The organism is Streptomyces sp. NPDC048420 (assembly GCF_040651535.1).
Lineage (GTDB): Bacteria > Actinomycetota > Actinomycetes > Streptomycetales > Streptomycetaceae > Streptomyces.
Genome location: NZ_JBEZKG010000005.1, coordinates 112,578 through 170,248 on the forward strand (window position 1 = coordinate 112,578; position 57,671 = coordinate 170,248).

48 protein-coding genes and 1 tRNA gene (2 of these 49 cut by a window edge) are annotated in these 57,671 nt (G+C 71.3%); 27 read left to right on the forward strand and 22 right to left on the reverse strand.

Going from position 1 to position 57,671, the window contains the following annotated elements:
* From AB0D34_RS10180 to AB0D34_RS10240, 13 genes are all read left to right on the forward strand, one after another.
* Window positions 1-43, forward strand: partial view of a hypothetical protein gene (locus tag AB0D34_RS10180; protein WP_362659340.1) — the 3' portion only. The gene continues 998 nt to the left of window position 1, outside the view; the window shows 43 of its 1,041 coding nt (coding positions 999-1,041); the start codon falls outside the window, past its left edge; the stop codon is at window positions 41-43.
* 64 nt (window positions 44-107) lie between these two features.
* A complete protein-coding gene (locus tag AB0D34_RS10185) occupies window positions 108-728 on the forward strand; it encodes a TetR/AcrR family transcriptional regulator (protein ID WP_362659343.1) in 621 nt (206 codons plus the stop codon).
* Between the two features lie 68 nt (window positions 729-796).
* The gene (locus tag AB0D34_RS10190) at window positions 797-1,657 is read left to right on the forward strand and encodes a hypothetical protein (RefSeq protein WP_362659346.1); all 861 of its coding nucleotides are present in this window, start codon (window positions 797-799) and stop codon (window positions 1,655-1,657) included.
* Window positions 1,644-7,022, forward strand: coding sequence for a caspase family protein (locus tag AB0D34_RS10195; protein ID WP_362659348.1), 5,379 nt, complete (start codon window positions 1,644-1,646; stop codon window positions 7,020-7,022). Before AB0D34_RS10190 ends, AB0D34_RS10195 begins: the two co-directional genes overlap by 14 nt.
* A gap of 77 nt (window positions 7,023-7,099) precedes the next feature.
* Window positions 7,100-9,337, forward strand: a complete 2,238-nt coding sequence (locus AB0D34_RS10200; protein ID WP_362659351.1) for a molybdopterin oxidoreductase family protein — start codon at window positions 7,100-7,102, stop codon at window positions 9,335-9,337.
* Between the two features lie 138 nt (window positions 9,338-9,475).
* Complete coding sequence (locus AB0D34_RS10205; protein WP_362659354.1) at window positions 9,476-10,897, forward strand: citrate:proton symporter; 1,422 nt, start codon at window positions 9,476-9,478, stop codon at window positions 10,895-10,897.
* Window positions 10,898-10,929: 32 nt separating this feature from the next.
* Window positions 10,930-12,162 (forward strand): MFS transporter, encoded by a 1,233-nt coding sequence (locus AB0D34_RS10210; RefSeq protein ID WP_362659357.1) that lies wholly within the window; start codon window positions 10,930-10,932, stop codon window positions 12,160-12,162.
* Window positions 12,163-12,258: 96 nt separating this feature from the next.
* The gene (locus tag AB0D34_RS10215; protein ID WP_362659360.1) at window positions 12,259-12,846 is read left to right on the forward strand and encodes a hypothetical protein; all 588 of its coding nucleotides are present in this window, start codon (window positions 12,259-12,261) and stop codon (window positions 12,844-12,846) included.
* Window positions 12,833-14,467: a class F sortase gene (locus AB0D34_RS10220; protein WP_362659363.1), complete on the forward strand. Its 1,635-nt coding sequence runs from the start codon at window positions 12,833-12,835 to the stop codon at window positions 14,465-14,467. The genes AB0D34_RS10215 and AB0D34_RS10220 overlap by 14 nt, the downstream gene beginning before the upstream one ends.
* Before the next feature lie 176 nt (window positions 14,468-14,643).
* Window positions 14,644-15,975 (forward strand): ABC transporter ATP-binding protein, encoded by a 1,332-nt coding sequence (locus AB0D34_RS10225; protein WP_362659366.1) that lies wholly within the window; start codon window positions 14,644-14,646, stop codon window positions 15,973-15,975.
* Between the two features lie 52 nt (window positions 15,976-16,027).
* The gene (locus AB0D34_RS10230; protein WP_362659369.1) at window positions 16,028-16,480 is read left to right on the forward strand and encodes a DUF3574 domain-containing protein; all 453 of its coding nucleotides are present in this window, start codon (window positions 16,028-16,030) and stop codon (window positions 16,478-16,480) included.
* A gap of 150 nt (window positions 16,481-16,630) precedes the next feature.
* Window positions 16,631-18,019: an aldehyde dehydrogenase family protein gene (locus AB0D34_RS10235; RefSeq protein ID WP_362659372.1), complete on the forward strand. Its 1,389-nt coding sequence runs from the start codon at window positions 16,631-16,633 to the stop codon at window positions 18,017-18,019.
* An 11-nt stretch (window positions 18,020-18,030) separates the two neighbouring features.
* Complete coding sequence (locus tag AB0D34_RS10240; RefSeq protein ID WP_362659375.1) at window positions 18,031-19,110, forward strand: Zn-dependent alcohol dehydrogenase; 1,080 nt, start codon at window positions 18,031-18,033, stop codon at window positions 19,108-19,110.
* A 282-nt stretch (window positions 19,111-19,392) separates the two neighbouring features.
* Here the strand turns inward: AB0D34_RS10240 and AB0D34_RS10245 are convergent, their stop codons facing one another.
* The 3 genes from AB0D34_RS10245 to AB0D34_RS10255 form a co-directional block, all read right to left on the reverse strand.
* Window positions 19,393-20,334, reverse strand: coding sequence for a DMT family transporter (locus AB0D34_RS10245; protein WP_362660115.1), 942 nt, complete (start codon window positions 20,332-20,334; stop codon window positions 19,393-19,395).
* Window positions 20,335-20,465: 131 nt separating this feature from the next.
* On the reverse strand, window positions 20,466-21,185 hold the full coding sequence (locus tag AB0D34_RS10250; protein ID WP_362659378.1) for a winged helix-turn-helix domain-containing protein: 720 nt from the start codon (window positions 21,183-21,185) through the stop codon (window positions 20,466-20,468).
* A 35-nt stretch (window positions 21,186-21,220) separates the two neighbouring features.
* Window positions 21,221-21,862 carry a TetR/AcrR family transcriptional regulator gene (locus AB0D34_RS10255; protein ID WP_362659381.1) on the reverse strand — a complete coding sequence of 214 codons (642 nt, stop codon included), beginning with the start codon at window positions 21,860-21,862 and terminating at the stop codon, window positions 21,221-21,223.
* A gap of 76 nt (window positions 21,863-21,938) precedes the next feature.
* Here AB0D34_RS10255 and AB0D34_RS10260 point away from each other — a divergent pair, with 76 nt between their 5' ends.
* From AB0D34_RS10260 to AB0D34_RS10270, 3 genes are all read left to right on the forward strand, one after another.
* On the forward strand, window positions 21,939-23,093 hold the full coding sequence (locus AB0D34_RS10260) for an acyl-CoA dehydrogenase family protein (protein ID WP_362659383.1): 1,155 nt from the start codon (window positions 21,939-21,941) through the stop codon (window positions 23,091-23,093).
* A 59-nt stretch (window positions 23,094-23,152) separates the two neighbouring features.
* A complete protein-coding gene (locus tag AB0D34_RS10265) occupies window positions 23,153-23,440 on the forward strand; it encodes a YiaA/YiaB family inner membrane protein (protein ID WP_020117785.1) in 288 nt (95 codons plus the stop codon).
* An 899-nt stretch (window positions 23,441-24,339) separates the two neighbouring features.
* Complete coding sequence (locus AB0D34_RS10270) at window positions 24,340-24,963, forward strand: TetR/AcrR family transcriptional regulator (RefSeq protein WP_362659385.1); 624 nt, start codon at window positions 24,340-24,342, stop codon at window positions 24,961-24,963.
* A 16-nt stretch (window positions 24,964-24,979) separates the two neighbouring features.
* On the opposite strand, the gene AB0D34_RS10275 is transcribed toward AB0D34_RS10270, so the two are convergent.
* The gene (locus tag AB0D34_RS10275; protein WP_362659388.1) at window positions 24,980-25,441 is read right to left on the reverse strand and encodes a MaoC family dehydratase; all 462 of its coding nucleotides are present in this window, start codon (window positions 25,439-25,441) and stop codon (window positions 24,980-24,982) included.
* A gap of 129 nt (window positions 25,442-25,570) precedes the next feature.
* Here AB0D34_RS10275 and soxR point away from each other — a divergent pair, with 129 nt between their 5' ends.
* A complete protein-coding gene (soxR, locus tag AB0D34_RS10280) occupies window positions 25,571-26,062 on the forward strand; it encodes a redox-sensitive transcriptional activator SoxR (protein ID WP_362659391.1) in 492 nt (163 codons plus the stop codon).
* A gap of 252 nt (window positions 26,063-26,314) precedes the next feature.
* Here the strand turns inward: soxR and AB0D34_RS10285 are convergent, their stop codons facing one another.
* Both AB0D34_RS10285 and AB0D34_RS10290 read right to left on the reverse strand, forming a co-directional pair.
* Window positions 26,315-27,043: a 3-keto-5-aminohexanoate cleavage protein gene (locus AB0D34_RS10285; RefSeq protein ID WP_362659393.1), complete on the reverse strand. Its 729-nt coding sequence runs from the start codon at window positions 27,041-27,043 to the stop codon at window positions 26,315-26,317.
* A gap of 176 nt (window positions 27,044-27,219) precedes the next feature.
* Window positions 27,220-27,822, reverse strand: coding sequence for a hypothetical protein (locus AB0D34_RS10290; RefSeq protein ID WP_362659396.1), 603 nt, complete (start codon window positions 27,820-27,822; stop codon window positions 27,220-27,222).
* A 232-nt stretch (window positions 27,823-28,054) separates the two neighbouring features.
* Here AB0D34_RS10290 and AB0D34_RS10295 point away from each other — a divergent pair, with 232 nt between their 5' ends.
* Complete coding sequence (locus AB0D34_RS10295; protein WP_362659399.1) at window positions 28,055-30,835, forward strand: penicillin acylase family protein; 2,781 nt, start codon at window positions 28,055-28,057, stop codon at window positions 30,833-30,835.
* An 18-nt stretch (window positions 30,836-30,853) separates the two neighbouring features.
* Here the strand turns inward: AB0D34_RS10295 and AB0D34_RS10300 are convergent, their stop codons facing one another.
* Window positions 30,854-32,167, reverse strand: a complete 1,314-nt coding sequence (locus AB0D34_RS10300) for a serine-threonine protein kinase (RefSeq protein ID WP_362659402.1) — start codon at window positions 32,165-32,167, stop codon at window positions 30,854-30,856.
* A 72-nt stretch (window positions 32,168-32,239) separates the two neighbouring features.
* A complete protein-coding gene (locus tag AB0D34_RS10305) occupies window positions 32,240-33,475 on the reverse strand; it encodes a DUF1343 domain-containing protein (RefSeq protein ID WP_362659405.1) in 1,236 nt (411 codons plus the stop codon).
* Between the two features lie 163 nt (window positions 33,476-33,638).
* Here AB0D34_RS10305 and AB0D34_RS10310 point away from each other — a divergent pair, with 163 nt between their 5' ends.
* The 3 genes from AB0D34_RS10310 to AB0D34_RS10320 are packed head-to-tail and all read left to right on the forward strand — an operon-like array spanning window position 33,639 to window position 36,684.
* Window positions 33,639-34,400, forward strand: a complete 762-nt coding sequence (locus AB0D34_RS10310) for an SDR family oxidoreductase (RefSeq protein WP_362659408.1) — start codon at window positions 33,639-33,641, stop codon at window positions 34,398-34,400.
* Window positions 34,397-36,064 carry an AMP-binding protein gene (locus AB0D34_RS10315; protein ID WP_362659411.1) on the forward strand — a complete coding sequence of 556 codons (1,668 nt, stop codon included), beginning with the start codon at window positions 34,397-34,399 and terminating at the stop codon, window positions 36,062-36,064. The genes AB0D34_RS10310 and AB0D34_RS10315 overlap by 4 nt, the downstream gene beginning before the upstream one ends.
* 26 nt (window positions 36,065-36,090) lie before the next feature.
* Window positions 36,091-36,684 carry a TetR/AcrR family transcriptional regulator gene (locus AB0D34_RS10320; protein WP_362659414.1) on the forward strand — a complete coding sequence of 198 codons (594 nt, stop codon included), beginning with the start codon at window positions 36,091-36,093 and terminating at the stop codon, window positions 36,682-36,684.
* Between the two features lie 8 nt (window positions 36,685-36,692).
* Here the strand turns inward: AB0D34_RS10320 and AB0D34_RS10325 are convergent, their stop codons facing one another.
* The 7 genes from AB0D34_RS10325 to AB0D34_RS10355 form a co-directional block, all read right to left on the reverse strand.
* The gene (locus tag AB0D34_RS10325; protein ID WP_362659417.1) at window positions 36,693-37,907 is read right to left on the reverse strand and encodes an acyl-CoA dehydrogenase; all 1,215 of its coding nucleotides are present in this window, start codon (window positions 37,905-37,907) and stop codon (window positions 36,693-36,695) included.
* Window positions 37,908-37,912: 5 nt separating this feature from the next.
* On the reverse strand, window positions 37,913-38,956 hold the full coding sequence (locus tag AB0D34_RS10330) for a phosphotransferase family protein (protein ID WP_362659420.1): 1,044 nt from the start codon (window positions 38,954-38,956) through the stop codon (window positions 37,913-37,915).
* A 194-nt stretch (window positions 38,957-39,150) separates the two neighbouring features.
* On the reverse strand, window positions 39,151-39,447 hold the full coding sequence (locus tag AB0D34_RS10335) for a hypothetical protein (RefSeq protein ID WP_362659423.1): 297 nt from the start codon (window positions 39,445-39,447) through the stop codon (window positions 39,151-39,153).
* Between the two features lie 129 nt (window positions 39,448-39,576).
* On the reverse strand, window positions 39,577-39,900 hold the full coding sequence (locus tag AB0D34_RS10340) for a DUF202 domain-containing protein (RefSeq protein ID WP_362659426.1): 324 nt from the start codon (window positions 39,898-39,900) through the stop codon (window positions 39,577-39,579).
* Window positions 39,897-40,289 (reverse strand): DUF202 domain-containing protein, encoded by a 393-nt coding sequence (locus AB0D34_RS10345; RefSeq protein ID WP_362659429.1) that lies wholly within the window; start codon window positions 40,287-40,289, stop codon window positions 39,897-39,899. The genes AB0D34_RS10340 and AB0D34_RS10345 overlap by 4 nt, the downstream gene beginning before the upstream one ends.
* A 128-nt stretch (window positions 40,290-40,417) precedes the next feature.
* Window positions 40,418-40,933 carry an NUDIX domain-containing protein gene (locus tag AB0D34_RS10350; RefSeq protein WP_362659432.1) on the reverse strand — a complete coding sequence of 172 codons (516 nt, stop codon included), beginning with the start codon at window positions 40,931-40,933 and terminating at the stop codon, window positions 40,418-40,420.
* Window positions 40,934-41,587: 654 nt separating this feature from the next.
* The gene (locus tag AB0D34_RS10355) at window positions 41,588-42,481 is read right to left on the reverse strand and encodes a DMT family transporter (protein ID WP_362659435.1); all 894 of its coding nucleotides are present in this window, start codon (window positions 42,479-42,481) and stop codon (window positions 41,588-41,590) included.
* A gap of 442 nt (window positions 42,482-42,923) precedes the next feature.
* Between AB0D34_RS10355 and AB0D34_RS10360 the strand changes: the two genes are divergently transcribed.
* From AB0D34_RS10360 to AB0D34_RS10375, 4 genes are all read left to right on the forward strand, one after another.
* Window positions 42,924-43,874, forward strand: a complete 951-nt coding sequence (locus AB0D34_RS10360) for a hypothetical protein (protein ID WP_362659438.1) — start codon at window positions 42,924-42,926, stop codon at window positions 43,872-43,874.
* A 29-nt stretch (window positions 43,875-43,903) separates the two neighbouring features.
* Window positions 43,904-45,436 carry an APC family permease gene (locus tag AB0D34_RS10365; RefSeq protein ID WP_362659441.1) on the forward strand — a complete coding sequence of 511 codons (1,533 nt, stop codon included), beginning with the start codon at window positions 43,904-43,906 and terminating at the stop codon, window positions 45,434-45,436.
* A gap of 464 nt (window positions 45,437-45,900) precedes the next feature.
* A complete protein-coding gene (locus AB0D34_RS10370) occupies window positions 45,901-46,629 on the forward strand; it encodes a molybdopterin-dependent oxidoreductase (protein WP_362659444.1) in 729 nt (242 codons plus the stop codon).
* Window positions 46,613-47,233: a cytochrome b/b6 domain-containing protein gene (locus tag AB0D34_RS10375; RefSeq protein WP_362659446.1), complete on the forward strand. Its 621-nt coding sequence runs from the start codon at window positions 46,613-46,615 to the stop codon at window positions 47,231-47,233. Before AB0D34_RS10370 ends, AB0D34_RS10375 begins: the two co-directional genes overlap by 17 nt.
* 25 nt (window positions 47,234-47,258) lie before the next feature.
* Here AB0D34_RS10375 and AB0D34_RS10380 read toward each other — a convergent pair whose 3' ends face one another.
* From AB0D34_RS10380 to AB0D34_RS10390, 3 genes are all read right to left on the reverse strand, one after another.
* Window positions 47,259-47,858: a YdcF family protein gene (locus AB0D34_RS10380; RefSeq protein ID WP_362659449.1), complete on the reverse strand. Its 600-nt coding sequence runs from the start codon at window positions 47,856-47,858 to the stop codon at window positions 47,259-47,261.
* A gap of 130 nt (window positions 47,859-47,988) precedes the next feature.
* On the reverse strand, window positions 47,989-49,386 hold the full coding sequence (locus AB0D34_RS10385; protein ID WP_362659452.1) for a gluconate:H+ symporter: 1,398 nt from the start codon (window positions 49,384-49,386) through the stop codon (window positions 47,989-47,991).
* A 43-nt stretch (window positions 49,387-49,429) separates the two neighbouring features.
* On the reverse strand, window positions 49,430-49,936 hold the full coding sequence (locus AB0D34_RS10390; protein ID WP_362659455.1) for a gluconokinase: 507 nt from the start codon (window positions 49,934-49,936) through the stop codon (window positions 49,430-49,432).
* 137 nt (window positions 49,937-50,073) lie between these two features.
* Between AB0D34_RS10390 and AB0D34_RS10395 the strand changes: the two genes are divergently transcribed.
* Window positions 50,074-50,775, forward strand: coding sequence for a FadR/GntR family transcriptional regulator (locus AB0D34_RS10395; RefSeq protein ID WP_362659457.1), 702 nt, complete (start codon window positions 50,074-50,076; stop codon window positions 50,773-50,775).
* A gap of 5 nt (window positions 50,776-50,780) precedes the next feature.
* On the opposite strand, the gene AB0D34_RS10400 is transcribed toward AB0D34_RS10395, so the two are convergent.
* From AB0D34_RS10400 to AB0D34_RS10415, 4 genes are all read right to left on the reverse strand, one after another.
* On the reverse strand, window positions 50,781-51,173 hold the full coding sequence (locus tag AB0D34_RS10400) for a YchJ family metal-binding protein (protein WP_362659460.1): 393 nt from the start codon (window positions 51,171-51,173) through the stop codon (window positions 50,781-50,783).
* Window positions 51,170-52,546, reverse strand: a complete 1,377-nt coding sequence (locus tag AB0D34_RS10405; protein WP_362659463.1) for a M1 family metallopeptidase — start codon at window positions 52,544-52,546, stop codon at window positions 51,170-51,172. Before AB0D34_RS10405 ends, AB0D34_RS10400 begins: the two co-directional genes overlap by 4 nt.
* Window positions 52,547-52,623: 77 nt before the next feature.
* On the reverse strand, window positions 52,624-56,487 hold the full coding sequence (locus AB0D34_RS10410) for a Pls/PosA family non-ribosomal peptide synthetase (protein WP_362659466.1): 3,864 nt from the start codon (window positions 56,485-56,487) through the stop codon (window positions 52,624-52,626).
* A 299-nt stretch (window positions 56,488-56,786) separates the two neighbouring features.
* Window positions 56,787-56,874 (reverse strand) — tRNA-Leu (locus tag AB0D34_RS10415).
* Window positions 56,875-57,072: 198 nt separating this feature from the next.
* Here AB0D34_RS10415 and AB0D34_RS10420 point away from each other — a divergent pair.
* Window positions 57,073-57,671 carry the 5' portion of a M20/M25/M40 family metallo-hydrolase gene (locus tag AB0D34_RS10420; RefSeq protein ID WP_362659469.1) on the forward strand. The gene runs 727 nt beyond the window's last position, so the window shows 599 of its 1,326 coding nt (coding positions 1-599); it begins with the start codon at window positions 57,073-57,075; the stop codon falls past the right edge of the window.

Sequence of the window (57,671 nt, forward strand, 5' to 3'; positions counted from 1 at the left end):
CCTGGACGCGAGCCCCGCGACGAGCACCGGCGGTGGCCGGTGAGTGCCCTGGGCCCCCGGCCCCGTACCAGGTGGCAGGGTTCACCTGACCTCGGCGGAAAGGCATCATGAAGCCCGTGCCCCAAGCGACCCCGCTTCGTCGCGCCCCCGTGCAGCGGCGCAGTGCCGAACGGCTGACCAGAATCCTCGACGCCTGCGCCGACCTCCTCGACGAGGTCGGTTACGACGACCTGAGCACCCGCGCCGTCGCCCTGCGCGCCGGCGTGCCCATCGGCTCGGTCTACCGTTTCTTCGGCAACAAGCGGCAGATGGCCGACGCCCTGGCCCAGCGCAACCTCGAACGCTTCACGGACCGGGTCACCGACCGCCTCAAGGAGTCCGGCGAGGAGGGCGGCTGGCGCACGGTGATGGACGTCGTCCTCGACGAGTACCTCGCCATGAAACGCACCGCCCCCGGCTTCTCCCTCGTCGACTTCGGCAACCAGATCCCCGTCGGTGCCCGCCACGCCGAACCCAACCACCGCGTCGCCGACCGCCTCACCGAGCTCCTCTCCGGCTACCTCTCCCGCGAACCGGACGACGACCTCCGCCGCTCCTTCCTCATCGCCGTGGAAACCGCCGACACCCTGGTCCACCTGGCCTTCCGGATGGCGCCGGAGGGCGACGAGCGGATCATCCAGGAGGCTCGGGAGATGTTGCGGGCGTATCTGGCGCGGGTATTGGACTGAGCAGCGACCGACGAGTACTCCCGTAGCCAGGGTGACCGCACCCTGGGGCCGGGCATGGGGGAGACGCGATGGCCCGGGTGGTCTGCATCCACGGGATCGGCCAGCAATACGCGGGAGAAAGGGAGTTGCACGCCTCCTGGTCTCCCGCGCTCGGCGACGGTCTGACCCGCGCCGGCGCTCCGGACCTGCTGGGCCCTGACGACCTACGGTGTGTGTTCTACGGCGACCTGTTCCGGCCGCCGGGCCGTACCCTCGCCTTCCAGGACCCGCCGTTGACCGCCTCCGATGTCGGAGCGGGCTTCGAGAGGGACCTGCTGCTCGCATGGTGGGCGGAGGCGGCACGCACGGACGAGGCCGTACTGCCGCCCGACGCTCGCACGCTGTCCAGGACTCCCCGCTCGGTCCAGCGCGCGCTCAACGCCCTCAGCCGCTCCCGCTTCTTCGCGGGCATCGCACTGCGCGGTCTGGTTCTCGACCTGAAGCAAGTCAGCGCGTACCTCCGCGACTCGACGGTGCGGGACGCCGTTCAGGAGCGTGTCGCGGCAGCCTTCACCCCGGACACACAGGTCGTGGTGGGCCATTCCCTCGGCAGCGTCGTGGCCTACGAGGCGCTGTGCGCGCACCCCGACCGACCGGTGCGCGCCCTCCTGACGCTGGGCTCGCCGCTGGGCATCCGCAACCTGGTCTTCGACCGGTTGCGGGCGGGCGAGGGTGGCAAGCCGGGCGACTGGCCGGGCAACGTGCAGGAGTGGACGAACATCGCCGACGAGGGCGATGTCGTGGCCCTCGTGAAGGACCTGCGGCCCCTGTTCGGGGAGCGAGTGGACTGCCGCCTCATCCACAACGGCGCGCGGGCCCACGACGTGACGCGCTACCTCAATACGCCGGAGGCCGGCAGGGCGGTGATCGGTGGCCGTGGCCCCGGTTGAGCCGCAGCAGCTGCCCTGGACACCGGCCGCACCGGGGGCGCGCCGCTTCCTGATCTCCACCGCGGTCACCGACGTCCGCGCGCATCCTGAGGCCGAGCGCCCCGAACTCGCCGACGATCTCCGCCGGATCGACGACCTCCTCATGGGCGACCTCGGACTCGGCTATGTCCGGGGCGCGGACCTGGGCCTCAATCCGACACGGGAGGCGCTGGTCACCGCCCTGCGTGCCTTCGCCACCGCGCCGGAGCGCCGCCCAGACGACCACGTGGTGCTCTACCTCGCCGCCCACGGGGTCACCGCCGAGAACAACGGTCGCCATTACCTCCTGCTGCACGACAGCGACGCCCGCGACCTGCGCGGCACCGCACTGCCCACCGAGGACCTGGTCTCCTATCTGTGGGAGGACACCGCCGTCGAGCGGCTCCTCGTACTCCTCGACGCGTGTTACGCGGAGGAGGGCACCGACAAGGCGCTGCGCCGGGCCCTGGAGGATCGGCGCTTCCGGGAGCCGGTCACTGAGCACGGCAGCACCGGGCTCGTTCTGGTGGCCTCCTCCCGGCGCAAGGAGGAGACATACACCGGCGCGCTCTCCTCGGCCTTCGATCGGGCCGTACGCCGCTGGGCCACCGCCGGGCACGCGCCCGCCCACATCAGCCTCGACCAGGTCATGGCCGCGATCGCCGCCGATGCCGAGGTCCCGCCCGCACAGCGCCCCGTCTGGTCTCTCACCCACGCCACCGGCGACATCCCCGCGTTCCTGCCCAACCCCCGGTACGTCCCCGACGCCGCCGGGCTGAAGCTGGACGAGATCGACCGGATCGTCGGCGTCGGCGCCCGCGAACGCGACGCCCGCGAACAGGACATGCGCGGTTTCTTCCTGCCCCGGGCCCGAGGCACCGACGTGTCCCACGAGGAGGTCTGGGACTTCACCGGCCGACATGTCGCCCTCGGCGACGTCACCACCTGGCTCGACCCGCGCCGCACCGACGAACGGCTGTGCGTCGTCACCGGCGACCCGGGCTCCGGCAAGTCCTCGCTGCTCGGCATGGTCGCGGTCCTCACCGACCCGGACCGCGGGCCTGCCGTGCCGCGCGAGGGGCTGCCGGCTCTGCTGCCCCGCTCCGGGGACATCGACGTCCGGGTCAACGCGAGCCACCTCTCCAACCGGCAGCTGCTGGACGCCCTGTCCGCGGCGGCCGGCTGCGCCGCCGACTCTCTCGGCGCACTCACCACGCATCTCCAGACCAGGGCACGTCCGCTCGTCGTCCTCGTCGACTCCCTGGACGAGGCCCTCGCACCCCACGAGGCCGTCGACGAAATCCTTGCCCCGCTCACCGACCCCGCTCGCCGCCTCCCGCTGCGTCTCCTGGTCGGTGCCCGCCCGCACATCGCCGCCCGGCTGCGCGCCGACGCACCCCGTATCGACCTCGACTCCGAACGCCACAGCGACCCGGACGCCGTCCGCGCCTATGTCCGCAAGTTGCTGTGCGCCCCGGCTTCGGTCCTGCGTACCGCCGAGCCCGACCTGGTGGACGACATCGCGGAGGCCGTTGCCGAGGCCGCCGACCGCTCCTTCCTCGTCGCCCGTATCACCGCCCGCACCCTCGCGCGGGAGCCGCACCCGCCGGACCCGCACGACCTGCGGTGGCGCGAGAAACTGCCGCGGCTGCCCGGCCAGGCGATGGAACGCGACCTCGTCCAGCGTCTCGGACCCCTAGCGGCCAGGGCCCGCGAACTCCTGCTCCCTCTCGCCTACGCCCAGGGTGCGGGCCTGCCCTGGGCGGGCGTCTGGTCCCGCCTGGCCGCCGCGCTCACCGGCCGGGACTACGGCGACGAGGACGTCGTATGGCTGCGGCAGGCGGCCGGATCGTACGTCGTGGAGAGTGTCGAAGCCGGTGGTTCGGTGTACCGGGTGTACCACCGGGCGCTCATCGAGTACCTGCGCGAGGGGCGGGACTCCGGGGCCGTCCAACGGACGATCACCGAGGTGCTCCGGGGGATCGAACATCCCTATGTCCGGCGGTACTTGGCACTGCACGCGAGCGAGGGCGCGGTGTTGGATCCGCTCGTCCAGGACGCCGGGTTCGTGCTGGGCGCCGAGCCCGGACGACTGCTGGCGGCGCTGCCGGGGCTGCGGAGCGGGCCGGGGCGGCGGGCAGGGCAGGCGATCCGGGATCTGGAGGAAGAACTGCGCCGAAGGCAGGGGAAGGGGCCGGATCCCGAGGGCAGGGCCCGGTTGCGACTGGCCGCGGTGTGTCGCAAGGCGCAGGTGCTGGCCGAGTCCTGTGACGTGGGGGAGGAGGGACTGCCGTGGCGGGCGCGGTGGGCCGCCTGGAATTCGCAAGCGGGGGAGCGGCGGTACGACGGGATGAGTATTGGGGTGAACAGCGGGGTGGTCGTGCCGGGTGAGCGCGGTGCCCGGTTCCTGGATCTCGCGAGGGAGAACGGCCCGCGGTGGGTCGATCTGGACGACGGCGGTGTTTCGCGCGCACATGCGGCTGAGGTCAGCTGGAGATGGGGGTCCCTGGCCGCTGTGCCTCAACTTCCCGACAGCGCGGCGGGGATGTACTTCGATCGCCAATTCGTTCTGGAGAAGGGGGATGTGGTCGCGGGGGACGCGGCACGTCTGCTCCATCTCTGGCAGGGCGCTCGCCTGCGGACCTGGCTACTGCCGCCCCACCCGGCCGTCGACGCCGCCATCGGATGGGGCCTGCCACAGGCTGCCGACCAACTGGCTGTGCTCGCGGGGGAGGACGGCAGCCCGGCGGCGGCCGCCATGCTGTTTTCCACCGGCCATCTCCTGGTCTACCGGCTCGGCTCCACCCCTGCCTACCGGCCCCTGACCCGCAGGGAGCGGAGACGGATGTGGGCATGGCGGGCCGAGTACTGGGACGGCCGGAGCGATCAGCTGGCGGCTGACTGCGATCTTGTGTTGTCCCCGGGGACGCACGGCCACATCACGGCCTGTGTCGCGCCCCGCGACCTGCGCACGGGGTCACTGCTGCTGGGCCACGCGGACGGCAGGATCGTGCAGTTCTCCACCCTCAGCCAGGAGACCGAGGCCGAGACGGTCACCGGACATGAGGGCCGCGTCACCGAAGTGGCACTGGTGCGCGGCCACCCGCTGGGCCGGCTCGTCGCAACCGCCGGCTCGGACGGCACCGTGCGGCTGTCCTCCCTCACCACGGGCGGACCTGTCCGGACACTGCTGACGAGTGCCTTCGTCATCGCCTCGCTGGCCGTGCACCGAGTCGGCCATCAGTGGATCGTCGCCGCCGTCACGGCCGACGGACAGCTGCACCGCGTCGACCTCGACAGCGGTCGTCCGATCGGCCTGCCCCTGCCCGTCGACCGGGTGTCCGTCAAGGTCGAGACCTTCGATCTGGGTTCGTCGGCCTGTGTATCCGTCCGTGGTCACAGTCGTGGCGTCCAGTTGTACGACCTTGTGACCGGCGAGCGTCTGGGCGGCCAGATCCTGGACCACGCGGCGAACGCCCTGTGCCGCGTCGGGGGAACGGTCTGTGTGGGCGGCTCGGACGGGATCGTACGGCTGTGGCCCACCCCTGACGCTGCGGACTCCACTCATGTGACCGCTCATGAGGCAGGACTCCTCGCCCTGGGGGAGATCCACGGCCCGTCCGGTGCGAGCGCCCTGGTCAGTGTCGGCCAGGACCACGTGATCCGCTGTTGGGACCTGGGGCGGCCGCACGAGCTGTGGCGGCGGCGTGTTCCGATCGACCGGGGCCGCTGGGCCACGCCTCTGATGAGCTGCGCGGCCGTCGGCCATACCTCCGACGGCCGGGATTTCGTGGCCACCGGCGAGTATCGGGGCCATGTCAGGATTCTTGTCCTGCGCGCCGGACTGCCGGTAGCGGAACAGGAGTTCACTGTCCCGGACACCCTCACGGCGCTGACCACCGGCCGCGTGCGGGGCAGGGACGTCCTGGTCGTCGGCACCGGATCGGGCCGGATCGTCTGCTGGGACGTCGGTGGCGGCCGCATGTACGTGTACGGTCCCTGCCCCGACACGGAGACCTGGACCACTGCCCTGGCCCTCGCCCCTGACGGCTCCGGGAATCTGGCCGTCGGCGGGCTCGACGGATCGGTACGCGAGTGGTCCCTGCCAACCTGCCGTCCGCTCGGCCCGGCCCGTGCCGCTCACCGCGGGCTCGTGCGCGCGCTTGCGTACACCCCGAGCGGGTTGGTCGGCTGCGGAGTCGACACGCGGCTGGTCGCGTACGCCGACGGCTGGGAACGCCGGATGCCGCAGCCCGTCGCCGCGCTGCACCTGACGGATGACGGCCTGCTGTGCGGGGACGACCGCGGCCACATCTGGTCGCTGCGGGAGGGGCCGGAGGGCCGTCGGGTGGTGGAGGCGCTGGACGCCGTGCGCTCCGTGACGGCCACCGCGGCTGTGCCCGTCGAGGACGGCCTCGTCGTCGTGACCGGCAGCGGAGACGGTTCACTCCAGATCCGGGAGGCGCAACACGGCACGCTGGTGCGGCGGCTGCGGCAGGTCGGCGAGTCAGGGGTGGCGCAGCTGGCCACCGTGTCGCGGACCCGGTTGCTCGCCCGCTGTGAGGACGGGCTGCTGCAGTACTGGGACTTCGACGAGGATGGACCGCTCGCCTCGGAGGGAAGCCCGATCGTTCTTCCCCTGATCCACGAGCGCGCTGAGACACGGCTGACGGTGCTGGCCGACGGAGACGGGACAGAGTCGCTCCTGTCGCTCACGTTTCCGGACGGGAAGGATGGCTTCGGCGTCTACGACGTGACCCGGGGGCGGCCGCTCGTCGACCGCCTGACGACCGCACGGCCCAGTGGCGACACACCTTGGGCCGTGCGTTGTGCGGGCACGGTGCTGTTGCTCGTCACTGTCGGAGACGGTCTTGTCCATGTGTTCGACACGGCGACGGAGCGCTGGGCGGCCCTGTCCCTGCCCGGCGACTGGCTGCTCGACGTGTTCTCGCTGCCCGGACCGGGCCGTGAGGAGCTGCTTCTGATCAGCGACGAAGGCGCCATGATCGTCCCAGGGGATGCGTTGTCGGCCTGTTTCACGCTGAAGGGCGGCCTACGTACGCGGCAGCGGAGACCTGTCATCCTTCGTGGCCTTCTCCGACGTTCGGACCGCGAACCGATCGCCACGCATGAGCACGAGATCCCCTTCTATCCGAGCCACTGTGCTCTTTTTCCCGACAGTGAGCGATACGTCCTGTCCGACGGCCCCCACGTGGCTGTCCTCGGCAGCCGCACCGGCGAGATCCTCCGTCGCTTCGACCTCCCCTCGCCCTGCACGGCGCTCGCCATCGGGCCCCACGGTGAGCTGATCGTCGGCACCGGCAACGGCGTCATTCTCTTTGACTGAGCCGGGGCATCCCCTCCCCTCCATCCGTACCGGTCGGTATGCTCGCAAGGACAGGCACCGCTGCCCCGGGAGGACCCGTGTCCCGCACCGCTCTACGCATCTGCCCGCTGTGCGAGGCCACCTGCGGTCTCACGCTCACCATCGAGGGGACCCGGGTCACCGGCGCCCGCGGGGACCGTGACGACGTGTTCAGCAAGGGGTTCATCTGCCCGAAGGGGGCCGCCTTCGGGGCCATCGACGGGGACCCCGACCGGCTGCGCACGCCCCTCGTGCGGCGGGACGGGGAGCTGCGCGAGGCCACCTGGGAGGAGGCCTTCGACGCGGTCGCCGCCGGGATCCGGGGCGTGGTCGAGCGGTACGGGGCGAACTCCGTCGGAGTCGTCCTCGGCAACCCCAACGTGCACACCATGGCCGGCGCCCTCTACCCACCGGTGCTGCTCGCCGGACTCGGTACCCGGAGCGTCTTCACCGCGTCCACGGTCGACCAGATGCCCAAGCATGTGTCGAGTGGTCTGCTGTACGGGGACGCCAACGCCATTCCGGTTCCCGACCTCGACCACACCGACCACCTCCTCCTCATCGGCGCCAACCCCCTGGAATCCAACGGGAGTCTGTGCACCGCCCCCGACTTCCCCGGCAAGCTCAGGGCGCTCAAGGCCCGCGGCGGCACCCTCACCGTCATCGACCCCCGCCGCACCCGCACCGCGGCGCTCGCCGACCGCCACATCGCCGTCCGGCCCGGTGCGGACGCGTTGCTGCTCGCCGCGATGGCGTACGTGCTCTTCGAGGAAGGCCTGGTGGAGACAGGGGAGTTGACACCGCACCTCCACGGGTTGGATGAACTCCGGGAAGCCCTGAAGGACTTCACGCCCGAGGCCGTCGCCGCCGCCTGTGACGTCGACTCCGACGTGACGCGCACCCTCGCCCGCGAACTCGCCGCCGCCCCAACTGCCGCCGTATACGGCCGTATCGGCAGCTGCACCGTCCCGCACGGCACCCTGGCGAGCTGGCTCGTCGACGTGCTCAACATCCTCACCGGCAACCTCGATCGGCCCGGCGGTGCCCTCTTCCCGCAGGCCGCCACCGACCGCACGCCCCGGCCCGCCGGCCCCAGCCATGGCTTCGGCCTCGGGCGCTGGCACTCCCGGGTGAGTCAACACCCGGAGGCCAAGGGTGAGTTGCCGCTCTCCGCGCTCGCCGAGGAGATCGACACCGCGACCGCGGAGGGCGAGCCGATCCGGGCGATCGTCGCCGTCGCCACCAACCCCGTGCTCTCCGCCCCCGACGGCGACCGGCTCGACAAGGCCCTCGGCTCGCTCGGCTTCATGGTCAGCGTGGACCCGTATCTCAACGAGACCTCACGCCACGCCCACGTCGTGCTGCCGCCGCCCCCGCCCTCCCAGAGCCCGCACCACGACTTCGCCTTCAACACCCTCGCCGTCCGCAACCAGGTCCGCTACACCCGCCCGGCCGTCCCGCTGGAGCCCGGCCGGATGGCGGAGACGGAGATCCTCGCCCGGCTGATCCTCGCCGCGACCGGCATGCACGGCGCCGACCCGTCCGCCGTGGACGACCTGGTCATCGGCCAGACTCTCGGCAAGGCGGTCAAGGAGACCCACTCTCCCGTACACGGCCGCGACCCCCGCGAACTCGCCACCGAACTGAGCGGCGACACGGGCCCCGAGCGGCGCCTCGACATGATGCTGCGCCTCGGCCCCTACGGCGACGGATTCGGCGTACGACCGGACGGGCTGAGCCTCACCAAGCTGCTCGCGCATCCCCACGGCATCGACCTCGGACCGCTGAACTCCCGGCTGCCGCAGCCGCTGAAGACCAGGAGCGGCAAGGTCGAACTGCTGCCACAGCCCATCGCGGACGACCTGCCCTGGCTGCGGGAAGCCCTCCTTCGCCAAGCCGACGGACTCGTCCTGATCGGCCGAAGGCACCTGCGCTCCAACAACAGCTGGATGCACAACGTCCCCGCCCTCACCGGCGGCACCAACCGCTGCACCCTGCACATCCACCCCGAGGACGCCGAACGTCTCGGCCTGAAGGACGGCGCCGCGGTGCGGATCAAGGGTGCCGGGGGAGAGGTGGTCACCGAGGCCGAGGTCACCGACGTCGTACGCCCCGGAGTGGTCAGCCTGCCGCACGGCTGGGGCCACGACCGGCCCGGCACCCGCCTCGGCCACGCCCTCAAGGACCCCGGCGTCAACGTCAACCAGCTCCTCGACGGCAGCCTGCTCGACCCGCTCTCGGGCAACGCGGTCCTCAACGGCGTACCCGTGGAACTGGCCGCCGTAGTGGCCCTGTGAGCAGCGCAAAGCCGTGACCAGCAGTTTTGCGCTTATTGCTCGCATGTCAATGTCTTGTTAACGTCACTTGACGAGACCTAACGTCATCGCACTGCCGACTCCGGTGGGAGTTCAAGGGCGAACGTTAGGTATCCACTCATGTTGACCATCCTCGGCTTCGCCATGATCGCGACCTTCCTGGTCCTGATCATGATGAAAAAGATGTCGCCGATCGCGGCACTCGTACTGATCCCGGCACTGTTCTGCGTCTTCGTCGGGAAGGGCGCCAAGCTCGGTGACTACGTCATCGAAGGCGTCACCAGCCTCGCCCCCACCGCGGCGATGCTCATGTTCGCGATCGTCTACTTCGGTGTGATGATCGACGTCGGCCTCTTCGACCCGATCGTGCGCGGGATCCTGAAGTTCGCCAAGGCGGACCCGATGCGGATCGTCGTCGGTACGGCGATCCTCGCCGCGATCGTCTCACTGGACGGCGACGGCTCGACCACCTTCATGATCACGGTCTCGGCGATGTACCCGCTGTACAAGCGCCTGAAGATGAGCCTGGTCGTGATGACCGGTGTCGCCGCGATGGCCAACGGCGTGATGAACACGCTGCCCTGGGGCGGTCCGACGGCCCGCGCGGCCACCGCGCTGAAGCTCGACGCCAGCGACATCTTCGTCCCCATGATCCCGGCCCTCGCCGTCGGCCTGCTGGGCGTCTTCATCCTCTCGTACGTGCTCGGCATGCGTGAGCGCAAGCGGCTGGGCGTGCTCACGCTGAGCGAGGTCCTGGTGGACGAGAAGGTCGAGGAGGCCGAGACCGTCCTGGTCGGCGCCGGTTCCGGTGCCTCCGGCACAGGCAAGGCCGCGACGGCCACCGGCGGGTCCGGCTCCGGCACCGACGCCGAGGACGACGAGGCCGGCGACGCGGCGCGCTTCCAGGTCCTCGACCCGAACCGCCCCACCCTGCGCCCCAAGCTGTACTGGTTCAACGCGCTGCTCACGGTCACGCTGCTCACCTGCATGATCATGGAGTGGCTGCCGATCCCGGTCCTGTTCCTGCTCGGCGCCGCGCTCGCGCTCACCGTGAACTTCCCGCACATCCCCGACCAGAAGGCCCGCCTGGCCGCCCACGCCGACAACGTCCTCAACGTCTCCGGCATGGTCTTCGCCGCCGCCGTCTTCACCGGCGTCCTCCAGGGCACCGGCATGGTCGACCACATGGCCCGCTGGATGGTCGACGTCATCCCCGAGGGCATGGGCCCGCACATGGCCCTGGTCACCGGCGTCCTGAGCCTCCCGCTCACCTACTTCATGTCCAACGACGGCTTCTACTTCGGTGTCCTGCCGGTCCTCGCCGAGGCCGGCGCGGCGCACGGTGTCTCGCCGCTGGAGATGGCCCGCGCCTCGCTCGTCGGCCAGCCGCTGCACATGTCGAGCCCGCTCGTCCCGGCCGTGTACGTCCTGGTCGGCATGGCCAAGGTGGAGTTCGGCGACCACACCAAGTTCGTCGTCAAGTGGGCCGCGCTGACATGCCTGTTGATCCTCGGGGCAGGCATCCTCTTCGGAATCATCTGATCCGCTTCCTCACGTCCACGGAGGACTGGCTCATGGCGCCCGGTGGGAACCGCGGCTGGCTGCTCCGCCTCGTCATCGCCTTCAGCTTCGCGCAGGGGGCGGTGTCGATGGCGCGGCCCGCCGTCTCCTACCGGGCCCTCGCGCTGGGCGCGGACGAGCGGGCGATCGGTGTCATCGCCGGTGTGTACGCGCTGCTGCCGCTCTTCGCCGCCGTACCGCTGGGCCGCCGTACGGACCACGGGCGGTGTGCGCCCCTGCTGCCGGTGGGCGTGGTCCTGATATCCGGCGGCTGCGCGCTCAGCGGTATCGCGGGCTCCCTCTGGGCGATGGCGATCTGGAGCGGGGTGATGGGCCTCGGCCACCTCTGCTTCGTCATCGGCGCCCAGTCCCTCGTCGCCCGCCAGTCCGCCCCGCACGAACAGGACCGCAACTTCGGCCACTTCACCATCGGGGCCTCCCTCGGCCAGCTGGTCGGGCCGATCGCGGCGGGCGCGCTGATCGGCGGCTCCGACATGGCGGGCACGAGTGCGCTCGCGCTGCTCGTCGCGGGGGCCGGAGCGGCGGTCGCGTTCACCTCCTTGTGGCGCATCGAGCACCGCGACACGGCGGCCAAGTCCCGTACCGGGCAAGGCGACCGGGTTCCCGTCGGGCGCATCCTGCGGTCCCGGGGCGTGCCCGGCGGCATCTTCGTGAGCCTGTCCGTGCTCTCCGCCACGGACATCCTGACGGCGTACCTTCCGGTGGTCGGCGAGCACCGGGGTATCGCCCCCTCTGTGATCGGTCTGCTGCTGAGCCTGCGCGCGGCCGCGACGATCGCCTGCAGGCTGGTACTGACTCCTCTGCTACGACTGCTGGGGCGCGCGTTGCTCCTCACCGCGACGTGTCTACTGGCGGCCCTGCTGTGCGCGGGCATCGCGCTGCCGGTCCCGGTGTGGGTGCTGGCCCTGATGCTCGCGCTGTTCGGCTTCTGCCTCGGCGTCGGACAGCCGCTGTCCATGACGACGGTCGTCCAGGCCGCCCCCGACGGCGCCCGTTCCACCGCGCTCGCCCTGCGGCTGACCGGCAACCGCCTCGGCCAGGTCGCCGCGCCCGCCACCGCGGGCCTGGTCGCGGGGGTCGCGGGTGTGGCGGCGCCGTTCGTGATGCTGGGCGCGCTGCTGTTGGTGTCGTCGGTGGTCGCGCTGCGGTCGTCGGCGAAGCCCGCGGAGGAGTCTGCCGAGCCGTCCCGGGTGCGGCGGCCGTTGAGCCGTAAGAGCGATATCTGACGGTGTGTCGGGCGATGGTCCCCCCGTGCGTGCCTCGAATATGACATCGAATCAGGTGCAGTTTGTATGAAAATCACCTGATTCGGAGGGTCTCGTATGTCGACCTCGTCCCGTCCGCGCAGAGCCGCCGCCCTGACGGCGATCACCGCCGGTGCAGCGCTGCTGCTCGCCGCTCCGTCCGCCGTCGCCGTGGGTGAGAAGGGCGACGTCAAGGTGTACATGGCGGGTACCGCGTCCGCGGAGCGGCTCAACCAGCCCAAGGTCTGCAAGTTCTACCTCGACGCCTTCAACTTCGACTCCGCCATCGGCGTCGACTGGACCATCGAGCCCCAGTCCGCGCAGGCCGGCACCACGGCCAAGCTGTCAGGCACCGTCACCCTCGCCAACGGGGCGGGCGTCACCTCGAACCTCATGCTGCCCTCGGGCTACTACAAGCTGACCTGGAAGACCATCGCGGTCCCGGGTGTGGTCACGCCCCCGGCCAGGAACAAGGTGTTCAAGGTCGACTGCCCGAACCGGCCCGGACCAGGTGGCGGCCCCCACGGCGGCCCGCCGGCCGGCGGTGGCGGACTCGCCCGTGGGGACGCGTTCACCCCGGTCGCGGGTGCCGCCGCCGTGGGCCTCGCCGCCGTCGGCGCGGCGACCTGGTTCCGGCTGCGTCGCCGTACGCATGGCGCCGCGTAGGCGGCCCCGCAGGCGGCCCTGGTACCGGACGCGCGCCTACCGCCTCACGAGGACGGCCGTCCTCGCGACAGCCCTGCTGGTCGGCGGCCTCCAGTGGGCCCAGGACGAACAGCCCGGCGAAGCGACCGCCCTCGCTTCGCCGGGCGGGTCCGGGGCCGCGGCCGCCCCGGCACCCCGCGCAGACGCACGAACGCTGACCTCGGACCGACCGCCGACTGGGACGGGGCTGCATGGGGCGGGGCCCGGAGGGGAGGGGGCCGCCCCGGCAGGCGCCGGGGGCGGGACAGCCGGGGTTCGCGGGGCGGGCGGGTCGAGGGCGAAGCCGGACAGCGCTGGTCCCGGTGGGGCGCAACCTACGGCTACAGGTGCGGGTGCCGGTGGGCCGAAGCCGGCCGATTCGGGCGCGGCCTGTACCGGCGGGGGTCGAGGTCGCCCAGGCGGTGCGCCGAGCGCCACCGCGGGCAAGCCGCGTCCCCACGCTCCTGGGCCCCGCCCCGGGGCAGCCGCTGACAAGCGCGTCCCTTCGGCACGCCCCCATGCCTCCACACCGCGTCCCGGAACGCGTACACAGGCTTCTTCCGGCCGCACCCACGCGAGCGCGCATGCTTCTCCGCCCCGTCCACGCACACGTACGCACGCCTCCTCCGCCCGCTCCCACGCCGTCGCGCACGCTTCTGCAGCCCGTCTCCGCACGGATGCGGCGGCCTCTGTACGCCGCTCTCGAGCGGCCTCCGCAGCCCACGCCCGCACGGGTACGGCGGCTTCTGCGGCCCGCTCTCGCGCGGTCGCGCAGGGTTCTGCGGCCCGTTCTCGCGCGGTCGCGCACGGTTCTGCGGCCCGTTCTCGCGCGGTCGCGCACGGTTCTGCGGCCCGCCCCCGCACGGGCACGGGCACGGGCACGGGCACGCAGGCTTCCGCACCCCGCTCCCACGCGGGCACGCACGCCCCAGCCCCCCACCCCCGTACGCCCACCGGCAAGGCGCACGCCCCCTCCGTCGGCACCGGCCCCGGTGCCGCACGTCCCCACGGCTCCAGCGGCGCCCCCTGCACGGACGCGACCCGGCCGCACACCCCCGCTCCCGGCGCGGCCCGGGCGAACCCCCGTCACCCCGCCCCCGCTGCGCACCGCCCACCGCACCCCCGCCCCCTGCCCCGCTCACGCGCCACCCGCATCCTCATCCCCTACCTGGAGGTCGACGCCCCCGTCATGAACCTCCGCCTCGACCGGAACCGCAGACTCCCCGCCCCACCGGACGACGACGACAACCTCGTGGGCTGGTACGCCGACGGACCGTCCCCCGGCCAGCAGGGCACCGCCGTCGCCGTCGGGCACCTGGACACCGACTCCGGGCCCGCCGTCTTCGCCGGACTCACCGAACTGAGGACAGGGCGCCGGATCGAGGTGCGGCGCGCGGACGGTCGTACCGCCGTCTATGTCGTCGACGCCATCCGGAAGTTCGAGAAGGACCACTTCCCCAACCGGGAGGTCTACGGCCCCCGCGCCCGCCCCGAACTCCGGCTCATCACCTGCGGCGGCAGCTACGACCGCAGAACCGGCTACTCGGGCAACCTCGTCGTCTTCGCCCATCTCACCCAGGTCCGCGCCCCCGCCCACCGCTGAACCCGGGCATCCGCTTTCTCACCAACTGGGACCGAGGCGTCCGAATCCCGCACGTGTCTTCCCCGAGGCGCGCACTTTCCGTTAACTTCCGTGACTCACACGCCCCGTACGACCCGCACGTGGCGTCCGACCGCGGAGCGCCAGCGTTCGCCCAGTGAGCCCTCGGGGGCACTGCCATGACACGCGCCATTTCTCTGCACCATGTGAGCAAGACCTACACCCGGGGAGCCCGGGTGGTGGACCGGCTCTCGCTGGACATCGCGCCCGGTGAGTTCCTCGTCCTGCTCGGCCCCTCCGGCTGCGGAAAATCCACCGTGCTCAGGATGATCGCCGGTCTGGAGGAGATCACCGAGGGCGAGCTCAGACTCGACGGCGAGTACGCCAACGACCTGCTGCCCGCCGACCGGCGGATGGCGATGGTGTTCCAGAACTTCGCCCTCTACCCGAACATGACCAGCCGCGGGAACATCGGCTTCCCGCTGCGGATCGAGGCCCCCGGCGAGGACCCCCGCGCACGCGTGGACGCCACCGCCCGCATGCTGGGCATCGAGGACCTCCTCGACCGTTACCCGGGCCAGCTCTCCGGCGGCGAACGCCAGCGGGTGGCGATGGGCCGGGCCATCTCCCGCCACCCCTCCGCGTTCCTCATGGACGAGCCGCTGTCCAACCTCGACGCCAAGCTCCGCAACCACCTGCGGGCCGAAATAGCGGGTCTCACCCGGGAGTTGGGCGTCACCACGGTCTACGTCACCCACGACCAGGCCGAGGCCATGTCGCTCGGCGACCGGGTCGCCGTCCTGCGCGGGGGAGTCCTCCAGCAGGTCGGCACCCCGCGCTCGGTGTACGCGCTGCCCCGCAACATCTTCGTCGCCGCCTTCATCGGCACCCCGCGCATCAACCTCCTGCGCGGCCTGGTCCGGGCCCCGCTGGACGGCGCGATGACCATCAGCCTCGGCAAGCAGTATCTGCGGCTGCCCGAACCCCTGTCCATGGACCACCAGTTGCTCCGGGTCCAGCAGGGGCGCGAGGTGATCGTGGGCCTGCGTTCGGAGGCGATCCGTATCGCCAAGCCGGCCTCCGCGCGCCCCGGCGAGATGCCGATCACCGGCCTGGTGGAGCACGTGGAGTTCCAGGGCCACGAGGTCCTCGTGCACTTCAACACCGGCTCCCGCCCCGCCTTCGTCCCCGACCTGGAGGCCCCGCGCCCCGCCCCGCGTCCGGCCCGGCGCCGCCGCCGCGAGGGCACGGTCCTGGACCGCCTGAGGGAACGCGCGGGCTCCCTCCGCGCGGGCCCGGTGGTGGTCCTGGAGGACCCGCCGGACCCCGAACCCCCGGTGGCCGACCCCCGGCTCCCCGGCGACCTCGTCGTCCGCACCACCCCGGACATCGACCTCCGCCGCGGCCTGCAGGTCCCCCTCCTCGTCGACATCTCCCACCTCTTCGTCTTCGACCAGCACGGCGAACGCATCTGCCCGTCTCCGGACCACCTTCCGGACCTGGACGAGTGAACTGCCAGCGCGCCAGCGGAGCTTGGCGCCGGTTGCCCACTAGGCAGGTGCCATGCGACCGCACCTCACCCGCACCAGGGCCGTCCTGACCGCCGCCGGCCTCCTGCTCGCCACCGCCGCACCCACCGCCTACGCCACCCTCGCCGAGGCCGATTCCTCGGTGCCGGAGCGTGGGGCGCCCTATGTCGAGACGCAGCTCTTCTTCGGTACCGAGCGTCCGGACGGTGGGCCGGCCGTCACCGACAAGCAGTTCATGGCCTTCGTGGACACGGAGGTCACCCCGGAGTTCCCCGACGGACTGACCGTGCTGAACGGGCGCGGGCAGTGGCGGGACGTGAGTGGGAAGATCGAGAAGGAGCGGTCGTACGAGCTGATCCTGCTGTATCCGGTGGGGCGGGCCGCCGCGAACGACCGGAAGATCGAGGAGATCAGGCGGGCGTACGAGAAGGCGTTCGGGCAGGAGGCCGTGGCGAGGGTGGACGACCGGGCCCGCGTCGACTTCTGATGTCCGTGGACGCTCCGGCCCCGCCCTGGCGCCGAAAAACTATCGCCGCTAGTTTGTGAGATGGATTTTGGCAGTTGCATTTTGGCAGCTGGATTTTGTGGGCTGGCTTTTGAGCCCGATGACGACACGGCCGGCCCGGGAGGACGCACCATGAAGGCGCACGACGGCATGTACATCGACGGCGAGTGGCGCCCGGCCACCGGCCCGGACGTGATCGAGGTCGTGAACCCGGCCGACGAACAGGTCATCGGGCGGGTCCCGGCGGGCACCGCCGAGGACGTCGACCTGGCCGTACGAGCCGCCCGCGCCGCCCTCCCGGTCTGGGCCGCGACCGCCCCCGCCGAACGGGCCGCCCGCCTGGCCGCCCTCCGGGACGTCCTCACCGCCCGCAAGGACGAGATCGCCGAGACGGTCACCGCCGAGCTCGGCGCGCCGCTGAAGCTCTCGCAGAACGTCCACGCGGCCGTCCCCATCGCGGTCGCCGCCTCCTACGCCGAGCTCGCCGCGACCCACCCCTTCGAGGAGAAGGTCGGCAACTCCACCGTCCACCAGGAGCCGATCGGCGTCGTCGGCGCGATCACGCCCTGGAACTACCCGCTCCACCAGATCGTCGCCAAGGTCGCCCCGGCCCTCGCCGCGGGCTGCACGGTCGTCCTCAAGCCCGCCGAGGACACCCCGCTGGTCGCCCAGCTCTTCGCCGAGGCGGTCCACGAGGCGGGCGTTCCGGCCGGGGTCTTCAACCTGGTCACCGGTCTCGGCCCGGTGGCCGGGCAGGCCCTCGCCGAGCACCCGGACGTCGACCTCGTCTCCTTCACCGGCTCCACCGCCGTCGGCCGGCAGATCGGCGCGACCGCCGGTGCCGCCCTGAAGAAGGTCGCCCTGGAGCTGGGCGGCAAGTCCGCCAACGTCATCCTGCCGAGCGCCGACCTCGGCAAGGCCGTGAACGTCGGCGTCGCCAACGTGATGTCCAACTCCGGCCAGACGTGCAGCGCTTGGACCCGGATGCTGGTGCACACGGACCAGTACGAGGAGGCCGTCGAGCTCGCCGCCACCGCCGCCGCGAAGTACGGCGAGCGCATCGGGCCCGTCGTGAACGCCAAGCAGCAGGCGCGGGTACGGAGTTACATCGAGAAGGGTGTCGCCGAGGGCGCCCGGCTCGTCGCCGGTGGTCCCGAATCCCCGCGTGAGCAGGGCTACTTCGTGTCGCCGACCGTCTTCGCCGACGTCACGCCCGAGATGGCGATCGCCCAGGAGGAGATTTTCGGGCCGGTCCTGTCCATCCTCCGCTACCAGGACCAGGAGGACGCCCTGCGCATCGCCAACGGCACGGTCTACGGCCTCGCGGGTGCAGTGTGGGCCGGCGACGAGTCGGAGGCGGTGGCCTTCGCCCGCCGGATGGACACCGGGCAGGTCGACATCAACGGCGGCCGCTTCAACCCCCTTGCCCCGTTCGGCGGTTACAAGCAGTCCGGCGTCGGCCGCGAGCTCGGCTCGCACGGTCTCGCCGAGTACCTCCAGACCAAGTCCCTCCAGTTCTGAGGAGCCTTCCCGTGGTTCGTGCCGCCGTCCTTCCCGCCGTGGGCGCTCCCCTGGAGGTCACCGACATCGACCTGCCGGACCCCGGCCCCGGCCAGGTCCGCGTCCGCCTCGCCGCCGCCGGGGTCTGCCACTCCGACCTGTCCCTGTCCAACGGCACTATGCGTGTCCCGGTCCCGGCCGTCCTCGGCCACGAGGGCGCGGGCACGGTGGTCGCCGTGGGGGAGGGGGTCACCGGAGTGGCGCCAGGCGCCGGGGTCGTCCTCAACTGGGCTCCCTCCTGCGGGAGTTGCCACGCCTGTTCGCTCGGCGAGGTCTGGCTGTGCGCCAACGCCCTGAACGGCGCCGCCGACGTCTACGCCCATACCGCCGACGGCACCGATCTCCACCCCGGCCTGAACGTCGCCGCGTTCGCCGAGGAGACGGTCGTGTCCCAGTCCTGCCTCCTGCCCCTCCCCGACGGCATCCCGCTCACCGACGCCGCCCTCCTCGGCTGCGCCGTCCTCACCGGCTACGGCGCCGTCCACCACTCGGCGCGCGTCAGGGAGGGCGAGACGGTGGCCGTGTACGGCGTCGGGGGAGTGGGCCTGGCCGCGCTCCAGGCGGCCCGGATCGCGGGCGCGTCGAAGATCGTCGCGGTCGATGTCTCCCCGGAGAAGGAGGAGTTGGCCCGCGCGGCGGGCGCCACCGAGTACGTCGTCGCCTCCGAGGACACCGCCCGCGAGATCAGGGGACTCACCGGCAAACAGGGCGTCGACGTCGCCGTCGAGTGCGTCGGCCGCGCGTCGACCATCCGCACGGCCTGGGACTCCACCCGCCGCGGCGGCCGTACGACGGTCGTCGGCATCGGCGGCAAGGACCAGCAGGTCACCTTCAACGCCCTGGAGATCTTCCACTGGGGCCGCACCCTCGCGGGCTGTGTCTACGGCAACTCGAACCCGGCCGAGGACCTCCCGGTGCTCGCCGAACACGTCCGGGCGGGCCGCCTGGACCTCGGCTCGTTGGTGACGGAGCGGATCGCGCTGGACGGCATCCCGGCGGCCTTCGACAACATGCTCGCGGGCAAGGGCGGACGGGCACTGGTCGTGTTCTGACGCTTTACCCGCAGCGCACCCTCTGGCCTCAGTGCGAGGCCACAGGTTTCGGCGTGCGTTCGAGCCATGCTGCGTGCCCTGTGTACGCAAGAGTGCTCCACCGGAGTGTGCACGCGTGACCCCGCTCCCTCGCCGACGCGAGGGGCTTCCCACCCGAAGGCTGCGGTCCAGCCCGAACCGACCTCTTACGGGGCAGAAGGAACGTACCGCGCGCACGGATGGCCGCAGCGGCTCTCGGTGATCGCGCTGTTGTGCGTCAAGGCCCTTGCGGGCAGGGCGCGTTCACGCGGAGTCTGACGCCTTCTCGGGTCGCGGCTCCGGGGTGGCGACCGGGGCCGCGGCCCCCCGCCGGGTGCGGGAGCGGGACACCGCCACACCGGCCAGACACAGCACCCCGCCCGCGAGCGTGAGCAGGCCCGGGACCTCGCCGAGGAACAGCCAGGACATCAGGACGACCAGGGCGGGTACCGCGTACGTGGTCGCGCCCATGCGGCTGGCCGTCGTACGGGCGAGGGCGTAGGCCCAGGTCGTGAAGGCCAGGGCGGTGGGGAACACGCCCAGGTAGACCATGTTGAGGGACGCGGAGAGCGGGGCGTCCGCTGCCTCCGAGGCCAGTTGGCCGGCGAAGGGGAGGCAGAGGACGGCTCCGGTGAGGCAGCCGAAGGTCGTGACCTGGAGCGGGCTCGCCGAGCCCAGCGCCGGCTTCTGGGCGACCACTCCGCCGGCGTAGGCGATCGCCGCCAGGAGACACAGGACCACGCCGAGCACGGACGAGCCGCCCTCGCCCGACATCGACAGCCCCACGGTGACCGCGCCCGCGAACGAGACCGCCATTCCGGCCAGCAGGCGGGGCGGCATCGCGTCTCCGAGCAGGCGGGCACCGAGCAGGGCGATCAGGATCGGGCCGATGTTCACGACCAGGGCCGCGGTGCCGGCGTCGACCTGTTGCTCGCCCCAGTTCAGGACGACCATGTAGAAGCCGAACCACAGGACGCCAGAGATCGCGATGCCACGCCAGGCGGAGCGTGGGGGGAGCCCTTCCCGCCGTATCAGGCAGATCGCGCCCAGTGCGAGCGCGCCCGACAGCAGTCGTCCCAGGGCCAGGGCGCCGGGGGAGTAGGCGGCGCCCGCGCTGCGGATGGAGACGAAGGCGGAGGCCCAGAGGACGACGGTGACGGTGGCTGCGGCGGTGGCGAGGAGTTCGGTACGGCGGAGGGGGTTCATCACGTTCCTGAGGCTAGGGAAGGGTGGGGCCGGAGGCTCGCGGATTTCGGACGGGGTGCCGACAGCGCCCTGAAGGGGCGCGGGGAACTGCGCGACCAGCCACGACGCACCTGCAGTCGCGGACGGAGCTGCTAACGCAGGGCCTTCACGTCCATGCCCAGCAACTCGGCAAGGGTCCGCTTGCCCTCCTCCGTCACCTTCACCGCCCGCTCCGAACCGATCCGTACACACCAGCCCTCGGAGAGGGCGTGCCGGCACAGGGCCGCTCCCGCGACCCCCGCCAGGTGCGGGCGGCGCTCGGTCCAGTCGAGGCAGGCTCGGGCCAAGGGGCGGCGGCCTGTGCGGTCGAGGGGGATTCCTGTGGTCTCGAACCACGCCAGGCCCGCCTCTGTGAGGGCGAAACCCGTTTCCTGGACGAGTAGTTGACGAGACGTCAGCGCATCCGTCAGCGCGATGCCCAGACGCCCGGCCAAGTGGTCGTAGCACGTGCGGCCCCTGGCCATCGCCGAACCCGCGCTCGCCTCCCGCAGGTTCCGCGGTCCTCGGACGGTGTCCGGGGAGACGCGGGCCGCCAGGTCCTCGACCAGGTGGGCCACCCTCGCGTCGGCAAGCCGGACATACCGGTGGCGGCCCTGTCGCTCCTCCGTCAGCAGCCCGCCCGCGACCAGCTTGCCCAGGTGCTCACTCAGGGTCGACGCGGCGACACCGGCGTGGCGGGCCAACTCGCCCGCCGTCCAGGCTCGGCCGTCGAGCAGGGCCAGGAGGCAGACGGCCCGGGTCTCGTCGGCGATCAGGGCGGCCAGCCTCGCCAACTGCGGGGCCTGCGGGTCCTTGGTCATGGGCACCAGCATGCGCCCCGGACGCTTCGGTCACCGCCGAAGTGTCGTCACGCCGTCCGCCGTAGCTGCTCGTACTGCTGCGCGAGCCCGTCCAGCAGGGCCCTGAGTCCCGTCTCGAACGCCCGCTCGTCGATCTTCTCCTGCTGCTCGGCGAGGAGGTGGGCCTGGCCGAGGTGGGGGTAGTCCGCGGGGTCGTACGCGCTGGCGTCGTCCACGAAGCCGCCGGCGAAGGAGCCGAGCGCCGAGCCCATGATGAAGTACCGCATCAGCGCGCCGATGGAGGTGGCCTGCGCCGGAGGCCAGCCCGCGTCGACCATCGCGCCGTAGACCGCGTCCGCGAGCCGCAGTCCCGCCGGGCGGCGGCCGGGGCCCTGGGCCAGGACCGGGACGATGTTCGGGTGGTCGCGCAGCGCGCCGCGGTAGGAGACGGCCCAGTCGTGCAGCGCGGTGAGCCAGGCGCGGCCGTCCTCGAACATCGACAGGTCGACCTGTGCGCTCACCGAGTCGGCGACCGCCTCCAGGATCTCGTCCTTGGTGCGGAAGTGGTTGTAGAGGGAGGGGCCGCTGACCCCGAGCTCCGCCGCCAGCCGGCGCGTGGACAGCGCCGCGAGGCCCTCGGTGTCCACGAGCACGCGTGCCGTCTCGACGATCCGGTCGGTGCTGAGGAGGGGCTTGCGCGGTCGGGCCATGGCGCACATAGTAGGGCTGCGGAACGGAAACTAGCAGTGCTAATTTAAAGGCACCGCTCTCTAGTGAGGTGATCTCGTGGTCGACCTGGGGCTGAGTGAGGAGCAGGCTGCCGTACGGCGGCTGGCGCGGGACTTCGTGGACCGTGAGATCGCCCCCCATGTCATCGCCTGGGACCGTGCCGAGGAGGTCGACCGGTCCATCGTCAAGAAGCTCGGCGAGGTCGGGTTCCTCGGGCTGACGATCGACGAGGAGTACGGCGGCTCGGGCGGCGACCATCTCGCGTACTGCCTGGTCACCGAGGAGCTCGGGCGGGGTGACTCCTCCGTGCGCGGGATCGTGTCCGTGTCGCTCGGCCTGGTCGCCAAGACGGTCGCCGCCCACGGGAGCGAGGAGCAGAAGCGGCAGTGGCTGCCGGGGCTCACCTCCGGCGAGTACGTCGGCTGCTTCGGCCTCACCGAGCCCGGTACCGGCTCCGACGCGGGCAACCTCGCGACGCGGGCGGTGCGGGACGGCGAGGACTACGTCATCGACGGCACCAAGATGTTCATCACGAACGGGACGTGGGCCGATGTGGTGCTGCTCTTCGCACGCTCGACGGACGCTCCCGGACACAAGGGCGTCTCCGCCTTCCTGGTGCCGGCCGACACCCCCGGTCTGACCCGCCGCACCATCCACGGCAAGCTCGGTCTGCGCGGACAGGCCACCGCGGAACTGGTCCTGGAGGGGGTGCGGGTGCCGGCCTCCGCGATGCTGGCTCCCGAGGGCAAGGGGTTCTCCGTGGCCATGTCCGCGCTGGCCAAGGGGCGGATGTCGGTGGCGGCGGGCTGTGTGGGCATCGCGCAGGCCGCGCTGGACGCGGCCGTGCGGTACGCGGGGGAGCGTGAGCAGTTCGGCACGCCGATCGCGGGGCACCAGCTCGTCCAGGAGCTGATCAGTGACATAGCCGTGGACGTGGACGCGGCGCGGCTGCTGACCTGGCGGGTGGCGGATCTGATCGACCGGGGGCAGCCGTTCGCCGTCGAGTCCTCCAAGGCCAAGCTCTTCGCGTCGGAGGCGGCCGTGCGTGCCGCGAACAACGCGCTCCAGGTCTTCGGCGGCTACGGCTACATCGACGAGTACCCGGCGGGCAAGCTGCTGCGTGACGCCCGGGTGATGACCCTGTACGAGGGGACGAGCCAGATCCAGAAGCTGGTGATCGGGCGGGCGTTGACGGGCGTTTCGGCGTTCTGAGTACCGTCTGAGTACCTGAGCGGATGTGGCCGGGGTCACGGGCGCCCGAGACTCTGTCCATGAGCGACACACCCGTCAAACAGCAGAACACGGCCGCCTTCTACGGTCAGGCCGTCGCCTCGTTCGCCGTGGCCATGGCCGCCACGGCCGTCGGGATCTTCCGCCTGAACGCCGACGCCTGGGTGCGCGGCTTCCTCGCGATCGCGGTCCTGTACCTCGTCACCTCCGCCTTCACGCTGGCCAAGGTCATCCGCGACCGCCAGGAGGCCGGCCAGATCGTCAGCCGCGTGGACCAGGCCCGCCTGGAGAAGCTCCTCGCCGAACATGACCCGTTCGAGAAGCTGTGACCTGGGCCGGCGGCGAGGGGTTTTGACCGGGGTCGGCTTCGGGCAGCTCCGGCAGTGGCTTGGGGCTCGGGCCGTGCTTGCGGGACCGGACCCCACCCGGGTTTCGGAAGGGGGGCGTCAGTGCCGGGTTTGAGCGTGTCCGCGCTTCGACGCACGCCGGGGGGTCTTCGGGAGTTCCTTTGAAGGTGGTCCTGCCCTGACCGGCCCATGGCTGAGCGGGGAAGTTCAGCGCGCGACCGGGTTCCGCCGTGTCGCGCCCCAGCTCCCGGTCGGGCCCGCGCCCCAGCTTCTCGGCCGCGCCGCCGTCAGCGGATTCTCGCCGGGCCCGCGCACCTACCCTCCCGGCCCGTCCGCGCGCCCAGCTTCTTGGCCCCACGCGCGTCAGCGGATTCTCGCCGGGTCCGCGCACCCGCCCTCCCGGCCCGTCCGCGCGCCCAGCTTCTTGGCCCCACGCGCGTCAGCGGATTCTCGCCGGGCCCGCGCACCCGCCCTCCCGGCCCGTCCGCGCGCCCAGCTTCTTGGCCCCACCCGCGTCGCGGATTCTCGCCGGGCCCGCGCACCCGCCCTCCCGGCCCGTCCGCGCGCCCAGCTTCTTGGCCCCACCCGCGTCAGCCGACTCTCGCCGCGCCCGCGCCCGAGCACCTATCCTCCCGATCCGTCCGCGCACCCAGCCCCTCAGCTCCTTCCTCGTACCCAGCCTCTCGGCCCCACCCGCGTCAGCGGACCGTCGCCGGGCCCCGCTTCGTCGCGTTGGTCTTGCCCTCGTCGGGGTGGCTCTCCCGGGTGTCCCTTTGCGGGTGGTACCGACCCGGGCCCGCATGCAACCTGAGCGGGGAGGCTAAGCGCTCGCTCAGGTTCGGCGGTATGGTGGTGCTTCTGACAGTGGAGAGGGGCGTTCGATGAGTACGGCGGAGGAGACGGCCGGCGGCGAGACGTCGGCGTGGGGCGAGGTCACGCCCGACGCGGCGCGGCGGCTGCTCGTTGCCGCGGTGGAGGCGTTCGCCGAGCGGGGCTACCACGCCACCACGACCCGCGACATCGCGGGCCGGGCCGGCATGAGCCCGGCCGCGCTCTACATCCACTACAAGACCAAGGAAGAGCTGCTCCACCGCATCAGCCGGATCGGGCACGCGAAGGCCCTGGATATCCTCCAGGTCGCCGCCCGCCGCGAGGGCACCGCGAGCGAGCGGCTCGCGGACGCCGTGAGCTCCTTCGTCCGCTGGCACGCGGGCGGCCGTACCACCGCCCGGGTCGTCCAGTACGAACTGGACTCCCTCGGCCCCGACGCCCGCGCCGAGATCCTCGACCTGCGCCGCCAGTGCGACGCCGAGGTGCGCGGGATCATCGAGGACGGCGTGGCCTCCGGCGAGTTCGACGTGCTGGACGTCAAGGGCACCACCCTCGCCGTCATGTCCCTCTGCATCGACGTGGCCCGCTGGTTCAACGTCGGCGGCCCCTGGACCCCCGACGAGGTCGGCGCGCTCGACGCCGACCTCGTCCTGCGGATGGTGGGGGCGAAGTAGCCGCCTCCAGGTCGTACTACAGGTAGTACCGGGACACCGACTCCGCCACGCACACCGGTTTGTCCCCGCCCTCGCGCTCCACGCTGAAGGCGACGGTGACCTGGACGCCGCCCGCCACGTCGTCCACGCCGGTGATCGTGGCGGTGGCCCGCAGACGCGAGCCCACGGGGACAGGTGCGGGGAAACGCACCTTGTTCGTCCCGTAGTTGACGCCCATCTTCACACCCTCGACCTTGATCAGCTGCGGTCCGAAGAGCGGCAGCAGGGACAGCGTGAGATAGCCGTGCGCGATGGTCGTGCCGAAAGGACCCGCCGCGGCCTTCTCCGGGTCGACATGGATCCACTGGTGGTCACCGGTGGCGTCCGCGAACAGGTCGATGCGCTTCTGGTCGACCTCCAGCCAGTCGGTGTACCCCAGCTGCTCGCCCACCGCCGCCTTCAGGTCGTCGGCTCCCGTGAAGATCCTCGGCTCTGCCATGTCCCGTCCTCCTCGCCACATCATGTCTAAGCAACTGCTTAGCATGGTCGGCCGGAAAGCCCCTGTCAACGGACGGCGGAGTGACGGGTCCCACCGGCCGCGGCGGACGGCATGGGTAGGGTTCGAGGGGTGCCCCAGATTCCCGAGAAGATCCACGAGCTCACGGTCGGCCAGCTCGCCGCCCGCAGCGGCGCCGCCGTCTCCGCCCTGCACTTCTACGAGTCCAAGGGCCTGATCAGCAGCCGCCGCACCACGGGCAACCAGCGCCGCTACTCCCGTGACGCACTGCGCCGGGTCGCGTTCGTACGGGCCGCGCAACGTGTCGGCATCCCGCTGGCCACGATCCGCGACGCCCTCTCCGAACTCCCCGAGGAGCGCACCCCCACCCGTGAGGACTGGGCCCGCCTCTCCGAGGCCTGGCGCTCCGAACTCGACGAACGCATCAAGCAGTTGAACCGCCTGCGCGACCACCTCACCGACTGCATCGGCTGTGGCTGCCTCTCCCTCGACACCTGTGTGCTCTCCAACCCGGACGACGTCTTCGGCGACCGCCTGACGGGGTCGCGCCTGCTGGCGGAACGGGGCGGGGACCGGAGGAACGGCGGACGCGGGGCGAGGTGACGGACGGGCTGCGGATGTAGACCTCCGAGGTGTCCGGCTCGCCGGGTGACAGGACGTCCTCACGGCGCCGAAGCCGCCGTACTGGATCGTGGAGACGGTCGAATCCTGCGGCTCCGTCCCGCGCTCCAGTGCCGATACGGTGAGGAGGCCGCCGCGTCCGACCTGCGGACCTGGCTGTCCCGCCACGCCCCCGAGCGGCTGTGCGCCCAGGCGACCGCACCTCGCGATACGCACCGAACTCCTGGCCCTGCCCTACGACGATCGCTGGGCCCACCCGTACTCGACCAGCGCCTCGGCCACCAACTGTGCGTTGGACAGGGCCCGTTGACCGTCCGGCAGGACCAGCGTGTCCTCCAGGCCGACCCGGGTCGCGAGGCCCAGCCGCCCGGCCAGCCGCAGCACCGGCCACGCGCCGCCGTCCTCACCGTGCAGCAGCACGGGGCGGCCGTGGGCCGGGCCCAGGTCGGACAGCAGGGCCCTCGCTGACTCCTCCGCCGTCGCCGCGTCCGTGTCCGTCACCTCCGCCAGCACCCGCAGCACCTTCGGCCCGAGCGGCGACACCGCGAACCGCTCCGCCGCGTCCGTCCCCGACCAGATCCCGGCCTCCACCCCGACTCCGAGGTCGAGCAACGCGGCGGCCACCTCCTCGGCACCCGGCTCGTGCCAGTTCACCGAGGCGTGGTCGGGCAGCACGGTCCAGCTCCGGACCCGGGCGAGCCGGGCCGCCGCATCCGGTTCCGCCCAGGCACCGGTGGTCACACCGACCGGAACCGGAACCCGGGCGCGTATCGCATCGAGCGTCGCGGCGATCACGCGCGGCGACAGACTGTCCTGTCCGCAAGGGGTCTTGGGGTGGACATGGACATCCGTGGCCCCGGCCGCGACGGCCTCCGCCGCCGAGTCGGCCATGGCCCGCGGTGTCAGCGGCACCGCCGTCCCCTCGGCGGCCCCGCGCGGGCCGTTCAGACACACCTGCACCATTCCTCGATGGTGCCAGCCGGCACTGACAGTTCAACCCCGATGATTAACCCCGAGGATTACCCTCGAAGAGCAACCCCGAAGAGCGACCCGTACGAAAATCCCGGCGATCAACCCGGACAAAAGGGGGTACGGCATCCCCGGCGCACCCCCGGCGCGCACCTTCGCTCTGGGCCGCTCTAGGCCGACACCAGCAACCGTCCGCGCCTGGCGTCCGCCAGGGCCTCGGGTGTGAGCACGGGCCGCGGTACCAGGATCCCGCACTCCGTGCAGACCGGACCTGTCGAGGGTTCGTGGTCCAGTTCGTACTTCCAGACGAGCCGCTCCCCGTCGCAGGCCGGGCACACCGCTCCCGGCTCGCGCTCCAGCGCGGAGATCAGCCGGCGCAGCACCTCGGCCAGCGGTTCATCGGGGTGGACCCGGGGGTCGTCGCACCACGCGACTCCGAAGCCGCCCCAGGTCAGCCGGTGCCAGTCGTCCACACTGCCCGGCCTGCGCAACCCGTCGTGCTTCTCCTTCTTGCGTCGCTCGGCGAACTCGCCCTCGTAGGCCAGCCAGACCGAACGCGCCTCCTCCAACTCCTCCAGTGCGGCCACGAGCCGCGCTGGGTCGGGGGAGCGGTCCTCGGGACCGAAACCCGCCTGGGAGCACAAGTGGTCCCAGGTCGCCCTGTGTCCATAAGGAGCGAATCGCTCAAGGCACTTGCGCAGCGAGTAGCGCCGAAGCGCCAGATCGCACCGCGGGTCTCGCACCTGTCTCGCCAGACTCCGGAAACCGGCCATCGCCCTGCACCTCCGTCACACCTGCACCTGTACTTCGGTCACTTCGGCGTCGTCGCACGGACTTCGCACGACGTTGCCGAATAGACGTATCGACAAGCGATTTGGCTCCATCCGATTTCCGATGCCCCCCATAAGCACCTGCACCCCTGCCAAAACTTGACGCATGTTCATCTTCAAACCCGGGGATACCGGCGGTAACGTCCCGGCACACCCCCCGTCGGTTGGAGCTGCCATGCCACGGCGTACCTCGCGCACCCTTCTTGACAGACTGACAACTCCCGGCAGGCTCTCCGGGTTCCTGAAGTCGGCCTCCGTATGCGTCCTGGTTGCGGGCCTTTTGTCCCCGCTCGCCCAGACGACCGCCACGGCGGCGGCCTCCAACGACTACTGCGGCGGCCAGTGCTCCGACATCCTGCCGCCCGGTGAGAACGGCAACGCGACCCTCGCGCAGATCCTCCTCAACCAGTCCTTCGGCACCCAGCCCGACCACGCCGAGGACCAGCTCGGCCCCTACGCCAACCTGGCCAAGGGCTACCCCACGCTCACCAACTCCACGATCAACACGTTCTTCAACGACGCGTCCTTCGGGGTCGCATCCGATCAAGTCGCCTCCACCCTGAACCCGGCCGGCCGCAGCGACGTGACGATCGTCCGTGACAAGAAGACGGGCGTACCGCACATCACCGGTACCACCAGGTATGGCACGGAGTTCGGGGCGGGCTATGCGGCCGCCCAGGACCGGCTGTGGCTGATGGACGTCTTCCGGCACGTCGGCCGCGGCCAGCTCACCGCCTTCGCGGGCGGCGACCCCGCCAACCAGGGCCTGGAGCAGCAGTTCTGGCGCAACGCGCCCTACACCGAGGCCGAGTTGCAGGCCCAGATCGACAACGCCGTAGCGAACGCCGGCACCCGCGGCCAGACGGCCCTCGCCGACGCCAACGCCTACATAGCCGGCATCAACGCCTACATCGACGCCTCCGACAGCGCTCGCAACTTCCCCGGTGAGTACGTCCTGACCGGCCACAAGGACTCCGTCACCAACGCCGGCACCATCGACCACTTCAAGATCACCGACCTGGTCGCGCTGGCCTCCGTCATCGGCGCCCTCTTCGGTTCCGGAGGCGGCGGCGAGGTCAACAACGCGCTCTCGCTGCTGGCCGCCCAGCAGCGGTACGGCGTCACGAAGGGCACCGAGGTCTGGGAGTCCTTCCGTGAGCGCAACGACCCCGAGGCCGTCCTCACCGTCCACAACGGCGAGCGCTTCCCGTACGCCACCAAGCCCGCCACCCCGCAGGGCGAGGCGCTGCCCGACGCCGGTTCGGTGACCACCGAGCCCCTGGTCTACGACCCGACGGGCACCGGCGCCGACCAGAGCGCCTCGGAAGCCTCCGCCACGGCGACCGCGAACGCCCTCTCCTCGGCCAGGCGCGGTATGTCCAACGCCCTTGTGGTGAGCGGGAAGTACACCGCCGGCGGCCACCCGGTCGCCGTCTTCGGCCCGCAGACCGGGTACTTCGCTCCCCAGCTGCTCATGCTCCAGGAGATCCAGGGCCCGGGCATCAGCGCCCGCGGCGCCTCCTTCGCGGGCCTGAGCATGTACGTCGAGCTCGGCCGCGGCCAGGACTACGCGTGGTCCGCCACGACCTCCGGCCAGGACATCATCGACAGCTACGCCGTCGAACTGTGCCAGGACGACTACCACTACCTCTACCACGGCACCTGCACGGCCATGGAGAAGATCGAACAGAAGAACTCCTGGGCCCCGACCACGGCCGACGGCACCGCCGCGGGGTCGTACACGATGAGGGTCTGGAAGACGAAGTACGGCCCCGTCGAATACCGCGCGACCGTCGGCGGCAAGAAGGTCGCCTACACCACCCTGCGCTCCTCCTACATGCACGAGGCCGACTCGATCATCGGCTTCCAGATGCTGAACGACCCGGACTACGTCAAGAGCCCGCAGACCTTCCAGAGCGCGGTGCAGCACATCAACTACACCTTCAACTGGTTCTACGCCGACTCCGCGCACACCGCGTACTACAACAGCGGCGACAACCCGGTGCGGGCCAGTGGCGTGGACGCCGAGTTCCCGGTGTGGGCGCAGGCGGCGTACGACTGGAGGAACTGGAACCCGACCACCAACACCGCCGACTACACCGCGGCCTCCGCCCACCCCAACTCGATCGACCAGGACTACTACATCTCCTGGAACAACAAACAGGCGCTCGACTACTCGACGGCCTCCTGGGGCGACGGGTCCGTCCATCGCGGCAACCTGCTCGAGGACCGGGTGAAGAAGCTGGTCGCCGCGGGCGGGGTCACCCGGGCCTCGCTGGTCAAGGCCATGGCCGACGCGTCCCTGACCGACCTGCGCGCCGAGGACGTGCTCCCCGACCTGCTGAAGGTGGTCAACAGCTCCACGGTCACCGACTCCACGGCCGCGGCGGCGGTCAGCAAACTCCAGGCGTGGGTGACCGCCGGCGGCAAGCGCACCGAGACCTCGGCGGGCTCGAAGACGTACGCCGACGCCGACGCGATCCGCATCCTGGACGCGTGGTGGCCGCTGCTGGTGCAGGCGGAGTTCTCGCCCGGCCTCGGCAGCGACCTGTACACCGCCTTCACCCGCAACCTGGCCATCGACGAGTCCCCGTCCGCGGCCCACGGCCCGACCGGCGCCCACGCGGGCAGCTCCTTCCAGTTCGGCTGGTGGAGCTATGTCGACAAGGACATCCGCGCGGTGCTCGGTGAGACCGTACAGGGGCCGCTGGCGAACAAGTACTGCGGCGGCGGCAGCCTCAGCGCCTGCCGGGACACCCTGATCAGCACCCTGAAGACCGCGTCCGGCAAGACCGCGGCCCAGGTCTACCCGGGCGACGACCTGTGCTCGGCGGGCGACCAGTGGTGCGCCGACTCGATCGTCCAGCGCACCCTCGGCGGTATCAAGCACTACAACATCAGCTGGCAGAACCGTCCGACCTTCCAGCAGGTGGTGGAGTTCACCTCGCACAGGTGAGCTGACAACGGCGGCGGGTCAGTGGATGCGGCCCGCCGCCAGCACCAGCTGGGCCAGCTCGCGGTGGCAGATGTCGCTGTGGGCGCCCGAGGGCGGTCCACCGCGCTTGACGACGGCCGCCGCGTCGACGTTCACGCAGCCTTTCGCGGGAAGCTTCTTGAGGGCCTCGGCGAGCTTCAGGGATGTCGTGCCCGGCACGGCCTGCACCCCGTCGTGCCCCATCGCGCCCCACTTGGGGCCCAGCGTCCGGCCGATGTCGAAGGCCGCCACGCCCTGGGCGTCACCCGCCATGCGCGAGGCCAGCGGATACAGGGTGCCGAGCGCCGAGTCATGGCTGGAGTGACAGCACACGAGCGGCCCGTCCACCCGGTTCTGCTGCCCCTGGAGCACACCTCCCGCGCGCGGGTCGTGCGGCAGCCGGTTCGTGAACGCGTAGTGGGAGAAGGCCCCTTGGAGCAGAGTGACGGACTTGACCGTCCGTACACCCTCCGGAAGACCGCGCAGCGCGAACGACACCAGCCGTGCCCCGAAGCTGTGCCCCACGAGATGCACCCGCACCCCGGGCGCCGCCGCGGCGAGCTGTCCGACGACCCGGCCGAGCCCACGCTCACCGACGGTCCCCGCGCGCCGCTTCATCGCGTAGTACGTCCCCTGCCGCAGCAGTTCGTGTGCCCCGTCCCAGGGGTTGGGGATCGCGAACCCCTCGGCCCGGCCGGGGGATTCGAGGTGCGCCAGCGCCTGCGCGAACTCCTCGCACACCGTCGCCGCGGACTCGGCGAGGATCTCCGGCTCGTCCTGCGGCACGCCCTCGGCGAGGGTGTCCGCCGCGAACAACGCCTGCGGCCCCGGCGGCACCACGTCCACCAGCAGCCGCACCAGCCGCCCGAACTCCTCCAACTCGGCTTCCTCCCGCGGCTGCTGGTCCAGCAGCCGGGCCAACTGGTCGATCACCGTGGCCCGTCCGGGGAAGGTCTCCAGGAGCGCGTGCCGGGTGTCCTTGTCGAGCGCCGGACGCGGCGGCATCTCGGCGGCCACCGAGCGCGGGAAGTCCGGGATCGGCTCGTCCGAGAACCGCATCGAAGGCCATACGACCCCCACGTACCCGAGCTTCGCCGCGGGCGCGAGCTCCGGGAACGGCTCGAAGAAGCGGCTGTAGAGCCGGGTCGCCCCCGAACGGTCGCTGTTCCAGCCGTGCGAGAAGACGACCAGGTCCTTGACCCCGCGGCGCACCACCTCCGCGAGCAGCCGGTCCCGCCGTCCGGTGTCCGGATCTCCGTCCGCGTCGAACGTCAGCTCCCAGTACGGCGTCACACTCATCGCCGGATCCGTCATGACGGGCCCCCTCGTCCCCCGTAGTGGTGCGCATCGTCCTACTACCGGGCGAACTTGGCCATACGTCATGGCTCATCTGTAGAGGAGGTAATTCTTTCGAATCCGCCGGAACGCCGTCAGCTCCTCCCGCCAGCCGGCCACGACCTCGTCGGTGCTCGCACCGGCGTCGATCATCGTGCGCACCCGGGTGGAGCCGGTGAGCTTGTCGATCCAGTTGTCGGAGCGCCAAGTGAAGCCGGACCAGGCCTTCTTGGCGGTCACGAGCAGGGCGATGCCGGTGCGGACCGGGTCATACGCGGCCTTGTCGTGGACGTGGATCTGCACGCCGCCGATGGTCTTGCCCTGGAACTTGGAGAACGTGGGGGCGAAGTACGCCTCCCTGAAGTGCACGCCGGGCAGCTCCAGTTCGTTCGCGGCGGCGGCCCAGCGGCCGTCGATGCCCTCGGCGCCGAGCAGTTCGAAGGGGCGCGTGGTGCCGCGGCCCTCGGAGAGGTTGGTGCCCTCGAAGAGACACGTGCCGGAGTACACGAGTGCCGTGTCGGGGGTCGGCATGTTCGGGCTCGGCGGGACCCAGGGGAGGTCCCAGGCGTCGTAGAACTCCGAGCGCCGCCAGCCCGTCATGAGGACGGTGTACAGCGGGACCGGGGCGGTGAGGTACTCGCCGTTGAAGAGACGGGCCAGCTCGGCGACGGTCATTCCGTGTGCCTGGGAGATGGGCTGCCTGCCGACAAAGGTCGCGAACTCCCTGTGCAGGACCGGGCCCTGGGCCTGGCGGCCGGTCACCGGGTTCGGACGGTCCAGGACGACGAAGCGCTTGCCGGCGAGCTGGGCCGCCTCCATGCAGTCGTACAGGGTCCAGATGTACGTGTAGAAGCGGGCGCCGACGTCCTGGATGTCGAAGACGATGGTGTCCACGGCGGAGGTGGTGAAGATGTCGGCGAGGGCCTGGCCGCTCTTCAGGTAGGTGTCGTAGACGGGGAGGCCTGTTGCGGGGTCGTCGTAGCGGCCCTCCGAGCCTCCCGCTTGCGCGGTGCCTCGGAAGCCGTGTTCCGGGCCGAAGACTGCGGTGAGGTTCACGCGGGGGTCGGTGTGCATCACGTCGACGATGTGGTGGACGTCTCGGGTGATGCCGGTGGGGTTGGTGACGATTCCGACTCGGTGGCCGCGGAGCTGTTCGTAGCCGGAGGCGGCCAGGTTCTCGAAACCGGTTCGCCTGCGGCTGGGCTGGGCGGCGGAGGTCGGTGGGGCGGAGGTGAGTGAAGCTGCTGCCGTTGTCGCTGCGAGGAGGGCTCGTCTGGATAGGCGCATGTTGTGCACGGTATTGCTCCCGCGGGTTGTGGGGAAGCTCGCGGTTGTCTGTGGCTGGTCGCGCAGTTCCCCGCGCCCCTGAGTGGGCCAAAGGACCCCTTCCTTCCACACATACCGACCGGTTAGTCTGGGCCCGCAGTCGAGCCGCAGTCGAAGGAGACCGATGGTGGAAGCCCTGCACGACGCCGGAGTGGTTGTTACCGGGGCGGGAGGTGGCATCGGGGCTGCGCTGGCCCGGCGGTTTGCCGCCGAGGGGGCTCGGGTCGTTGTCAACGACCTTGATGCCGGGCGGGCCAAGGCCGTCGCCGAGGAGATCGGGGGGATCGCGGTCGCCGGGGATGCCTCGGCCGTCGTCTCCGAGGCCCGTGACGCCCTGCACGGCGTCGTCGACGTCTACTGCGCCAACGCCGGGGTCGCCTTCGGGGGCGACTCGCTCGACGAGAGTGCCTGGGCCACCTCCTGGGACGTGAACGTCATGGCGCACGTCCGGGCCGCGCACGCGTTGCTTCCGGGGTGGCTGGAGCGGGGGAGTGGGCGGTTCGTGTCGACCGTTTCCGCCGCGGGGTTGCTCACCATGATCGGGGCCGCTCCCTACGCCGTCACCAAGCACGGCGCGCTCGCCTTCGCCGAGTACCTGTCGCTGACGTACCGGCACCGGGGGATCAAGGTGCACGCGATCTGTCCGCAGGGCGTGCGGACCGACATGCTCGCCGCCACCGGGAGCGCGGGGGACCTGGTGCTCAAGCCGACCGCCGTGGAGCCGGAGGATGTGGCCGAGGCGTTGTTCCGGGGGATGGAGGAGGATCGGTTCCTGATCCTGCCGCACCCGGAGGTCGCCGAGTACTACCAGGCGCGGGCCGCCCAGCCCGATCGGTGGCTGGCCGGGATGAACCACATCCAGCAGAAGTGGGAGGACGCACGGTGACGGAATCCGGTTACGCGGCCAAGCCCTGGGTGGCGCTGCTCAGCGAGGCCCAGCGTGGTCCGATCGAGCCCGCCGACTCCCTTGTGCACGCCCTGCGGCGGGCCGTCGCCAAGGCGCCGGAACGGCCCTTCCTCGCCTACTTCGACGGACGGCTCAGCTATCGCGAGGTGGACGAGCTGAGCGACTCCGTCGCCGGGCGCCTCGTCGCGCGCGGACTGGAGCGCGGGGACCGGGTGGCGATCCTGCTCCAGAACTCCCCGCACTTCGTGCTCGCGTTGCTGGGCGCCTGGAAGGCGGGCGCGACCGTCGTACCGGTCAACCCCATGTACAAGGCGGGGGAGGTCGGGCACGTCCTGCGGGACGGCGAGGTGGCCGCGCTGATCTGTTCCGACCGGGCCTGGGAGTCGTATCTGCGCGATACGGCGGCGGAGTCGCCGGTGAAGATCGTCCTCACCGGGTGTGAGTTGGACTTCCAGACCCGCGGGGACGCGCGCGTGCTCACCTTCGAGCGGTCTCCGGAGGCCTCCGACGCCGAGGACCTTACGGCCGTCGCGCGTGCGGGGCACAAGGCGCCCGAAGGCCGGGAACCCGGGCCGGACGACATCGCGCTGATCAGCTACACCTCCGGCACCAGCGGCACGCCCAAGGGCGCCACCAACACGCACGGCAACATCATGTACAACGCCGAGCGGCAGCGGACCGGGCTCCCACTGCCCGAGGCACCCGTGTACTACGCGCTGGCGCCGCTGTTCCACATCACCGGGATGGTCTGCCAGCTCGGGGCGTGTCTGAACAGCGTGGGCACGCTCGTGCTGACGTACCGCTTCGAGGCGGGCGTGGTCCTGGAGGCCTTCGCCGAGCACCGGCCGCACTACACCGTCGGCCCCTCGACCGCGTTCATGGCACTGGCCGCCCACCCGGACGTCACGCGCGAGCACTTCTCCTCCTTCGTCAACATCTCCTCCGGCGGGGCACCGCTGCCGCCCGCCCTGGTGGAGAAGTTCCGGGCCGGCTTCGGGCCGTACATCCGCAACGGCTACGGGCTGACGGAGTGCACCGCGCCCTGTGCGTCCGTGCCGCCCCAGCGGGAGGCGCCCGTCGACCCGGTGTCCGGGACGCTCGCGGTGGGCGTGCCGGGGCCCGAGACGGTCGTACGGATCGTCGACGAACAGGGCGCCGAGGTGCCCTTCGGGGAGCAGGGCGAGATCGTCGTCCGCGGGCCGCAGGTCGTGCCCGGCTACTGGCGCCGACCCGAAGCGACCGCCGAGACCTTCCCGGACGGGGAGCTCCGCACGGGTGACATCGGGTTCATGGACCCGCAGGGCTGGCTGTACGTCGTGGACCGCAAGAAGGACATGATCAACGCGTCCGGCTTCAAGGTGTGGCCGCGCGAGGTCGAGGACGTGCTGTACACGCATCCGGCGGTGCGGGAGGCGGCCGTCGTCGGGGTGCCGGACGGGTACCGCGGGGAGACCGTCAAGGCGTACATCAGCCTCCGTCCGGGTGCCGAAACCGACCCCGATGCGCTCGCCGCGTACTGCAAGGAGAGACTGGCCGCCTACAAATACCCGCGGCAGGTGGAGATCCTGCCCGACTTGCCCAAGACGGCAAGTGGGAAGATCCTCCGTCGGGAACTGCGTTCCCAACCGCAAGGCAGTGAATGACCTCTAGGAAGGCAGGTGGCGGCACAGTGCCCAGGACGACGGACGGAGACGGTACGCCCGTCCCGCAGCGGCTGCTGGCCGCCGCCACCCGGCTCTTCGCCGAGCAGGGCTACGACCGCACCTCCGTGCAGGAGATCGTCGAGGCGGCCGGCGTCACCAAGGGGGCGCTGTACCACTACTTCGGCTCCAAGGACGACCTCCTGCACGAGGTGTACGCGCGCGTGCTGCGCGTCCAGCAGGAGCGCCTCGACGTGCTCGCGAACACCGGCGAGCCGATCGAGAAGCGCCTTCGGGCCGTGGCCGCGGACGTCGTGGTGACGACGATCGAGAACCTCGACGACGCGTCGATCTTCTTCCGTTCGATGCACCACCTGAGCCCCGAGAAGAACAAGCAGGTGCGCGCCGAGCGGCGGAAGTACCACGAGCGCTTCCGCGCGCTGGTCGAGGAGGGCCAGGAGTCGGGTGTCTTCTCGAAGGCCACCCCGGCCGACCTGGTGGTGGACTACCACTTCGGCTCCGTGCACCACCTCTCGACCTGGTACCGCCCGGACGGTCCGATGGGCCCCCAGGAGGTGGCCGACCATCTGGCCGACCTCCTTCTGCGGGCCCTGCGGCCGTAGAGCGCGTTCTAGAGGTACTTCTTCAGCTCCCGCCGGGCCAGCGACCGCTGGTGCACCTCGTCCGGGCCGTCCGCGATCATCAGGGTGCGGGCGCCGGCGTAGAGCTCGGCCAGCGGGAAGTCCTGGCTGACTCCGCCCGCGCCGTGCAACTGGATGGCCCGGTCGATGATGTCGACGACCGCGCGGGGCGTGGCGATCTTGATGGACTGGATCTCGGTGTGGGCGCCCCGGTTGCCGACCGTGTCCATCAGCCAGGCCGTCTTCAGGACCAGCAGACGCAGCTGTTCGACGGTCACGCGCGCGTCGGCGATCCAGTTGTGGACCACGCCCTGCTGGGCCAGCGCCTTGCCGAAGGCCGTACGGGAGACGGCCCGGCGGCACATCAGCTCGATCGCCCGCTCGGCCATGCCGATCAGCCGCATGCAGTGGTGGATCCGGCCCGGGCCGAGGCGGGCCTGGGCGATGGCGAAGCCGCCGCCCTCCTCGCCGATCAGGTTGGCGGCCGGCACGCGCGCGTGGTCGAAGATCACCTCGGCGTGGCCGCCGTGGTAGTGGTCCTCGTAGCCGAAGACCTGCATCGCACGCTTGACGGTGACGCCCGGGGTGTCGCGCGGGACGAGGATCATGGACTGCTGGCGGCGGATGTCCTCGCCGTCCGGGTCGGTCTTGCCCATCACGATGAAGATCTTGCAGTCCGGGTTCATCGCCCCGGAGATGTACCACTTGCGGCCAGTGACGACGTACTCGTCGCCGTCCCGCTCGATGTGCGTGGTGATGTTGGTGGCGTCGGCGGAGGCCACCTCCGGCTCGGTCATCGCGAACGCGGAGCGGATCTCACCGGCGAGCAGCGGCTCCAGCCACTGCTTCTTCTGCTGCTCGTCGCCGAACTGGGTGAGCACCTCCATGTTGCCGGTGTCCGGCGCCGCGCAGTTCAGCGCGGTGGGCGCGAGCTGCGGGGAGCGGCCGGTGATCTCGGCGAGCGGGGCGTACTGGAGGTTGGTCAGCCCGGCGCCGTACTCGGAGTCGGGCAGGAAGAGGTTCCACAGGCCCTGGCGGCGGGCCTCGGCCTTCAGCTCCTCGACCACGGCCGGGGTGTCCCACGGCGAGGCCAGCTGCGCGCGCTGCTCCTCCGCGACCGCCTCGGCGGGGTAGACGTACTCGTCCATGAAGGCGAGCAGCTTGCTGCGCAGCTCCTCGGTGCGCGCGTCGAACGCGAAGTCCATGCGGATCAGCCTTCCTGGATGCCGTCGTGAAGAGTGGTCAGACCGTGCTGGATGAAGACCGGGACCAGGTCGCCGATGCGGTCGAAACCGTGGCCTACCGTCTGGCCCAGGGTGTAGCGGTAGTGGATGCCCTCCAGGATCACGGCGAGCTTGAACCAGGCGAACGCCGTGTACCAGGACACCGCCGTCACGTCCCGCCCGGAGCGCTCGGCGTACCGCGCGACCAGTTCGGCCGGATCCGGGTGGCCCGGGGCCTCGGCGGTCGTGGAGATCGTGGAGTCGGGCGCGCCCAGCGGCACGCTGTACATCACCAGCAGACCGAGGTCGGTGAGCGGGTCGCCCAGGGTCGACATCTCCCAGTCGAGGATCGCCTTGATCTGGTCGTCGTCGCCCATCAGGACGTTGTCGAGCCGGTAGTCGCCGTGCACGACCGTGGCCGTGGGGGACTGGGGCAGGCGGCGGCCGAGGGTCGCGTGCAGCTCGTCGATGCCGGCCAGGTCGCGGTTGCGGGAGGCGTCCAGCTGCTTGCCCCAGCGGCGCAGCTGGCGGTCCAGGAAGCCCTCGGGGCGCCCGAAGTCCGCGAGCCCGACCTCCGCAGGATCCACCGCGTGCAGCTCCACGAGGGTGTCCACGAGGGACAGCACGGCGTCGCGGGTGCGCTCGGGGCCGAGGGGCGCGAGCTGGTCGGCGGTGCGGTACGGGGTGCCCTCGACGAACTCCATGACGTAGAACGGCGATCCGGGCACCGCCCCGTTCTCGGGGTCCTCGCACAGCAGGACCGGGTTCGGCACCGGCACGTCCGTGGCGTGCAGGGCGCTGATCACCCGGTGCTCGCGCTTCATGTCGTGCGCGGTGGCGAGGACGTGGCCGAGCGGGGGCCGTCGTACGACCCACTTCGACGGGCCGTCCGAGACCGCGTAGGTGAGGTTGGACCGTCCGCCCTCGATCAGCCGGCCGGTCAGGGGGCCCTGCACCAGGCCGGGCCGCTCGCGGTCGAGCAGGCCGCGCAGCCGGTCGAGATCGAGGCCTGGCGGATGGTCGGGGCTCATCGGGGCTCCTTACGCGCGCGTGGACGTGACCCGACCATCATGCCGACTGGTCGGTATGTCGTCCAGAGGGGGAGGGGGACGTGATCCGGTCCACGATAGGCGGACAGCTCCCCGCGTGGTGCGGCGGGGAGCTGTAAGGGGTGCTGCTCTTCGGTGCTTGTGGTGCTGTGGTGCTTGTGGTGCTTGCGGTCAGGTCAGTGGTCGTCCCAGTGACCTTCGTGGGCCGCGTGCCGGTGGCCGTCGTGGAGGTAGTCGACGTGGTCACCGTGCAGCACGCTCTCGTGTCCGCAGTCCTGGCCGTGCCGGTGCTCGTGCCCCTCGTGCGAGACGTGGTCGCCGGCCTCGCACTCGTCCCAGTGGCCGTTGTGCGCGCGGTGCAGATGCCCGTCGTGCGCGTAGTCGACGTGGTCCCCGTGCGGCACCTCGGTGTGACCGCAGTCCGGGCCGTGGGTGTGCGTGTGGGAGGCGTGTTCGTGGTGGAGGGTGGTCATGGTGCTCACCTTCGAAGCGACGGGCGATGACGTCGGACAGGCTGCCACGGGTGGGGTGCATATCGGGCGATTCGGTGTGCGTGGCGCGCGGGTGCCCAGGGCTCCCCCCCAGAACACTCCTCCTGCCCCTCAAAACACCAACGACGCCCCGCACGCCGCCATCGCCACCGTGCACAGGACCGCCACTGTGGCGGATCGGGAGGTGAGGGCGGTCGGGGTGTCGGTCGCGGTCAGGGTGCGGATGCGGCGGTGGGCGAGGAACAGGAAGGCCAGCCAGAGGGCGCAGCACAGGGCGCAGGCGACAAGGCCCGCGGGAGACGGGCCGCCGTGCAGCGCGGACTTCACGGCGAGCACGGCGCACGCGGTACCCGAGAGAGTCGTACGGCGCCAGGCGAGCCGGGTGCGTTCGGGCTGGAGCCCCGGGTCGCGCTCGGCGGCGGTGTCCTCGCTCATCCCTCCCACCCGACGAGCACGACGACGACCATGGCCACGGCGACCACCGCGACCACCAGGCTCAGCAGCGCCGGGAACCGCGACACCGGCAGATCCTCGCCGCGCCGCATCGCCCGCTCGCACCGCACCCAGTGGTTGACCGCACGCAGCGAGCACAGCACCCCCGCCGCGAGCAGCGCGAGCGCCAGTCCGACCCGCCAGCCCCAGCGCAGATCCGGCAGGAACTGGTCCACGGCGAAGCCACCGCCGATCAGTGCGAGGGCGGTGCGCAGCCAGGCCAGAAAGGTGCGTTCATTGGCCAGCGAGAACCGGTAGTCGGGGGTACTGCCCTCCTGCCGGACCTCCTCGGGGGCGAACCAGACGCGGACGTTCCGTGCGAAATCGATCACGCGCACGAGCCTATCGGGGACCGGGAGACGGAGGGGTTGTCAGTGCTGCCGGTTACCGTTCGGACCCTGGATGTTCCCACGTCACAGGTACAGCCCCCGCACGGTACGACCCGCGGACCGGCGAGCCCTCAGCCCATCGACCGGTACGCCTTGAGCCGATCGTACGCCGCCAGTCCGTCCGGGACCCACGCCCAGTCCCGCAGCCGTAGCTCCACCTCGTCCTCCGGCAGGAAGTCGTGCCAGGCGACCTCCTCGACCTGGGGGCTGACCGGGAGCTCGCAGCGGACCTCGTATACGGCGGACCACCAGGTCTGGCCGGCGCCGTCGTCGTAGAGGAACTTGAAGAGGTACTTGGGGCGGGGCAGACCGCTCACGCCCAGTTCCTCCTCCGCCTCGCGCAGGGCCGCGTCGTCGTAGGACTCGCCCGCCCCGACGACTCCGCCGACGAACATGTCGTACAGGGACGGGAAGACCAGCTTCGTGGATGTGCGGCGGTGGACGAAGAGGCGGCCCTCGGCGTCCCTGGCCTGGATGAAGACACAACGGTGGCGCAGGCCCTTGGCGTAGGCCTCACCGCGCGGGGACTGTGCGACGACGACGTCGTTCTCGTCGACGATGTCGAGGATCTCGTCAGCAGCGCTCATGTCCCCTATCCAAGCAGGGGTGCGCAGCCGGGTCGGGGGCCGCGTCCAGTCAGGGGCGTGAAGCCACACTCCGCATCCATGCGCGGACACGTAGCCAGGCGCTGGCTGGCTTTTCCTGCACGGATGCTCATTCCTGCGGAAGTCTGCCGTTCGGGAGGGGGTGCGTGTTTCTGCGGAAGTCTGCCGTTCGGGAAAGGTCCTGGAGTCGTCCAGAACCCAGCGTCCAAGCGAAGCCGCGCAGTCGCCCAGAACCCCGCGTCCACGTGGAGTCACGCGGTCGGTCGGAAGTCCGTATCCGAGAAGGGGCCAACGCCCGCCCGGAGGCCCGTGCCCGAGTAAAGCCCCGTCGTCGTCCAGAACCCCGCGCCCGATCAAAGCCCCGTAGTCGTCCAGAAACCCGCGCCCGATCAAAGCCCCGTAGTCGTCCAGAACCCAGCATCCAAGCGAAGCCGCGCAGTCGCCCAGAACCCCGCGTCCACGTGGAGTCACGCGGTCGGTCGGAAGTCCGTATCCGAGAAGGGGCCCAGACCCGCCCGGAGGCCCGTGCCCGATCAAAGCCCCGCAGTCGCCCAGAACCCCGCGCCCGATCAAAGCCCCGCAGTCGTCCAGAAACCCACCTCCAAGCAGAACCCCGAGTCCGCCCGGACGCACGCCTCAGCTCGGCTGGAGGTTCCGTGCAGGTTGCGACCGGGCGGCGCCCGAGGGCATCGCCGGGTGCATCCCCAGCAGCAGGATGCCCACGACGACCGCCGCGAGCCCCAGCGCCTCCCAGGTCAGCGCGCCGGTGTCGGTGCGCAGCCGGTCGCCCAGGAAGCCCACTCCGCAGATGATCCCGGCGATCGGCTGGGCGGCGGTGAGCGCGGGCAGCGACATCCGCAGCGGCGCGGTCTCGAACGCGCTCTGTACCAGGATCAGCCCGGTGACGCCGAGGGCCAACACGGCGTACGGCTGCCAGCCGGTCAGCAGTTCGGCGAGGCCGCCCTCGGAGAAGCGCTGGCCGCTGACCCGGGTGAGGGCGTCCTGGACTCCGTAGAGCAGACCGGCTGCAAGAGCCAGCAGGACCGGGCCCGCGCTGAGGCGGGAGCGCTTGGCGTAGGTGGTGAGCAGCAGGGCGAGGCCGATCATCGCGCCGATGATCAGCCAGTGCCGGAAGGGATCGTCGACCGCCTCACCGCCGCGCGGCTTGCCCGCCACGATGAACGCGGTGACCCCGCCCGCCAGCAGCGCGAGCCCCGCCCAGCCCTGGCGGCCCAGCGGCTGCTTCGTCTGCTTGCGGGAGAGGGCCAGGGCGAAGAGGAGGTTCGTGGCGAGGAGAGGTTCGACCAGCGAGACCTCGCCCTGGCTCAGCGCGATCGCGCCGAGGACCATGCCGGCCACCATCAGACCGATGCCGCCGAGCCAGCGCGGCACCTTCACCAGATCCAGGAGCAGCCGGGGCGAGAGGAAGTCGCTCAGCGGGGCCTGACGGGCCACGTTCTGCTGGAGCACGAAGCCGAAGCCCAGGCAACAGGCAGCACTCACGGCGAGAATCAGAACCAGAACCGACACGCGGGTACCTCGATCGTCCGGCCGGGCGGCGGGGTGATAGTCGCCGACTGTAGCGTCCCAGTGCCCGGCTAGCCCCTGGGAGTACCCGCATGCGCGCCGTCGACGCGGTCACCGCGTCCTTCTCGGCGGCGGGGGTTCCCGCCATGGTGCGGTGCGCAGGAGGGCGGCGCCATGGCGTACGCCACAAGTGCGGGGTCTTGACCGGGTCCCATCGGCACCGGACAGTCACAACTTCCCCTCAGGTATGGAGAGTTGACGCGTGTAACGCGCCTTCGACCCTTGACGCGATCCATTGGTGGGGGGTTGGCTGTCCGTGATCAGTCGATGGCGGTGCGAATCGGCCACTCGGTCTGCCCGCATGGGCTGACGACACCCTCTCCCGCATGGACTGACGGCACCCCCCGCCCGCTCCGCGCCATGTTCCGTGAGGAAAGCCCACACGGTGTCCCCACCGCCGCCATCCTTCGGCCGCAGTCGAAAACGTGCCGCCCAGGCATTCGACGCGGCCCTCGACGACGCCGAACTCGTCGACGCGCGCGCCGCGTTGGCGCAGGGCAGGTGGCAGGCGGTACGGGCGCTGCTGGCCAGGACGGGTGACGAGTGGGACCTGCGGGGGCACCGGGTGACGGTCCTCGCAGCGGAGCCCTACAGCGACGCCTGGGCCCGGGACTGGCTGGTCGCCGAACCGGACTCCGCCGACGCCGCCGTACTGCTGGCGCTCGCCCTGGTGCAGCGCGCCCGGCTGGGCAAGGGAAAGCCCGCCCCCGCGCGCGAGGCCTGCCGGAGCGCGGCCGGGCGCGCGCCCGCCGACCCCACCCCGTGGCTCGGCCTGCTCCTGCTGGAGCGCGATCTCGGCGCGGCGGACGAGGTGGCCGACGTGTTCGGCGAGATCAGGCAGCGGTACGCCGACCACCACCACGCCCACCACCTGATGGTCGCCCGGCTCGCCGAGCGCCGCGCCGAGGCGGGCCCCGACCCGCTGCACGAGGTCTACGACTTCGCCAACTGGGCCGCCGAGCAGGCCCCCGCCGACTCCCCGCTCGCGATCCTGCCGGTCATCGCGCACACCGAGCGCTACCGGGCCCTGGCCGCCGCCGGGCACGAGCCCCGCGACCCGGCCGCCTCCGCCCACTGGACCGGCCGCCGGGCCCGCCAGGTGATGAAGGCGGCCTTCGACTGGTGGCTGGAATGGGAGCACGAGGGTCACCCCCGCCGACTGGTCGACCTGAACTTCCTCGCCCACGCGAAGGTCTGCGAGGGTCGCGGCGCCGAGGCCGCCGCCCTCTTCCACCGCATCGGCGAACGCCCCACCCCGGCCCCCTGGTCCTATCCGGACCGCGAGCCGTACTCCGCCTTCCGTGCCGCCCGCGACCACGCGCTCGGCACGGTGTAGCACCCCCGAACCCCAGAAGGACGGTCCCCATGACCACCGAGAGTTCCAGCAAGAGCAGACCAGGCATCAGTACGTTCAAGGGGCAGGAGCGGGCCCTGCGCGCAGGGCGTCTCGGCACCGGGGGCCTGCTGCTCTCGGTGCTCGCGGCGACCGCGCCCCTCATGGTCGTCGCGGGTGTCATGCCCACCACATTCGCGGTGATGGGGATCGTCGGCCAGCCCCTTCTCTACGTCGTTCTGGGCGTGGTCCTCGTCCTGTTCAGCGTCGGCTACGCCGAGATGAGCCGGCACGTCCACAACGCGGGCGCCTTCTACGCCTACATCTCCCGCGGCCTCGGCGCCACGGCCGGAGCGAGCGCCGCCCTCGTCGCCCTGGTCGCCTACAACGCCCTCCAGGTCGGTATCTACGGCATCTTCGGCTTCGAGGTCTCCGGCCTGTTCGCCACCTACACCCACCTGTCGGTGGCCTGGTGGATACCGGCGCTGGTGGTCGCCCTGGTCGTCGGCGCGCTGGGCTGGCTGAAGATCGACGTCAACGCGCGCGTGCTCGGTGTCCTGCTGATCGTCGAGGTCGCCCTGGTCGTCATCTTCGACATCGCCGCCGTCGCCGACCCGGCGGCGCAGGGCCTGTCCCTGCACGCCTTCAACCCGGACACCCTCAGCGGCGCCGGCGTCGGCACCGCCCTGTGCTTCTGCATCGCCGCCTTCCTCGGCTTCGAGCAGGCGCCCGTGTACGCCGAGGAGACCAGCCGCCCGCACATCCTGGTGCCGCGCGTGATGTTCCTGGCCGTCGGCGGGGTCGCCGTGTTCTTCGCGCTCAGCAGCTGGGCCCTCACCGTCGCCACCGGGCCCTCGGCGATCGTCGCCGAGTCCCAGAAGCAGAGCGCGGGACTGCTCTTCGGCCTCACCGAGGCCCGCCTCGGCGGCACGTTCACCGACGTCCTGCACGTGCTGTTCGTGACCGGCATGTTCGCGGCCATGCTCAGCTTCCACAACGTCGTCGCCCGCTACGCCTTCGCCATGGGCCGCGAAGGCCTGCTGCCCGCCGCCTTCGGCCGCACCAACAGCGCGAGCGGCGCGCCCGGCACCGGCTCGCTGCTCCAGACCGCCGTCTCGGTGATCGTCGTGATCGTCTTCGCGGTCGCCGACGACAAGCCCACCGGCGACCCGACCGTGCCGGTCCTCCACCTGTTCACCTGGTTCGGCAACCTCGGCTCCCTCGGCGTGATCGTGCTGATGGCGGCCTCCTCCGCCTCCGTGATCGCCTTCTTCGTCCGGCGCGGGGCGGCGGGCGCCCAGGCCTGGCGCCTGGTCACCTCGGCCCTCGCGGGGATCGCCCTGCTCGTGATCGCCGTCTACACGGTCAAGGACTTCGACGTCCTGGTCGGCGCGGGCCCGGACTCCTCGCTCAGCTGGCTGCTGCCCGGCATCATCGCGATCGCCCTGCTGATCGGCCTGGTCCAGGGACTGGTGATGCGCGCCCGCAGACCCGAGGCACACGCGCGAATCGGACTCGGCAACGAGGCCTTCCAGCTGGAGAAGGCGGCGGGCGAGACGTCGTAGCCCTCGGCGCCGGAGCGCGTGCCGGGGGTCCGGGTGTTCGGTCGCGCGCTGGGGTGGTTCCGGGAGTTCGATCGCCAGCTGAGGGTGGGTCCGGGTGTTGGGGCGCCTGAGGGTGGGCCCGGGTGTTGGGGCGGGCGTTTGGGGCGGTCCCGGGGTGTCGGGGCGCCTCAGGGTGGGCCCGGGTGTTCGGTCGCGTGTTGGGGGCGGTCCCGGGGTGTCCGGGCGCGCGTTGAGGGTGGGCCCCGGTGTTCGGGCGCCCGCTGAGAGCAGTCTCAGGCGTTCGGGCGCCCGCTGAGACCGGCCCCCGTCGCCCGGACACCCGCTGAGACCGGCCCCCGGGACACCTGAAAGCGGCCCCCATCGCCCGGACGCTCCCTGAGAGCCGGGTGAGAACTGCTTACGGAAGTCTGACGAGCACCCGCGATTCCTGGTCCCACCGGGGTCGCGGGTGTTCGAATGGATACGTGAACTCCGAACAACCCGAGGAGCAGCACGGCACGCCGATCGGCCGCCGGGTCCTCCTCGGCACCCTCGGCCTGGGCGCCCTCGGCGTGGTCGCCGCGCCCACCCTGCAACGCGGCCTGGAGGCCTTCCTCGGCAGCGCCGCCGACAAGGACCCCACCGGCCTCACGGGCCTGCTCCCCAACGGCGGCGGCTTCCGCTACTACTCGGTGACCTCGTCCGTGCCGCACAAGAACGCCCAGAACTACCGCCTCAAGATCGACGGCCTGGTCTCCCGCCCGCGCACCTACACCCTGGCCGACCTGCGGGCCCTGCCCCAGACCCGGCTGGTCAAGGACGTGCAGTGTGTGACGGGCTGGCGGGTCCCGGACACCCCGTTCGAAGGCGTACGACTCTCCGCGCTGCTGGACGCCGCCGGAGTGACCGCGAAGGCGGGTGCCGTCCGCTTCACCTGCTTCGACGGGGCGTACACCGAGAGCCTCACCCTCGACCAGGCCCGCCGCTCGGACGTCCTGGTCGCCCTGCGCATGCAGGACAAGGACATCGGCCATTCCCACGGCGGCCCGGTCCGCCTCTACGTGGCCCCCATGTACTTCTACAAGTCCGCCAAGTGGCTGTCCGGCATCACCGTCACCGAGGACGTGGAGCCGGGCTACTGGGAGAACCGGGGCTACGACATCGACGCCTGGGTCGGCAAGTCGAACGGGCGGGACGATGAACCTACGAGTTGACGCCCCGCCGATGACACGGATCCGGCGCTTCGGCCGCACCCAGAAGTGGGTCCACCGCACCACCGCCGCACTCATGGGCATCTGCGTGGCGACCGCCGCCTGCCTCTACCTCCCCCAGCTGGCGGAACTCGTGGGCCGCCGGGAGCTGGTGGTCCGCATCCACGAATGGGCCGGTCTCGCCCTGCCCGTACCGGTCCTGCTGGGCGTGGCCTCCCGCGCCTTCCGCGCCGACCTGGGCTTCCTGAACCGTTTCGGCCCGCACGACCGCGTGTGGCTGCGCGCCGCCCTGCACCGCGACAAGCGCCGCTCGTCCCGCCCCGCGGGCAAGTTCAACGCGGGCCAGAAGATCTACGCCGCCTGGATCGCCGGCGCGAGCCTCGTGATGCTCGGCACCGGCCTGCTGATGTGGTTCACCCACCTCACCCCCATCCAGTGGCGCACCAGCGCGACCTTCGTGCACGACTGGCTCGCCCTCACCATCGGCATCGTCCTCGCGGGCCACATCGGCATGGCCCTCGGCGACCCGGAAGCCCGGCGGGGACTGCGGACGGGGACGGTGAGCCAAGAGTGGGCGGAACGGGAGCATCCATTGTGGCGGCCGTAGCGTGACGTCACGCGGCAGCAGTTCTCTACGGCGTGCCCTTGTGTTCGTCGGTCCGCAGGCCCCGCAGAGTCCATAGTCCGTACAGAGCCAGCAGCGGTTTGACGACGGTCCATTCGCCGGGGCGGTAGTCGTCCGCGCGCACCAGCCGCTCCGCCAGATCAGGGCGCTGCCGCCGCAAGTAGGCGCGGGCCTTGAGCGCATGAGCCGGCTGGGAGACGATCTTGATGCGGTCCACGTCCTCGAGCAGCGGGATCACGTTCGTGATGTTCTCCCACGTCGTCGTGGACCGGTCCTCCAGGAGCACCGGGCCCTCGAACCCGAGCACCGATTCCGCGTAGTCGGCCATCAGGCGGGCCTCCGTCGCGCCGCTGCCGGTCGCACCACCGCTGAGGATCAGGCCGGCCCCGTGCGTACCGTCCGCGGTGAGGGAGCGGACTCCGGCACGGACCCGCCACCGGTTGATCAGGTTCGCTGTGTCCCCGGGGTTGCGGTATCCCAGGACCACCACGGCCGAGGAGGCGCCCCGGGCGTCACCCACGAGTCCTCTGGACCAGCGCCAGTTCAGCCACTCGCCCCAGACCAGGGCCACAGCCCCGGCCATCACCAGTCCCGTCCTCCGCCGCATGCCGGGACTCTAGGGCACCTCGGTGCCGGATCCCCACGTCGGCAACGGCAACGGCAACGGCAACGGGCGAGGCCGGAAACCGTGCCTCGCCCGCTCGGGTGCCCTCGTGGCCGTACTCCTGAATGACCGGCTACATGACCAACGAGAGCAGGAGCACCAGACCGCCCGCGACCACCGAGATGATCGTCTCCATGACCGACCAGGTCTTGATGGTCTGGCCGACGTCGAGGCCGAAGTACTCCTTGACCAGCCAGAACCCGGCGTCGTTGACATGGCTGAAGAAGAGCGAGCCGGCGCCGATGGCGAGGACCAGGAGGGCCGTTTCGCCGGTGGACATGCCTTCCGCGAGCGGGGCGACCAGGCCGGCCGCGGAGATCGTCGCCACCGTGGCCGAGCCGGTCGCCAGCCGGATCGCGACCGCGATCAGCCAGGCCAGCAGAAGGGCCGGGATCGACCAGTCCTTGGAGATGTCCAGGACCATCTGACCCACACCGGAGTCGATCAGGGTCTGCTTGAAGCCACCGCCCGCGCCGACGATCAACAGGATGCCGGCGATGGGCGCGAGGCCCTTCTCGACGAGCGGGGAGAGACGGTCCCGGCCGAAGCCGGCCGGGCGCAGCAGCGTGAAGATGCCGACGAGGACCGCGGCCAGCAGGGCGATCATCGGGGAGCCGATGACGTCGAAGACGCGCTGGGTGAGGTTCTCCGGGTCGTCGACCACGATGTCGACCAGTGCCTTGGAGAGCATCAGGACGACCGGGAGGAGGATGGTGGCGAGCGTGGGGCCGAAGTTCGGGCGCTTCTCCAGTTCCTCCGAGGCGCGCTGGGGAATCATGCGGTCGGGCGCGGGGACGTCGACCCAGCGGGCCGCGTACCGCGAGAACAGCGGACCGGCGATGATCACCGTCGGGATGGCGACCAGGACGCCTAGCGCGAGCGTGACGCCGAGGTTGGCGCCGACCGCGTCGATCGCGACCAGCGGGCCGGGGTGCGGCGGCACCAGGCCGTGCATCACGGACAGGCCCGCGAGGGCCGGAATGCCGATGCGCATCAGGGAGTAGTTGCCGCGCTTGGCGACCATCAGCACGACCGGGATCAGCAGGACGACACCGACCTCGAAGAAGAGGGGCAGTCCGATCACGGAGGCGATCAGGACCATCGCCCACGGCATCGAACGGCCGCCCGCCTTCTCCAGGATCGTGTCGACGATCTGGTCCGCCCCGCCCGAGTCGGCGAGCATCTTGCCGAGGATCGCGCCGAGGGCGATCAGCACACCGACACCGGCGACCGTGGTGCCGAGGCCGGTGGTGAAGCTGGCTATGGCCTTGTCGAGCGGCGCCCCGGCGACCGCGCCGAGCACGAGTGTGCCCAGGGTCAGCGACAGGAAGGCGTGGAGCTTGAACTTCGTGATGAGCAGGACGATGACGGCGATGCCCGCCAGTACGGCGATGCCCAGCTGAGCGTGACCGGCCGAGGTGATCGGCTCCGGTGCGTCCGCTGCCAGCATCTCGACGCTGAGTCTGGTCACGGGGTTCCCTTGCAGGTACGGGGACGTTCTTCGGAAAGGGGTGTTACGGGAGTTCGGCGAGCGCCTTCGCGGCCCGCCCGGTGATCTCCTCCGGACTGCCGGACACGTCCACCGCGACCCCGGCCTCGTCCTCCTGGAGAGGCTGGAGCGTGGCGAACTGCGAGTCCAGCAGCGCGGTGGGCATGAAGTGCCCCTGCCGGTGCGCCATGCGGTCCTCGATGAGGGCGCGGTCGCCCGCCAGGTGCACAAAGACGACCCCGGGTGCCTCGGCCCGCAGCCGGTCGCGGTACGACCGCTTCAGCGCCGAGCAGCTGACCACCCCGCCGAGCCCCGCCCGTCCGTGCGCCCAGGAGCCGATGGCGTCGAGCCACGGCCACCGGTCCTCGTCGGTGAGCGGGGTGCCCGCCGACATCTTGGCGATGTTGGCCGGCGGGTGGAAGTCGTCGCCCTCCGCGTACGGAACGCCGAGCCGGGCCGCGAGCAGGGGACCGATGGTGGTCTTCCCGGTGCCCGCGACGCCCATGACCACGACGACATGGGGGGTACTCATCGCTGCCTCACTGTCTGGTTTCGTCTTCGACAGGTGATGTCGACGCAACTGAAACCGATTAGGTACGACGAATTCAAGACCCTGTGACAAATAAGTCTGACTTTTTGGTGGTGTGACGCGCCCCGTACTCTGAGTGCATGAGCACATCGGGCCGGGGGCTGCACGGCCAGGTACTGGAGTCCCTCGGCCCCGCCATCACCGCGGGTGAGTACCCGCCGGGCAGCGTTCTGCGTACCGACGAACTCGCCCAGCGCTTCGACGTCTCACGCTCGGTGATGCGCGAGGCGGTCCGGGTCCTGGAGTCCATGCACCTGGTCGAGTCCCGCCGCCGCGTCGGCGTGACGGTCCGGCCCAAGGCCGAGTGGAACGTGTACGACCCCCAGGTGATCCGCTGGCGGCTGGCCGGCGCCGATCGACCTCAGCAACTGCGCTCCCTGACCGTGCTGCGCTCGGCGGTCGAGCCGGTGGCCGCGGGCCTGGCCGCCAAGAACGCGACCGCCGAGCAGTGCGCCGAACTCACCGAGTGCGCGCTCGGCATGGTCGCCAACTCCAAGGGCCACCGCCTTGAGGGCTACCTCTTCCACGACATCGCGTTCCACCGCGTGATCCTCAACGCCTCCGGCAACGAGATGTTCGCCCATCTGGGCGACCTCGTCGCCGAGGTCCTCACCGGCCGCACCCATCACGAGGTCATGTTCGAGGACCCCGACCCGGCCGCCGTCACGCTCCACGTCCGCCTCGCCGAGGCGATCCGCGCGGGCGACGCGGGCCACGCGGAGGAACTGACCCGCGAGATCGCGGTGGGCGCCCTGCACGAACTCGACATCCTGGCGCCGTAGTCCAGTCAGTCGCCGATCTCCCCGTCGACGTACACCCAGGCCCCGTCGACCCGCTCGAAACGGCTGCGCTCGTGCAGCGAACCACCCTTGAACGAGGCCCGGAACGTCACCGTGCCGGTGGCGTGGAAGGTCGAACCGTCGGTCGTGTCCAGGATCTCGAGCCCGGTCCAGCGCATGCCCGTGTCGAGGTCCAGTGAGCCGGGGCGGGTCCGGGGGTGCCAGGTGCGCAGCAGGTAGTCCCGCTCCAGTTTCACGAAGGCGCTGTAGCGCGACCGCATGAGCGCCTCGGCGGTGGGTGCCGCCGACTCGCCCCGGTGGAAGCGGCCGCAGCAGTCGTCGTACGTCTCCTGAAGACCGCAAGGGCAGGTGGGCCGCTGCCGTGCGGCACGTCGGGTCACGGCTGCACCGTGCCGGTGTTGGTCGGCGGATGCGCCGGCCGCGCCGGACCCAGCGTCGGCAGTGCCGGCAGTTCCGCCCCGTACACCCATGCGTCGAACAGCCCGTTCAGCGGCTCGTCCGCGAACCGGTTCACATGAGCCGTGAACGTCGAGGTGGTCACCGCCCCGCCCCGGTGCAGCCCGGCCCAGCCGCGCAGCATCCGGAAGAACGCCTCGTCACCCATCGCGCAGCGCACCGAGTGCACGGTGAGCCCGCCACGCTCGTAGAGCCGGTCGTCGAACATCGACTTGCGGCCCGGGTCGGCGAGCCGCAGATCCTGGGGCAGCGAGGACAGCAACCGGTGCGCGGCGGCGGCCAGTTGCTGGGCCGTACGGCCACCCGAGCGCTCCGACCACAGCCACTCGGCGTACTTGGCGAACCCCTCGTTCAGCCAGATGTGCCGCCAGTCCGCGATGGACACGCTGTTGCCGAACCACTGGTGCGCCAGCTCGTGCGCAACCAGCCGCTCCCAACCCCGGGCCCCGTCCACGTGGTTGGCGCCGAACAGCGACAACCCCTGGGCCTCCACGGGCACATCGAGCTCCTCCTCCGTGACGACGACCGCGTACTCGTCGAACGGATACGGCCCGAACAGCTCCTGGAACAGCTCCATCATCTGCGGCTGCCGCGCGAAGTCCCGTGAGAACTCCGGCAGTAGATGCGCCGGGATGTGCCCGTGCTGCGGCACCCCGCCGGGGCCCGGATCGCCGAGCAGGACCGTCTGGTACTTCCCGATCGAAAGACCGACGAGATAGCTGGAGGTGGGCGCGGCCTGCTCGTACACCCAGGTCGTGGTCGAGGCACGGGTCGTACGCGTCAGCAGTCTGCCGCCCGCCACGACCGCGTACGCGGACGGCGTGGTGATCGAGATCTGGTACGACGCCTTGTCGGCGGGCCGGTCGTTGCACGGGTACCAGGACGGCGCCCCGATCGGCTGGCTCGCCACCAGCGCCCCGTCCTCCAGTTCCTCCCAGCCGAGCCCGCCCCAGGGACTGCCGACCGGCTTGGGGTTGCCCGACCAGTGCACCTCGACGGTGAACGCGGCCCCGGGCCGCACCGCCTTGGCGGGCTTGACACGCAGCTTCCCGCCCCGGTGCGTGTAGTGCGCCGGCCGGCCGTCCACCCGCACCCGGCCGACCTTGAAGTCGGACAGGTTGAGCATGAACTCGGCAAGCGGCGAGCGCCCCGCTATCGCGTTGATCCGGGCGCTCCCGGCCAGCCGGTTGGGGGCCGGGCGGTAGTCCAGCGCGAGCTCGTAGCGGTGCACCCGGTACCGGGCGTCACCGTGGTCCGGGAAGTACGGGTCCGAACCCGCCGCCTGCTGAACTGCCACTGCCGCTTCCGCTCCCTGCGCTGCGCCGCCACTCGGATCCGCCGGTACACCGCTCACCGACTCCGAGTGGCCCGCGTTCAGGGCCGCCATGCCTCGATCGGGTTGCCGAGCCAGCGGGTGTCGTCCGGGACGGACTCCGCGGCCATGACGAGCGACGCGGGACCCAGCGTGGTGCGGGCCCCGATCGTGCTGCCGGGCAGCACGATCCCGCCAGGGCCCAGCGTGGCGCCCTCACGGAGAACAACAGTATCCGTCCGCAAGATCCGGTCGTGGAAGAGGTGGGTCTGGAGCACACAGCCACGGTTCACGGTCGCCGCGTCCTCCAGCGTCACCAGATCGGTCTCCGGCAGCCAGTAGCTCTCCACCCAGACGCCCTTGCCGATCCGGGCGCCGAGCCCCCGCAGCCACGCCGTCAGCACCGGCGTACCGGGCACGGACCCCGCCAGCCACGGCACCGCCAGCACCTCGACGAAGGTGTCCGCGAGCTCGTTGCGCCACACGAAGCCGCTCCACAGCGGGTGCTCCCCGCTGCGGTGCCGCCCGACCAGCAGCCACTTCGCGACCATCGACACCAGCCCCGCCAGCACACCGGCCGCGAGCAGCACCACACCGGCGAGCAGCCAGGCCCACGGCCCCAGCACGCACAGTGCGGCGATCGTCAGCACGGCGAGCCCCGCCGAGCAGAACACCGGCAGGATCCGGCACAGCTCCACCAGCCCGCGCCCCCACAGCAGCCCCGCCGAGGGCTCGTACGTCCGGCTCTGGTCGTTGTCGGCCGCACTGCGCGGCAGCTTCACCGGCGGCAGCCCCAGATACGACGTGCCCTTCTTGGCCTTCTTCGGCGTCGCCGACAGCACCCCGACCAGCCCGCCGTCCGGCACACTCCGCCCCGGCGCGGTCATCCCCGAGTTCCCGAGGAACGCCCGCCGCCCGATCTCCGCACGCCCGATCCTGACCCAGCCGCCCCCCAGCTCGTACGGCGCGGTCAGCGTGTCGTCCGCCAGGAACGCGCCCTCGCCGACCGTCGTCAGACTAGGCAGCGCCAGCACGGTTGACACCTCGGCACCCCGCCCGATCCGCATCCCCAGCAGGCGCAGCCACACCGGCGTGACCAGACCGGCGTACAGCGGGAACAGCGTCTCGCGCGAGCGGTCCATCAGCTGCGTCACGGTCCACGCCTGCCACCCGACCCGGCCGTGCGTCGGATACGTCCCCTCGCGCAGCCCCAGACTCAGCAGCCGTACGGCGACCAGGAGCAGCAGCGCGTACGCCAGCCCGAAGCCGAGCGTGGCCGGGACGAGGGCTTCCAGGGCACCCCGGAGCGGAGCGTCCCCGGCGATGAAAGGCCGGGCCACCAGGAACGCGGCGCCGCCCGCCAGCACGGGGAGTGCGCTGAGCGCGAGCCCTGTGATGCCGTACATCACCCGCCAGTACGTGCCCCGCGCCGGCCGCTCCTTCGGCCAGTTGCGCTTGGCCTTGCCGAGCTTGACCGCGGGCGCCCCCGCCCAGCGCTGACCGGTCGGGATCTGCCCGGTGACCGCCGAACCCGGCGCCACCTCGGCCCGCTTGCCGACCCGGGCGCCCGGGAAGAGCATGCTGCGCGTGCCGACGACGGCGTGCGCACCCACCTTGACCTGGCCGATCTCCAGCCGGTCGCCGTCCAGCCACCAGCCGGACAGGTCCACCTCGGACTCCACGGCCGCGCCCCGGCCCAGCTTGAGCATGCCGGTGACCGGCGGCAGCGAGTGCAGGTCCACGTCCGGACCGATCTTGGCGCCCAGGGCGCGGGCGTACCGCTCAAGCCAGGAGCCGGTCAGCGAGGTCGCCCCGGTGAACTCCGCGAGCCGCTCGGCGGTCCACAGCCGCAGGTGGACGCTGCCACCGCGCGGGTACCGGCCGGGCTGGAGGCCGCGCAGCAGCAGCCGAGCGCCGCCGGCCGCGAGAGCGAGCCGTCCGGGCGGACTGAAGAGCAGCAGGGCACCGGCCCCGACCAGCCACCACGAGGCGGACGGCAGCCAGGAGTACGGCAGGACGTTCCCGAGCGCGGCCAGCGGCACCAGCCAGCGCAGCCCCATCAGCGTGAACAGGGGGAGCAGCACGAGGAGTTGGATCGCCTGGGCCCTGACCGGAACCGGCGCGATCGTCCGCGCCGCCCCGTCGTCCTGCGCGGACTCCTCAAGACGCCGGGCCAACTTCCGCAGCGTGGGCTGCTGGTAGATGTCGAGGACGGCCGCGCTCGGATAGCGGGTGCGCAGCCGGGTGGTCAACTGGGCGGCGGCCAGACTGGAGCCGCCGATCGCGAAGAAGTCGTCGCGGGCACTGGAGACCGGGATGCCGAGGACCTCGGCCCACTGCTCGGCGAGCCACGCCTCGGTGCCGTACAACTCCTCCGCGGGACCGCCGGTTTCGAGCCCCTCCAGCGGCCAGGGCAGCGCGTTGCGGTCCACCTTGCCGGAGGTCCGGGTCGGCAGGTCCTCGACGGGAGCGAGCAACGGCACGAGCGCGGCGGGCAGTTCGGCCCGCAGCTTCTCCACGGCCGCCGCCTGGTCCCAGCCTTCCTGAGTGACGACGTACCCGACGAGGAGCTGGTTGCCGCTGCGGGCGGTGCGCACGGCGGCGGCCGCTCCCGCGACCCCGGGCAGCGCCTGCAGGGCCGCGTCGACCTCACCGAGCTCGATCCGCCGGCCGCCGAGCTTGATCTGCTCGTCGGCCCGCCCGAGGAAGACGAGCCCCTCGGGCTCGGCCTTCACGAGGTCACCGCTGCGGTACGCCCGCTCCCAGCCCAGTGACTTCAGCGGTGCGTACTTCTCCGCGTCCTTCTCGGCGTCCAGGTACCGGGCCAGCCCGACCCCGCCGATCACCAGCTGCCCGCTCGCACCCATCGGCACGGGATCCCCGGCCTCGTCGACGACGGCCAGCTCCCAGCCGTCCAGCGGCAGCCCGATCCGAATGGGCTCCTCGCCGCTCATGAGCGAGGCACAGGCCACCACCGTCGCCTCGGTGGGCCCGTAGGTGTTCCACACCTCGCGCCCCTCGGTGACCAGCCGCTGCACCAGCTCGGGCGGGCAGGCCTCACCGCCGAAGATCAGCAGCCGTACGTCGTTGAGGGTCTCGGGCTCCCACAGCGCGGCGAGCGTCGGCACGGTGGAGACGACGGTGATCTCCTGCTCCACGAGCCAGGGCCCGAGGTCCGCGCCGCTCCTGACCTGCGAACGCGGCACCGGCACCAGACAGGCCCCGTACCGCCACGCCAGCCACATCTCCTCGCACGAGGCGTCGAAGGCGACCGACAGCCCCGCCATGACCCTGTCACCGGGACCGATGGGGTCGTCGGTGAGGAACAGCGCGGCCTCGGCGTCCACGAAGGCGGCGGCGCTGCGGTGCGAGACGGCGACGCCCTTGGGCTTGCCGGTGGAACCGGAGGTGAAGATGATCCACGCGTCGTGTTCGATGCCGGGCCTGGCGGCGGGGGAGTCACTGCGCCCGTTGACGGTCAGCTCGTGCCCGGCGCCGACCACGGCCCGCACCTCCGCCTCCCCGAACACCAGCTCGGCCCGCTCGTCGGGGTCCTCGGCATCGACGGGGACATAGGCGGCACCGGCGGCGAGTACGGCGAGGATCGCGACGTACAGGTCGTTGGTGCCGGACGGCACCCGGACGCCCACCCGGTCGCCGCGCCCGACCCCCGCCGCACCGAGCCGTCGCCGCAGCCGCTCCACCTCCACGGCGAGCGCGCGGTAGGTGAGCCGGGTCGTCCCGTCGTCCAGGGCGAGCTCGTCGGGGTAGGAGCGTACGGATGCGTCGAAGACGTCGACGAGCGTGCGGGGGGAGGCGGCGGGGCCCCCGGAGAAACGGGCGGTGTCGCCGAACTCTTCACGGATCTCTGCGCCGAACTCTTCGTTGAGCAGGCCGAGAGCACTGCTCTCGTGTATCGCTGCCATCGGTCCTCGCGTCTCGATCCCGGAGCCTCCGGGGCGCTGGCGGGCCCGCAGGTCTGCCTGGGGTTGTCCGGCTCCAGCTCGTAACAAGCCGGAAATTTTAGTACGAAGCTAGGTCCGTGCCGCCTGATCGGCCATACGGGAGGGCCGTTCGGGGCTGTTCACGAGCACCGGAAAGGCTGTGACCTGGGGTTTTCACTCCCGAGAGAGATCGCCCACACCGTGCGTGAGGAGTGCCTGCCCGTGCCTGCCCCAGGGCAAAAGAAAACGGTGCCGACCGCGAAGCGGTCAGCACCGTTTGTTGGTGTCCGAGGGGGGACTTGAACCCCCACGCCCGATAAAGGGCACTAGCACCTCAAGCTAGCGCGTCTGCCATTCCGCCACCCGGACAAGGTGTCTGTCGTGCGGGGTTTCCCCCGCGGCGACGAAGGAAACATTACCAGGCTTTCGAGGGGGCCCGATCACCCCCCGTCCCCGTCCCGGGTCGTGCGTGAACGGCGTGTGACGGGCCGGGCCCGGTCTTGGGCGGACCGCTTCGCGGGGAGAGGATGAGGGGAACCACCAGCAGAGACAGCGGGAGGAAGCAGCGTGAGCGAGACGGACACGGCCAGGACCGTCACCGGCGAGGACGAGGTCGTGGACCTCTGCCGCGAGCTGATCCAGTTCGACACCAGCAACTACGGCGACCACTCAGGGCCGGGCGAGCGCAAGGCGGCCGAGTGGGTCGCCGGCAAGCTCGCCGAAGTGGGCCTCGACCCGCAGATCTTCGAGTCGCACCCGGGCCGCGCCTCCACGGTGGCCCGGATCGCGGGCGAGGACCCGTCCCGGCCCGCCCTGCTGATCCACGGCCACCTCGACGTCGTACCGGCCAACGCGCAGGACTGGACCCACCACCCCTTCTCGGGCGAGGTCGCCGACGGCTGTGTCTGGGGCCGGGGCGCCGTCGACATGAAGGACATGGACGCGATGACCCTGGCGGTCGTCCGCGACCGTCTGCGCAGCGGGCGCAGGCCTCCGCGGGACATCGTCCTCGCGTTCCTCGCCGACGAGGAGGCGGGCGGCACGTTCGGCGCCCGGCACCTCGTCGACAACCACCCCGACCTCTTCGAGGGCGTCACCGAGGCGATCAGCGAGGTGGGCGGCTTCTCCTTCACCGTGAACGAGCAGCGCCGGCTCTACCTGATCCA

Bases quoted from the DNA above. Each gene is read 5' to 3' on its own strand.
- AB0D34_RS10300 (WP_362659402.1), bottom strand. From the start codon at position 32,167: ATGACGGATCCGGCGATGAGTGTGACGCCGTACTGGGAGCTGACGTTC.
- AB0D34_RS10380 (WP_362659449.1), bottom strand. From the start codon at position 47,858: ATGCGGCGGAGGACGGGACTGGTGATGGCCGGGGCTGTGGCCCTGGTC.
- AB0D34_RS10390 (WP_362659455.1), bottom strand. From the start codon at position 49,936: ATGAGTACCCCCCATGTCGTCGTGGTCATGGGCGTCGCGGGCACCGGG.
- AB0D34_RS10250 (WP_362659378.1), bottom strand. From the start codon at position 21,185: ATGCTGGTGCCCATGACCAAGGACCCGCAGGCCCCGCAGTTGGCGAGG.
- AB0D34_RS10205 (WP_362659354.1), top strand. From the start codon at position 9,476: ATGTTGACCATCCTCGGCTTCGCCATGATCGCGACCTTCCTGGTCCTG.
- AB0D34_RS10350 (WP_362659432.1), bottom strand. From the start codon at position 40,933: ATGAGCGCTGCTGACGAGATCCTCGACATCGTCGACGAGAACGACGTC.
- AB0D34_RS10330 (WP_362659420.1), bottom strand. From the start codon at position 38,956: ATGAGCCCCGACCATCCGCCAGGCCTCGATCTCGACCGGCTGCGCGGC.
- AB0D34_RS10290 (WP_362659396.1), bottom strand. From the start codon at position 27,822: ATGGCCGGTTTCCGGAGTCTGGCGAGACAGGTGCGAGACCCGCGGTGC.
- AB0D34_RS10230 (WP_362659369.1), top strand. From the start codon at position 16,028: ATGCGACCGCACCTCACCCGCACCAGGGCCGTCCTGACCGCCGCCGGC.
- AB0D34_RS10375 (WP_362659446.1), top strand. From the start codon at position 46,613: ATGAACCTACGAGTTGACGCCCCGCCGATGACACGGATCCGGCGCTTC.
- AB0D34_RS10410 (WP_362659466.1), bottom strand. From the start codon at position 56,487: ATGGCAGCGATACACGAGAGCAGTGCTCTCGGCCTGCTCAACGAAGAG.
- AB0D34_RS10270 (WP_362659385.1), top strand. From the start codon at position 24,340: ATGAGTACGGCGGAGGAGACGGCCGGCGGCGAGACGTCGGCGTGGGGC.
- AB0D34_RS10225 (WP_362659366.1), top strand. From the start codon at position 14,644: ATGACACGCGCCATTTCTCTGCACCATGTGAGCAAGACCTACACCCGG.
- AB0D34_RS10310 (WP_362659408.1), top strand. From the start codon at position 33,639: ATGGTGGAAGCCCTGCACGACGCCGGAGTGGTTGTTACCGGGGCGGGA.
- AB0D34_RS10220 (WP_362659363.1), top strand. From the start codon at position 12,833: ATGGCGCCGCGTAGGCGGCCCCGCAGGCGGCCCTGGTACCGGACGCGC.
- AB0D34_RS10365 (WP_362659441.1), top strand. From the start codon at position 43,904: ATGACCACCGAGAGTTCCAGCAAGAGCAGACCAGGCATCAGTACGTTC.
- AB0D34_RS10190 (WP_362659346.1), top strand. From the start codon at position 797: ATGGCCCGGGTGGTCTGCATCCACGGGATCGGCCAGCAATACGCGGGA.
- AB0D34_RS10340 (WP_362659426.1), bottom strand. From the start codon at position 39,900: ATGAGCGAGGACACCGCCGCCGAGCGCGACCCGGGGCTCCAGCCCGAA.
- AB0D34_RS10275 (WP_362659388.1), bottom strand. From the start codon at position 25,441: ATGGCAGAGCCGAGGATCTTCACGGGAGCCGACGACCTGAAGGCGGCG.
- AB0D34_RS10295 (WP_362659399.1), top strand. From the start codon at position 28,055: ATGCCACGGCGTACCTCGCGCACCCTTCTTGACAGACTGACAACTCCC.
- AB0D34_RS10255 (WP_362659381.1), bottom strand. From the start codon at position 21,862: ATGGCCCGACCGCGCAAGCCCCTCCTCAGCACCGACCGGATCGTCGAG.
- AB0D34_RS10285 (WP_362659393.1), bottom strand. From the start codon at position 27,043: ATGGTGCAGGTGTGTCTGAACGGCCCGCGCGGGGCCGCCGAGGGGACG.
- AB0D34_RS10215 (WP_362659360.1), top strand. From the start codon at position 12,259: ATGTCGACCTCGTCCCGTCCGCGCAGAGCCGCCGCCCTGACGGCGATC.
- AB0D34_RS10335 (WP_362659423.1), bottom strand. From the start codon at position 39,447: ATGACCACCCTCCACCACGAACACGCCTCCCACACGCACACCCACGGC.
- AB0D34_RS10245 (WP_362660115.1), bottom strand. From the start codon at position 20,334: ATGAACCCCCTCCGCCGTACCGAACTCCTCGCCACCGCCGCAGCCACC.
- AB0D34_RS10325 (WP_362659417.1), bottom strand. From the start codon at position 37,907: ATGGACTTCGCGTTCGACGCGCGCACCGAGGAGCTGCGCAGCAAGCTG.
- AB0D34_RS10395 (WP_362659457.1), top strand. From the start codon at position 50,074: ATGAGCACATCGGGCCGGGGGCTGCACGGCCAGGTACTGGAGTCCCTC.
- AB0D34_RS10185 (WP_362659343.1), top strand. From the start codon at position 108: ATGAAGCCCGTGCCCCAAGCGACCCCGCTTCGTCGCGCCCCCGTGCAG.
- AB0D34_RS10210 (WP_362659357.1), top strand. From the start codon at position 10,930: ATGGCGCCCGGTGGGAACCGCGGCTGGCTGCTCCGCCTCGTCATCGCC.
- AB0D34_RS10265 (WP_020117785.1), top strand. From the start codon at position 23,153: ATGAGCGACACACCCGTCAAACAGCAGAACACGGCCGCCTTCTACGGT.
- AB0D34_RS10305 (WP_362659405.1), bottom strand. From the start codon at position 33,475: ATGCGCCTATCCAGACGAGCCCTCCTCGCAGCGACAACGGCAGCAGCT.
- AB0D34_RS10235 (WP_362659372.1), top strand. From the start codon at position 16,631: ATGAAGGCGCACGACGGCATGTACATCGACGGCGAGTGGCGCCCGGCC.